Origin of the sequence: Sphingobacterium haloxyli (genome assembly GCF_002980525.1) — a bacterium.
GTDB lineage: Bacteria > Bacteroidota > Bacteroidia > Sphingobacteriales > Sphingobacteriaceae > Sphingobacterium > Sphingobacterium haloxyli.
Genome location: NZ_PVBQ01000005.1, coordinates 288,357 through 346,027, shown reverse-complemented (window position 1 = coordinate 346,027; position 57,671 = coordinate 288,357). Strand labels below are relative to the sequence as shown.

Sequence of the window (57,671 nt, the reverse complement as noted above, 5' to 3'; positions counted from 1 at the left end):
TTAGCAAAGGTGAAACGTTGATTGATACGGTAAACAATATCTTGGCCATGAAAGTTGACATGATTGTCATGCGCCACCCGTATGCTGGTGCTGGTATTTTCCTAAGTAAACATATCGACGCGCAAATTGTCAACGCGGGGGACGGTGCCCACGAGCACCCTACACAGGCGTTGCTTGATTCTTTTTCTATTCGGGAACGGCTTGGTGATGTGGCTGGACGAAAAGTGGCGATTATAGGCGATATATTGCACTCGCGCGTTGCCTTATCAAATATCCTTTGCCTGCAAAAACAGGGAGCAGAAGTAATGGTCTGCGGACCGACAACACTTATTCCTAAATATATCAGCTCACTTGGTGTTAAGGTAGAACATAATTTGCGTAAGGCTTTGCAATGGTGCGATGTGGCTAATATGTTGCGTATTCAGCTCGAGCGACAGGATATAGGTTATTTTCCTTCCTTACGCGAATATTCCATGCTTTATGGCCTCAATAAAGAGATATTGGACTCCCTGGACAAAGAAATCACCATTATGCACCCGGGCCCGATCAATCGAGGAGTGGAAATAACCTCCGATGTCGCGGATAGTAAACATGCTATTATTCTAGAACAGGTCGAAAATGGCGTAGCGGTGCGTATGGCTGTACTTTATCTGCTTGCGGGCCAACGGGGCTAAGGGCAGAACAGGCCTACGTCTTTGCCGAAGATATAAAAAAATAAAAATATGCCCAACTATCAGAAGTTGGGCATATTTTTCGGGTAAAAAGTTCGTTATAAATGCATGGTTACCAACAGATGTTAAGAACTTTTGAGGAAAACGTGAAAGTATAGTTATAATTTAGTATCCTGAAGAATTGAGCCTTGAGGTGAGGCGTTTTATGTATAATGCGAAGATTTTTTGTTGAATAATTCATCAGTATGAATAAGAAAATTTATGGTGTAGGACTGGCATTGAGTTTAATTGGAACTACAGCGTTTGGACAGCAAACGGCGTGGCAACAGATAAACAATGCATACAAATCCGGAATGGAGTTGTTTGAGAGAGGCAAATTCAGCTCTGCCGCAAAGCAATTTGACCGGGTCGAGGACATCCGAACTAAATCCACTTTACAATTGGACGAAACGGAGGAGCTTACCCTGATCAAAGAAAATGTTCGCTTTTATCAGGCAATCTGTGCGCTGGAGCTTGGCGATACCAATGCCGAGTCCCGTTTTTTGAAATATATTAAAGACTATCCGGCCAGTGCAAATTCAAAGGCGGCCTATTTTCAGATAGGCCGGTCATATTATGCGAAGAAAGAATATGCTAAAGCCATTGAGTGGTTTGAGAAAATCGATAGCAAAAATCTCGCAGGAGCGGAAAACGTAGAATATCGGTTCAAACTTGCTTATGCAAAGTTTATGACCGACGATTTTGAGGCTTCTAAGCCGCTATTTGAACGACTGAAGGACGAAAGTAGCCAGTACCAGGAAGCATCTATCTATTACTATGCCTATTTGAGTTATTTAGATGCAGAATATAAGACCGCGCTGAACGAATTTGAACGACTAGCGGGATCGAAAACGTATGAGACTAGTTACCCGTACTATATTACCGCACTTTATTTCTTAGACAAACGCTACGATGACGTATTGAACTATGCACTCCCTATCCTAGATCGTACGAAGCAAGAGAATGAGACAGAACTTTTCCGTATTGTGGCGGCAACCTATTTCATCAAAGGAGATTTAGAAAAATCAAAAAATTATTACGACAAGTTTCAGGCTCAGGATCAAGGCAAGACTCAAAATAATCAAGATAGTTATCAAATTGGTTATATAGCCTATAGGTTGAAAGACTATGACAAGGCTATCAGCGAATTGGAAAAGTTAAGTGAACCAGACGCCTACTACCAAAGTGCGATGATCACACTAGGAGATTCTTTTTTGAAAACAGGTAATAAACAGAGTGCACGTAATGCCTTCTTTAGGGCGTCAAAATTGGATTTTGATCCCGAGCTTAAAGAAGAGGGGCTTTTTAACTACGCGAAGTTGTCATACGAGTTGGAATTTCACCAAGTGGCATTGGATGCGACGCAAGAATACTTGGATACGTACCCAAGTTCAGCACGTTTGGAAGAAGCAAAAACTTTGTTGGCTGAAGTGTTGCTGAGCACCAAGAACTATCGTGCGGCAGTGGATATCTTGGAGGGGATAGGAAAGCGTGGACGAGATGCAAATGCAGCGTATCAGAAGGTGACGTATTACCGTGGTCTAGAGTTCTACAATGAACGCGCTTTTGAGAATGCCATATCCCTGTTTATACGCTCGGAGGCGAACCGATACGATGAAGAAATATACGCACTGGCATTATATTGGAAAGCGGAGGCGATGTACGAGGTTCGTAAATATGGCGAATCGGTAGCCAATTTTAATAAGTTTATGCAATTGCCAGCAGCTCGTAAAACCGACGTGTATAGTTACGCGAATTACGCGCTTGCTTATGCGGCATTCCGTAACGATCGTTACACCACAGCAGCCAACTATTTCGAACGCTTCTTAGCAACAGGCGGTAAAGATGGAATTGAACTGAACACACGTAACGACGCCATTGCTCGTTTGGCAGACTCTTACTTCGGTATGAAAAACTATGGAAAGGCCATGGAACAATATAATCGTTTGATTAGTTCCAATGCTGCGAGTCAGGATTATGCGTTATTCCAAAGAGGGATTATACAAGGCCTGCAAGGGGATAATAACACCAAAATCGCCACGTTAAGTTCGGTTGTTCAGAAATATCCGAAATCGAATTATGCCGATGATGTGGCTTTTGAGATTCCTTATACATATTTCTTGATGGGCGATCATGACCGTGCAATTGATGGCCTACAGCAAATGGTAGAAGATTATCCACGTAGTAGTTATGTGCCCAGAGCGTTGGTTACTATTGGATTAGTACAATATAATAAAAATGATAACGACGCGGCATTAAAGACCTTTCAACGTGTTGTTGACCAATATGCTATAACGGATGAGGCGCAGCAAGCCATGCGCTCGATTGAGAATATCTATCTGGACAAAGGAGATGCTTCCGGTTACATTCGCTATGCGACAAGTACCAATATTGGCGACTTGAGCACAGCGGAACAGGATAGCCATACCTTCAGCGTTGCGAAAACACTATTTGACAGAGGCAATTATCAAGGAGCGGTAGAAGCTATCAACGCTTATTTCGATAAGTTTCCTAAGCCTATTCAGGAAAAGCATGCGCGCTTTATTCGCGGAGAAAGTTATGCCCGTTTAGGAAAGGACGATGAGGCGCTTCATGATTTTAATATTATCATGAACGATTGGACAAGTGCTTATACGGAACAGACACTGGTTAGCGTAGCTAGATTATATCTAAACAAAAAGGCATACAATGAGGCCGTGCAAGTATTACGGAAGTTGGAGCTGACCTCCGAATACAAGTCAAATTATGGTTTCGCTATTAATAATCAGTTGATCAGCTATTATCATATCGGTGACTATGTGGAGACGCAACGTTACGCGAAATTGGTTAAAGAACACGATAAATCTTCTGAAGAAGATATTGCTCTTGCACACCTTTATGCTGGGAAAGCGTATGTGGCAACGAATAAACCAGTGGAAGCGCTAAAAGAGTTTAATTTAGCGGCGCTAAAGAGTAAAACGGTTACTGGTGCAGAAGCAAGGTATCTTGTTGCTGAGCAGCAGTTGAAAGCAAAACAATACGATAAAGCAATCGAATCTGCATTCGATATTGCCGATACGTTCTCTTCGTATGACTATTGGGTGGCAAAAGGGTTTATCCTTATGGCAGATGCTTACGCTGGAAAAGACGATACCTTCCAAGCGAAATCGACGTTGGAAAGTGTGATAGACAATTACGATAATGAAAAGGACGATGTGCTAAAAGAAGCCAAGTCTAGGTTACAAAAATTGAAATAACAAGAATTAGATGAAGCCAATCCGCCAAGCGGAGCGCGCGCTCATCAGCCATAAAGAAAAAAATACTTAGATGAAATTGCATAAAACAGTATTTGGGAAGTACGCAATAATGGCGTTGTTACTTGGTATAGGTGTGAAGGGATATGCACAGCGGGATACCGTTCCGGAGAGACCGGTGACGATTGATTCTTTTGATGTTGTCCGTGATTATAGGCCCCTTCTTGCCGATGCAGTCAAGATTCGTCGCAGTCCGGATATGACAAATAAGCGCAGTTACATGCCGAAGTTGTCCTATGGAAGTATACCGGATAAAAAGTTGGACATCAACACGGGATTAAAGGAGCTAAATGTACAAGAGACGCCTTTTTCACGAGAGCAGGATCTACGAAGCAATTACCTGAAGTTTGGCTTAGGAAATTTCAATACTATTTTGGGAGAGGGATATTTCGCTTATGATGTTTACGAGGATATGCAGGTAGGCGGTTTCCTAAAGCATTTAAGTCAAAAGGGGAGTTTGGAAGGACAGAAATTTTCTCGTCAGGAAGTGGGCGTATTTGGCAGACGGATCTTACCCTTATTTACGGTAGACGGTTTAGTCGGTTATAATCGCTATGCTACGAACTTTTACGGAATACCATTGGCAGATGACGGGATGACATCTCTAAACCCATCACCCGAAAGCCAAGCCTTCAACGATATCTATTTTACCGGCGAGTTAACCAGCAACTACGATCCAGATGATGATCAGGCAATTAGCTATTCAGCAAAGTTGGATGCTTATTCATTTAACGATAAGTTTGATGCGAAGGAAACATCTATAGCCTTATCCGCTTATTTAAATAAACGCGTGAATGCTTTTAATGTTGGAGCTAATGTGAGTGTGGATATAAACAGTGTCGATGGTACCAACAATATGGCTAATGGCGGGAGAACGAAGAACTCTTTGGCTATTTTAAATCCGTATATCCGATTTAAAGGAGATAACTACGCCATTACTTTAGGCGCTAACTTTATTCCGGAATTTGGGGACAGCAGCAGTTTCAATATCTTCCCGTCCGCTGAAGTGGATTTCGCATTAGCGCCGGAGTACTTCCATATTTTCGGGGGAGTGAACGGAAGCGTTCAAAAAGCATCTTATCGTGAATTTGCAAGACAAAACCCGTTTTTAGGGCCTAACCTGGCAATCCAAAATATGGTGGAACGGTTACACGTCTTTGGAGGTATCAAGGGAAATGCAGGGGCTACGTTCGGGTATAAAGCGAAAGCCATATATAGGCAATTGGAGGGAATGCCGTTGTTTGTAAATAATACGGAAAGGCCTTTTTGGTTTGATATGGTGTATGACGGAGACGGTGACAAGGCTGTAAAACATGTTGGTATAGAAGGAGAACTCAATGTGCGTCTCTCCAAACTCGTGAACTTAGGCGGTCGCTTAAACATTGATCAATATACCGCAGCACAACAAGAGGAAGCGTGGCACACGCCTAAGTTGCGATTGGCCGCTAACGCGCGCTTTAACATCTCGGAGAAATTGTATATTGATGCAGAAGCGTTGTTTCACGGGGTTTCCTATGGGAAAGCCTTTGATTATGATGCGGCCACTAGAGGCGTAATGTCGACAGATGATTATTATCGAAAAGAAGTGCCCTCATTTTTTGATTTAAGTGCTGGTGCAGAATATAAGGCAACGAAACAGCTGGGGCTTTTTGTAAAAGCAAATAATATATTCAATACGGAATATCAGACATATTTATATTATCCAAGACTCGGATTTAACGTGCTTGGTGGTTTAAATTTTTCATTTTAAACGCAGAAGATTATAACTTTGCAAATTAATAGAAGATAGGATGAACTTAGGTAAAAACGTTTATAATCTGTTAAAAAGGCAATCCGAAGTATATGTGAACGGGTTAGGCTCTTTTAGGCGGAATCATACGTCGGCAACGTATGATGAGAAACGGAATGTCTATCTTCCTCCCATCACCTTTATTGATTTTGATAGGATTGGTAATCGGGGATACGACTTCATCCAATACATACAACAGCTCTACCTTATTGAACGGAAGGAAGCAGAGGAGGCGGTGGCTTCGGAAGTGGCGGACCTACTTCGTCGGGTACAACAAGATGGTCAAGCGAAGTTAGACGACCTAGGTTATTTGGTGAGTTACGGAGATAGCTATGTGTTCAAAGCGTTGGATTTGTCCGGTTTTCATTATGAACCCGTAGACGCAACACTAGCCGGGCAGCAACAACCTATCACAACGGAAGTACCGGAACCGGACAAGGAAGAAATAGTATCTAAAACCGAGGAGGATGCTGGTGTCGATGATGAGCCGCTGACGGAGGGGCAAGCAACAAACGAGATAGAGCAACCCGTGGCAGCAGCTATCGTAGAACCTGCTGTTGCCGATGAAGAAGAGATACCAACATCCAGCAGTAACACTATATGGTATGTCATTACTGCATTGATCGCGGTAGGTATCATGGTGGCGTTGTATTTTGCAAACCAAAACCAACCAGGATCGAAAAAACAAGTGTCTGATGTCGATTCGACGCTACGTGAACAAGATACAGCGGCGCTTTCTCTTGTAGCAGATTCCACAATGGTTACGGATTCATTAGGACAACATTTTATAGATAGCACTGAAACAAAAGCAATAGAGCAGGGGCCGTTGGTTCCCGAGCACCACATATGGCAAATTGTAATAGGCTCACACAAGACTTTGGCGCAAGCTTTTGAACAAGCTGAATCCTACCATAAAGCTGGGTTCCCGCGAGTTAGGGTGATTCCAAGCAATCTGGCAAAGAATCGGAAGAAAGTAATTTGGGATTCTTACGAAACAAAACAGGAAGTAGATTCGGCGCTGAGATATGTGCAAAGGCATCATATAAAGGATGCTTGGCCAGATAAGATTAAATAAGTAGTAAATAAACCCCATAAACAAATATTATAAAGACAATGTCAGTTATGCAAGAGATGGATTCTTTGAACACAGTTCAACAGCAGGCTATAGAGTTAGCGACTACAGAGGAGAGCCTAAACATGATTCAGATGTTGATGAAAGGAGGATGGATCATGATTCCGATCACGTTTCTTTTGTTTCTCGCATTGGTTATCTTCTTTGAGCGGTATATAACGATCAGAAAGGCGACAAAATCGGACACAGGTTTGATGTCGCAGGTGAAGAGTAATGTAATGTCTGGGCGCTTAGATGCAGCGGTTGCCATTTGTCGCTCCAATAATTCAGCTTTGGGACGGATGCTCCAAAAAGGGCTGTCTCGGGTAGGGAGACCTATTAAGGATATAGAAGGAGCCATAGAAAATGCGGGCAAACTCGAAGTTTCCAAATTGGAGAAAAATATCAATATTTTGGGTATCGTGGCAGGTATCGCCCCTATGATGGGCTTCGTCGGAACAATTTTTGGGGTTATCCAGATCTTCCGTGAAGTTGAGCTGGCCGGAGGTATAGACATCGGTACGGTTTCCGGTGGTCTTTATGTCAAAATGATCGCGTCAGCTAGTGGGTTGACGGTAGGGATTTTGGCATATATCGGTTACCATGCATTGAATATGATGGTAGAACGGTTGATTCTCCGTATGGAAACGGAGGCGGTGGAATTTATCGATTTATTAGATGAGCCGGGAGCGTAAAACTTTAAGGGATGAATTTAAGAAATAGACGACATAGACCCACAGCAGAAGTGCATACAGCTGCACTGAACGATATCATGTTTTTTTTGATGTTGTTTTTCTTGTTAGCATCTGCTGTGGCCAACCCGCAAGTGGTTAAATTGTTGTTGCCAAAATCTAGTGCGGGTGAGCAATCAGTAGCGAAAAAAACCATGACGGTTTCCATTACATCAGATTTAACTTATCACGTAGATAAGCAGCCGGTCAATTTAGAACAATTGGAACCATTGATTCAATCGAATATATCGACTGGTGAGGAATTGACGATTATGTTATACGCAGACAGTGCTGTACCCATCCAAAACGTCATCGCTGTAATGGATATCGCGAACAGGAATCGGGTAAGGATGGTTTTGGCGACGGAACCAAAGAAAGATTAGCATTAAACGATTTGACCATCGTATGGTCAAACGGTTAATGATTATCTACGTCAAGCTATCATTAACCGTTCAAGGCAGAAATAAATAGATGAAATAGACATGTACTACCATTCACAAGAGGAAAATAATATGCCCAAGGCAGTTGGTTTGTCGACTGCAGTGATGGGGTTATTCGTGTTAATCGGTTTCTTTATCGTATTTGGAGGGGATGTACCGCATTATGGGATGGGCGGCATCATTGTTAATTACGGTACTTCTGACGAGGGTATGGGAGATGATTATATGAGCGTCGATGAGCCATCGATGAGTGAAAATGCCAATAATGTACAACCCGATAAAGTAGATCCAAATACGACACCTGTGCCTACACCATCGCAGCAGGTGACGGATAAGGTTGTCGCTACACAAGATATGGATGATGCACCTGCAGTGCCTAAACAGGAGAAGCCTGTACAGGCGAATGCAGACGTCGCGACAGCGGAAAAGAAAGAATCGAAACCAGCAGTGAATCCAAACGCTTTATACAAAGGCAAACAAAATAACGCTACTGGAAGAGGAGATGGAACCGGAACGACGGCCGGAAATCAAGGTAGCAACCTTGGAGATCCGCTAGCGAGCAATTATGGTGAAGGGGGATCGGGCGATGGAAATATGATGTTGACGATTGCGAACAGACGATTTGAAGTGCCACCCAAAATAGAAGATAATGGCCAGCAGGCCGGCCGTGTGGCGGTTGAGTTTAGGGTTAACAAAAACGGCGTGGTTACACATGCGCGAGCGGGCGTAAGAGGAACAACCATTTCGAGTCGCGCATTATTGGAGAAGTGCGAACGTGCGATGATGTCGGCGCGCTTGAATCAACTGCCGAATGCTCCCGAATCTCAAACAGGGATCATTGTTTTCAATTTCAAGTTAAGGTAGGCCTTTCTATAATATCGGCATGAACTGCAAACTTCATTGCGACTAAGCGATTATTTTAATGAAAGAGACGTATAAGGAGGTTATCGCGTATTTGTTTGCTCGATTACCCATGTTTACCCGTGACGGTGCAAGCGCGATAAAGAAGGATATCGACAATACGGTGCGTTTCTGCCAGGCACTGGGCAATCCCCATACACAATTTAAATCTATTCATGTCGCCGGGACAAACGGCAAAGGGTCTACATCGCATCTATTGGCTTCTGTTTTAGCATCCGCCGGATACAAAACCGGATTATATACCTCGCCTCATCTTGTCGACTTTAGAGAACGTATCCGTATAGACGGAGAGATGATCCCCGAAGAAAACGTGATTGACTTTGTTGATCGGCATCGTTCCTTGATAGAAGAGATACAACCCTCTTTTTTTGAGGTGACGGTAGCTATGGCATTTGATTACTTTGCGACAGAGCAGGTAGATGTTGCCCTTATTGAAGTGGGATTGGGGGGGAGGCTGGACAGTACCAATATTTTGCTTCCCGAGTTATGTGTGATTACCAATATTGGAATGGACCATACCGATTTGCTCGGAAATACATTGGCGGAAATCGCAGCGGAGAAAGCCGGCATCATCAAACCAGGAGTGCCCGTGGTCGTATCCGAGCGCGACGAAACGATAGCGCATATTTTTGAACAGAAAGCTCGCGAAATGAACGCCCCTTTACGTTTTGCTTCATCAGAGTTAACCGTGCAAACCTGTGAACATAGTGGCCAAGGTCTACTGGTAACGGTAGCGGATAATATTCGTCATCAGACGAAAGACCTATATGTTGGACTAGCGGGACATTATCAACAAAAGAATATCTTGGGTGTCTTGACCGCAGTGGATGAACTGCGGAAACGGAATTGGACGATCGGTACAGAACAATTATGTGAGGGGCTTGCCAACGTAACGCGAAATACAGGCTTACAAGGGAGATGGCAGACCCTATCAAGAGATCCGCTCATCGTATGTGATACGGGGCATAATGAGGATGGTATCCGGGAGGTTCTTGCAACCATCTGGTCAACACCGCACAGGAAGTTGCATATTGTCATTGGTGTAATGCGAGATAAAGACATAAGTCACATGCTACCACAACTTCCAAAAGATGCTGTTTACTATTATTGTAGTCCGGCTATTTCACGCGCAATGCTCGCAACAGAATTGAAAGACAAAGCAATGCAATACGGCTTGAAAGGTATGGCGTACCCGTCCGTCAGTAGCGCAGTGCTTTCTGCAAAAGAAGCATATCAGGAGGGGGACTTAATTTTCGTGGGTGGAAGTAATTTCGTAGTGGCCGAGGTGCTAAAAGATTACAGCGACATCCGCTGATTTTATCCGTTTTCATCGGGTGAGTCCTTTTGTTGCAGTACACGCGGACGACTGTAATCCCGCACAATACCCTTTCCGTATTCATTGCTGTATACTTTGATCAGTACGCCAATAGAGGAGAGGATCAACGGTCCAAAAATAAGCCCAAGCATGCCGAAGAGATTCAAACCTAGCAGTACGCCAAATACAGTGATCATCGGTGGGACATTTCCAATGGTTTTTAAGATAGTAAAGCGTAAAATGTTATCGATTCCGCCTACTAAAAAGAAGCAATAAAGGGTTAAACCAATGGCGTTGCCGAGTGAACCCGTTGCGAATGCGACCAGGCAGATGGGGACGTAAATCGCCATCGTTCCCAAAATCGGAATAATAGAAGCCACTCCCGTCAGCAGCCCAAGTAAAATATAACTTTCAACCCCGAAAATCCAATACCCGACTATCGCAACCACACCTTGGAAAAATCCGAGGATAGGAATGCCGAGCGCATTTGAGCGTACCATCATATTTACTTCGTCCCATATCTCTTGCTTACTCATGCGGCTGAATGGAAGGGCACGGTAAATTGTGATTTCCATCCTTTTTGAATGCACCTGCATAAAATACAGTACGAAGAGTGCTACGACTATATTGATCGCGACCTCAGCGACCGAATTTAAGATGCTGGGGACATAGCGGGTTAAATTTTGCAAGAAAGTTAGTAAAGCGGCGTCCGACATATCGATATCTTTTAAGAGAGGTTTATCGGCCATGTATTCCTTCAGCATATTAAACTTTTGCACAATTTCTTCGCGATTCCCCAAAAAGCTGTTAAGTTGCGCAATCAGATAATCAATAAGTGCCCAAAGAGGCAGTACGATAAATACAATTGATAACACGATGAAAAAGATACTAGCCAATGGCTTGCTCCATCGGCGAACTTCTGTAAGATGAAAATACGACTTACGGAACAAGATATAAAGCGTAATAGCGCCCAAAAATCCGGGCAAATAATAGGATAGGCTGCTGAAAACGAGGATCAATATCAAGACAATGATCAGGATCAGCATAATCTGATTGATGGAGTTGTTGTTAATTTGTTTGTATTTCATCGCTCGTCGATATACGGCACAAAATACATAATTAGCGTTAGGTTTTGAAATCTAATATGCTTTTTTCGGTATTCCATATCTGCGCCTCTATCGCTTCAATATCTGTTCTATTTCTGGCTGAATGATTTTTACCATGCGCTCGAAACCGACATCTGTTGGATGAGTGCCATCCACAGTGCCTTCGTAGTCATCCCCAATAAGGTGATCTGCTGGCAAGTAGAAGAGATTCTTATAACCTGCTGCAAGTAATCGTTCATATTCTGCTTTGAAATTGATGTTTTGTTCATGTCGCTTTTTCTTCCATTCGAGGTTGTAATTTCCGATTTGTCTAATAATACTCTCTATCAGCAGGATTGGCGTATGGGGATGTGCTTTCCGAAGTTCCTGTACGAAAGCAAAAGTGCGCTCCGTAACTTGCTGAGGCGAACAGTTAGGTACACAATCTAGGACAATCAAATCTACATCTTGAATGTCGTTTATCATTTGGGCAACTCCCAGTTCCATCTTTGCGTTTCCACTGACACCCATATTGATGACATCCGCATTTATACCACGTGATATCTTCGCTGGATACGCCAAGCCCGGACGACTAGCCGATGCACCATGTACGATGCTGGAACCGTAAACAATTATTTTTTTATCAAACTGCTGCACGGTAGGGAAAAAGGTTGCGTGTTCGTCGATGTGAAGCTGAAACGATCGGAGTTCTTTATAAAGCGGAAAATACAGTAGGAATTCCTTTTCTGTTTTCTCCATGTTTTCGACGATCGTAAAACGGCTCGCTACGTTCTTTAGGTTTGGGCGTGCCACACCAGCGAAGCGCCAACCGTCGGACTCTTTTACATAAGCGTCAAATCCGCGGGACATGATGGGAGTGGAGTTGTTAGCTAATGCGGCGTCGGCGGTTTCCCAATCTATAGAGAGCTTCGCGCTATTCGTACGGAACGTGACAAACAGCCCTGCCGAATGCGTAAATAATTTCTTTACGGCGGGGGGGAGATTCTCGTATTTTGTGGTGTCTATTCGATGAAAACCAAGGTTTTCCGTAAACGCCCTGCCTTGGATGGTGAGTTTGGAGGATGGAATGACCTGTTGGGCTTTTATACCTGAAAGGCTGCTTAATAATCCGACAATGATCAAGAGATATTTCGTTCGCATAGTTATTAAAGATGAGGTCCCCCAAACTTAGATAAAATGTTTTGCTTTTTAAAATTCATTATTGTACCTTTGCAGACCTTATTGTAGGGATTACAAGAAGATAGAATATTTTATTAATTATTTAATTTAAGCAAAAGCAAGTGAATACGTTAAGTTACAAAACTGTCTCTGCCAACAAAAACACCGTTAACAAGGAGTGGATTGTTGTTGACGCTGAAGGAGAGATTTTGGGGCGCTTAGCAAGCCAGATTGCGAAAGTAATTCGTGGCAAGCATAAGCCGGAGTTCACCCCACACGTAGACTGTGGAGATAACGTGATTGTTATCAATGCAGACAAAGTTAAGTTGACTGGAAACAAGTTAAGCGAGAAAGTGTACACACGTTACACAGGCTACCCAGGTGGTCAGCGCTTTACCTCTCCAAAAGAGTTGTTAGCTAAACATCCAGAACGCCTTGTTGAAAAAGCGGTTCGAGGAATGTTACCTAAAAACCGTTTAGGTCGTCAATTATTCAAAAACCTTTATGTTTATGCTGGGACAGAGCACAAACATGAGGCACAACAACCAAAACCAGTTAAATTTTAAGGAGAGCAAATATGTCAACAACGAATACTTCAGGAAGAAGAAAAACAGCTGTTGCCCGCATTTACTTATCAGCTGGTAGCGGAAACATTACCGTAAACGGTAAAGATTATAAAACATATTTCCCAACATTGCCATTGCAATACATTGTTACCCAGTCTATTGAGGTGGCGGGTGTTGCAGGGAATTTTGATGTGAAAGTTAACGTCGATGGTGGTGGTGTCAAAGGCCAAGCCGAAGCTGTACGTTTAGCAATTGCTAAAGCTTTGGTGGAGCTAGACCCAGAAGTAAAACCAGCGCTACGTGCAAAAGGCTTGATGACACGCGATGACCGTATGGTAGAGCGTAAGAAACCAGGACGTCGTAAAGCACGTAGAAGATTCCAATTCAGTAAACGTTAATCAAAGGAGGATCAAAAAATGGCAAGAACAACATATCAAGAATTATTGGATGCAGGTGTTCACTTTGGTCACCTTACTCGTAAGTGGGATCCGAAAATGGCTAAGTACATTTTCATGGAACGCAATGGTATTCATATCATCGACTTGAACAAAACGCTAACGAAATTAGAAGAAGCTGCTTCAGCTATCAAGCAAATCGTAAAGTCGGGTCGTAAAGTATTATTCGTAGCAACGAAAAAACAAGCAAAAGAAATAATCTCTGAACAGGCGAAAGCTGTAAACATGCCTTTCGTAACAGAAAGATGGTTGGGAGGAATGCTTACAAACTTTGCAACAGTGCGTAAGTCTATCAAGAAGATGTCCAACATCGACAAGATGCAAAAAGATGGTACGTACGCCGTATTGTCTAAAAAAGAGAAGTTGATGATTCAACGTGAGCGTATCAAGCTGGAAAGCCTTTTAGGAGGTATCGCTGACTTGAACCGTTTGCCTGCAGCTTTGTTTATCATCGATGTGAAAAAAGAACATATCGCGGTTTCAGAAGCAATTAAGTTGAACATTCCTACTTTTGCAATGGTCGATACAAACTCAGATCCTTCTAATATCGATTTTCCTATTCCGGCAAATGATGATGCAACAAAATCGATCAGTTTGATTGCTGAAATTATCGGAAAAGCAATCCAAGAAGGTTTGGATGAACGCAAACGCGATAAGGAAGAGGAAGCTGAAAAAGAAGCTGCGGCTGCTAAGGCTGCGGTAGACAACGGTGAAGCTGAAGAAGCTAACACTGGAAAACGTCCTCGTAAAGCAAAAGACGGAGAATAATATTTCTCCGTATTAAAGCCGGATAAACAAGTGTTAGTCTTTATGGAGCCCTGCTTCACGGAGTCTATCCAGGTTTGTCCGGTTTTTTTCTTAGATTGTATATTTTCAAAGGATAGAAAAGAAGCCTTGTTGTGCTTTTATCTGGCCAGCGGAAATGTTTCATGAGGGTTTTCCTTTATTTAACAAAAGTTTAATGCCTGCGTTGTATATATTTGTTATACTTGTCAGGCTGTCGAATCTTAAAATTATTAAAGAAATAAAAACATGTCAGTACAAATTTCTGCATCAGATGTAAACAAATTGCGTCAACAAACTGGCGCTGGTATGATGGATTGTAAAAAAGCGTTAGTAGAATCAAATGGTGATTTCGAAGCAGCTATCGACTACTTGCGTAAAAAAGGCGCTAAAGTGGCTGCGAGCCGTCAGGATCGCGATTCTAACGAAGGTGTGGTTATCGCTAAGGCTGCTGCTGATGGTAAATCAGGTATTGTGGTAGAGGTAAACTGTGAGACAGACTTTGTAGCGAAAAATGCAGATTTCGTAGCTTTCGCAGAGAAAATCGCTGACGTTGCGTTGCAAAATAACCCTACTTCTGTAGATGAACTGAAAGCGCTAACATTAGATGGTAAGCATATTGCCGATGCTTTAATTGAACAAACAGGCGTAATCGGTGAAAAAATCGATATCTCGAAATACGAGTCAGTTTCTGCTGAGAAAGTGATTGCGTATATCCACGGTAACTATCGTTTAGGTGTATTGGTGGGTCTATCCGCAGATGCAGCTGGTGCTGATGATGCTGGTAAAGATGTGGCAATGCAAATTGCAGCCATGAATCCTGTTGCTATTGATAAAGATGGTGTAGATCAAGAAACCATCGATCGCGAGATCGCCATCGCAAAAGAGCAAATCATTGCAGAGGGAAAACCAGCTGAAATGGCAGAAAAGATTGCGCAAGGTAAATTGAACAAGTTCTTCAAAGACACGACTTTGTTGAACCAAGAGTTTGTAAAAGACTCTTCAAAAAATATTGCTCAATTCTTGGATTCTGTTTCTAAGGGCTTGACAGTTACAGCATTTAAGCGTGTACAGTTAGGCGCATAATTTCGGCGGCAAAAGATATTTTTTGCCAGAATGCTTAATAAAGATTTAGCCTGTCCGGATAATGGACAGGCTTTGTTTTTACCCGTATTCTTAAAATTTAACCTATTTTAAGATACAAACGCTAAACTTTTGCTTTTTTTTGTCATCTTTATAAAGTGGAGGTTTGTTCCATTATAATAAACAGGAAGAAATTTGAATGAATATGTATAAAAAAGTAGCTTATATAGGATTACTTGTCATCGCGGGATTGTTTTACACTTTGAATATTTATGCACAACAGGGACAAATTGAAGAGAAACCTTATAAGCAATTGTTGGTTGAGGTAGAGGAGAAACTTCGTACGGGAGATTTGGCCGGAGCTATCGAAAAATTAGACGATATCCTCGCAAAATATCCCGATGCGGCAGAAGTATATTATGCAAAGGCACTGTTGTACGGACAGGCACGAAATTTTGATGTCGCTGTTCCTTTGGCCGAGAAAGCCCTGGAAATAGAACCAAAGCATATATTATATCTCAACTATCTTGTTGAGTTGCATAAAAGTCAGGGAAATATCGCTGGAGCGATTCCAGTGATCGACCGTGCAATTGGTGTATATCCGGACAATGCATCTTTGTACCGGGAGAAGATGTTATTATTGCATGCTTCTAAGCAATCAGACGAAGCTTTGCAGGTCTATGATGAGGCTGTTGCGAAATTTGGAAGTTCTGATACCTTGGATGTTATGAAGGCAGAGATGCTGGTTGATTTGAACAGGAAGCAAGAGGCGGAAAAAATACTATTACCACGACTAAAGAATAACTCCACCCTTCGTCAAGTGTATAGTACCCTAGGCTTCATTTACATGGAAAGGAATTCATCCAAACAGGCTATACAAATATTGGAGCAAGGGTTAGCGAATACGAACGACCACCTGTTGTATTTAGACCTTGCAGACGCCTATACAGCAGGAAAGAAAGACAGACAGGCATTTGAAGCCTTGCGAAAAGCATTTGAATCGCCAGATGTTAACTATATGGATAAACATCGTGTCATGTTTACGCTTTTGAGTGGCAAGTCCGAACTGCCGTTAGGGCAGATTCAGGATTTGGCAAATATATTGGTGTTAAAACACCCACGCATTGCGGATAGCCATGTAGCGAAAGGAGATGTGCTTTGGCGGAGGGGAAATCTGCAGGAAGCGCGGTCGCTGTTTCTTACCGCAGTAGGGATTAACAGAGCACACATCGACGCTTGGCGCATGTTGATGAATGTGGAAATGGCGCTTAACGAGGTAGACCAAGCCGTTAATCACGGCCTGGAAGCATTAGAAGCAAATCCGAATAACCCAATGCTTCTCTACTTTACAGGGTTAGCATACATGGTCAAGGATGACGGGGATAATGCCCGTAAGTTTATGGAAGCGGCGCTGGATAATAGCGGAGCGGAAAATACATATTTACAATCGCTTATCTACGCAGGTCTTGGTGATTTATATCATAAGTTGGAGATGGCCGAAGTGTCTGATGTTGCCTATGAAGAAGCTATTAAATTGGATAGCACGAACGCAACAGCAATGAACAATTATGCGTATTATTTAGCGGAACGTAACGAGAAATTAGAACTGGCGGAGAAGTTGTCTAGACAGTCAAACGAATTGGAGCCGGGTTCGAGCACCTTTCAAGATACTTACGCGTGGGTACTCTTTAAGCAAGAAAACTATAAAGAGGCGTTAAAATGGATCGAAAAGGCTGTGCAAGGGTCTTCTCCATCAGCAGTACTCTATGAACATTATGGCGATATACTGTTTAAGTCCGGTAATAGCAAGGAAGCAATAAGGAAGTGGAAAAAGGCTTTGACCATGCGCGATGGAAGTGGTATAGATGTGGAAAAGTTAAAGTCGAAAATAGCAACAGAAAGTTATGTGGAGTAGAATAATTATAACGTTGGCAATAGGTGCATTGATTTTTACTTCTTGTAAAACGAAACGAAAAATAGCGATGCCATCTCCTGATACACCAACGGAAATCAGTGCAGCGAGTGCAGCAAGTATCAAGACTTTTGAAATGAATAATCTGGATTTTCATACGTTTTCCGGACGAGCAAAAGCAAAAATCGAGATGGGTAAGAATGCGCATGACGTTACATTGAATGTCCGCATAGAACGAAATAAGGCGATATGGTTATCGGTGACGGCGATACTTGGGGTCGAAGTGGCTCGCATTTTAATTACACCAGATAGTGTTAAAATACTCAATAAATTTCAGGGAGAGTATATCGCAAAGCCTTTTTCGTACATATATAATTATACAAATCGAGGCGTTACGTTTGCTACGTTACAGGATTTACTAATGGCAAATGTGTCCTCTAACTTGTTACGTACCGAAAATGTACAGGTAGCTAGCGCTACGGATGAGTTTATCGTGGTTGGGATTAAGGAACAGTTATCCTATCAGTATCGGATAAACAAGGAAAACAGGCCATTTAACTTTGTCTTACAAGAAGTGGGAGGAACACACAATCTCGAAGCTTTTTATGGAGATTATGCTAAAACGGTTGGGTATAATTTTCCGCGGAATGTAGCGTTAAATATCGTGGGAGAGGAAGTGTCATTAAAAGTACAATTAGGTTATAACCGCGTGGCTTTTAACGAAAATATAGAGATGCCTTTTTCTGTTTCTAGTAGATACAAAGTAATAAATTAGTGATTATCACAATAAAAGCACAAAATAATCTTTATTTTTGTAGGCTTGTTTGCCGAGATATAGAGAAAAACGGTTCATGGATATAAAAAAAATACTATTTAGCTTCTTGTTTGTTTGCGGTGTTGGACTAGGGTATGTTTCTGCCCAGAGCAGTGCAGAACTAAAAAAGCAACGGGAAAAGATAGATGCGGAGATTGCCGAGTTAATGAAGATTGTGCGCGCAAAAACGCAAGAAAAGTTGCTTTCTCAAAAAGAGGTGAATGCGCTGAGTCGCCAATTAAATCTTCGGGAAGACAAAATCAAGACGATCAATGCAGAGCTGCGGATTATCAAAAATAATATCCAAAAGAATACGAAAGCGGTTAACCAATTAAAGGCGGAGTTGGAAAAGATGCGGAGCGATTATGAAAAAATGATTCTTTTTGCATTTAGGAACAAAAATGGGTATAATAAACTGATGTTTATTTTCGCGTCGAAAGATTTTAACCAAGCCTTTAAGCGCGTAAAATATTTACAACAGTTTAACGATGCGCGTAAGATAAAAGTGGCAGAAATTGAAGCGACCAAGAAGGAAATAGAACTGAAAATTGCACAATTGGAGAGCGATCGCGAAACGCAAAACAAACTGTTAAAGGAACAAGAAGGAGAGAAAGCAATTATTGCCAAAGACCGATCAGCGCATGCACAGGAGCTTAGTCAGTTGAAAAAAGAAGAATCCACGTACAGAGGCCAGTTAAGTCAGAAGCAACAGGAAAAGAAACGTATCGACGCGATGATACAGGCGGCAATCCGAAGGGAGATTGAAGCACAACGCAAACTCGCAGAAGAAGCGCGAAGAAAAGCCGCTGAAGCAGAGGCTAAACGGACGGGCAAATCCGTCGAGGAAGTTGAGAAGTCTGCACCTCGGAAGTCGGATAGCGAAGTCTTGCGTTCTACACCGGAAGCAGCTAAGCTCTCAGCAGATTTCAAATCCAATCGCGGACGTTTGCCGTGGCCGGTGGCTCAAGGAAATATTGTGCGTAACTTTGGATTCGAAACCGTAGAACGTAACGTGCGGATCGACAACTCCGACGTAGCGATTCGAACAGCGGACAACGCATCGGTAAAAGCAGTTTTCGAAGGGGATGTTGTACAAGTAATCGGAAGTTTTGTGGTTATTAAACACGGTGAGTATTTCACCTCGTATTCCAATCTGAAAAGTGTGTCGGTGAGACGTGGTCAAAAAGTAGGGAGAGGGCAACAGATTGGTACAGCAGGTGAAGATCCAGATGCTGGATATTCTATCGTGAATTTTGGTGTGTTTCAAGGACAGACCGCGATGAATCCCGTTTCCTGGTTAGCAAAATAATTACAAGAAATTCAGAATTTTAATTATATATTTGTAATGCGTTGATAATGAAAGCAACGCTAAGAATTTTAAAACTATGTATACATCGGGATTATTATTTATTGGGACGCAAGAGATTATTATCATAGTAGTTTTGGTTTTGTTACTTTTTGGAGGCAAAAAAATTCCAGAATTGATGCGTGGTCTAGGACGTGGGGTGAAGGAATTTAAAGATGGACAACGTGAAGAACCTACTGAGAACCAAAACAGCACAAATAATAACAATAACCCGCAGAACTAACTAGGGTAAGAAATAAGAGTTTCATGGAGGGCCGGCCCTCCATGAAACTCTTTAGTTTTTTTTGGAAGTAAATGTACTACTTGGGGAAGATATACGTTTACATATAAAAACACCTAATACCGTATGATTAAAAACCGTTTCTGGTTAATACTTTTTTGTGTACTCGGATTAAAAACATCACTACATGCCCAGGATATGGTCAGTGCGGAGACAGAGCTCGTACCGCTACATCTTATAGAGGCAGCATCTAGCCAACGGGAGATTATTATTTCTGCTTTGGATTCGCTTAAAACCTTGTCTTATTGTGATCCTTTGTATACGAAGGAAGATTCAGTGGTTTTTAATCGTATGCGTAAAATACAGAGAACCATTCCATTAGCCTTGAACGAAAAAATAAAATCCTATATTGATAAATATATTTCCCGTAATTACAACCCCTATTTGAGTAAGTTACAGGGACTGGCGGAATATTATTTTCCGATATATGAAAAAATACTTGCTGAAAACCAGCTACCAGATGAAATCAAATATATATCTGTTGTCGAGTCGTCATTAGATCCACATTTGGTGTCCCGGTCAGGTGCTGTAGGTTTATGGCAATTTATGTATCCTACGGCAAAAGGTTATGACCTAACGATGGATAGTTATATAGACGAACGTAAAGACCCCTATGCGGCTAGTTATGCAGCAAGTCGTTATTTTCTCGATGCCTACGACGAATTTAATGATTGGTTGTTAGCGTTGGCGTCTTATAATTGTGGAAGAGGATGTGTACGCCGTGCTATTCAACGATCGGGATTAGAAAGTCCTAATTTTTGGGAACTATCCGCTTATTTACCAAAGGAGACACAAGACTATATACCGAAATTCATTGCGATGACATATACGCTAAAACACGCGGACGAATATGGGATATCGGCAATGACAAATGATTTTGCTTGGGAGGCAAAACCGATTATGGTGGAAAAAACAGTCGATTTGCAACAAATTGCTTACGCCGTCAATCTACCTTTAGAAACGATTAAAAAATTCAATCCTGCGTACAAACGCTCTGTTATTAATGCCAGCGCCGAAAGTCCACGACGTTTGATCCTGCCGGATACCGAATATCTTAGTGATAGCTTATTGTATGCTGCATTGAATAACCAATTGGACGTTTCGGGAGATAGGTTAGCAAGGGTGGAAGAAATATCACCCACACCCACAACGACACACCTATCTGCCAAAAAGCGTAGATTGGCAGCAACTTCGAGTAAATTTACCAAACGTTCGGCTGCGACCTATACGACATATACGGTGAAGAAAGGGGACACCTTATCACATATTGCGGCTCGATTTAAAGGGGCTACCATATCTCAAATAAAAGCAGATAACAGCTTACGGAGCACTCGGCTTAAAATAGGGCAGAAGTTAAGGATCAAGAAATCTTAAAACACTACGACAGCCACGCAGCATCTTCCCGTTGGTCAACTTCCTCAAGCTCAACTTCGACGTGTTCCTTTAATATGGTGGAGAGTTTCAGACCATAATAATCACTGAATAAGGGGAACTGATGATGAGAACGGTCAATCAATACCGCAGTCCGCATTTTTTTGAGCGGAACATTGAGAAATAAACCCAAACCATAAGCCAAGGTACGGCCACTATTGAGAACATCATCAATGAGTATAAGGACTTTATTTTTTGCAGTTTCAATAGGTACATCGGTGGTTGCTTCTAAGCTTCTTTTCGTTTTCGAAATAGTGATTTTAATAAGTTCGATTTTCTTTTCCGGAGCAATATGCCTTAAAAGCTTTTGAAGCCTCTTAGCGAATACATAGCCTCGGTCTGCAACGCCCACCAACACCAAGGATTTTTCTTCAAAATTATCTTCGAGAATTTGGTACGCGATACGAATAGACTTTTGATGGATCTGCTCTTTATCAAGAATGAGTGTTCGTTTGTTAGACATATTATGCACGTTGATTACAGTGTATAAAAATACAAAATCTTATCAAAAAAAAGGTTCGGATAATTTATACATCCGAACCTTCTTATCATGTCATGAGAGAAAAAAACTAGTGTAAATTTTTATCTTCGTCATCGGAGCTGGCGTCAGCTAGCATCGCTTCGTTTATTTCTGAAGGTCTGCCTCCATTATAATAATATCGTTTCCAATAAGCTTCATTAAGATTGCTAATCATTACTCCTCTACTCGATGCGGCATGGGCAAACTTGTCGTCACCTAGGTAAATACCGACATGTGTGATTTGCCTGCTGCGAATTTTGAAAAATACTAGATCTCCTGGTTGTAGATCATTTTTGCGAACTGGTTTTACGTTGGCGTATTGATTACGACTGTTGTAACCTATCGTGGTATTAAAAACATTTTCATAAACAGCAAGTGAAAATTTGGAACAGTCTATCCCTTTCTTAGAATCTCCGCCTAAGCGGTAGGGAGTACCTAGCCACTCGTACACGAATTGATAAAGTTTCGTATTTGCCATGGCGTTGGAGGCAACGCCCATTATTTGTGAAAAATATTCTTTGGCTAGATTGTCAGGGTCAGCAGAGGTTGATTTTGCTGTTTGTGCCTGAGACACTACACATAAGCCTACGAAGAGCATGCCTGCTATCAGTTTTTTTGTATTCATTATGTTCGCCTATTTCACTTGATTATGATACGTTCAGTGTTTTGTCTTATATTTTCTACAGGACTGAAGCAAATCTAATACATAATGTCTATGCTTCCAAGCATATCGTTTATTATTTTGCTGTTCTTTAACGAATTTTAACATTTTTTTTATCGGCATTCAGTATTGCTATCTGGTGATCCGGGTCGCTAAACAGCTACTTTCTGTAAAACTTCTTTATTAAAATTTTAACGAAAATTAAAAATATTTGATGGATTCAAATAAAAACTCCTATATTTAGATCGTTTTTCAAAAATATGGAAAGTCTACACATTATTATTACAACGATTATTATTACCACCGACACTATCCACCGGAGGAAGTAATTCTATTGTATAAGAAAGTGTACATAAAATATAGAGCCTTCCTCCAAATGGGAAGGCTTTTTTGGTTAGTATACACATTATTTTAAATTATAAATAAACTGAAATGAAAGTATTAAAGTTTGGCGGGACATCAGTTGGCAATGTGGAAAGTGTAAAGGCAGTATTAGGCATTGTTAAGAAGTCTTACGACGAGGGAGAAAAGCCTTTGGTTGTATTGTCAGCGATGGCTGGCGTAACGAACTTACTCACAAGAATGGCAGAAAATGCTGCCGAGCAGATTTCTTTTGATGACGATTTGAAATTGTTGGAAGAACGTCATTTTGAAGTAGTGAAAAAACTCATCGCGGTAAAATATCAAAATCCGGTTTTTACTCGGTTAAAGTTGTTACTTAATGAATTAGAGGAGATTCTGCAAGGTGTTAGTGCGCTTCGCGAGCTGAGCTTACAAAGTAAAGATTTAATTGTTTCTTTCGGTGAACGATTGTCAAATTACATGGTCGCTAAAGTGATGGAGCAATACGTTGAGCGAACGGAATTTGTCGATGCTTCTCATTATATAAAAACGGATTCCAATTTTGGACATGCACATGTAAACGAGGAAATTACGAATCAGCTTATTCAGTCACTTACCCATACGCATACTGATAAACTTTTGTTCGTTACTGGTTTTATAGGCTCAAACGAAGCTGGTCGCGTTACAACGTTGGGAAGAGGAGGGTCCGATTATACAGCTGCAATTTTTGGATCGGTATTGCGGGCCACCGCCATTGAGATATGGACAGACGTCAATGGGATGCTGACGGCTGATCCGCGTATTGTAAAGAAAGCATTTTCGCAACCAACGTTATCGTATAACGAGGCAATGGAACTTTCTTATTTTGGAGCGAAGGTAATATATCCGCCTACGATGATTCCGGCTTTTTTGAAGAAAATTCCCATTGTAATCAGAAATACATTTGAGCCAGAATTTCCGGGTACCGTTATTCAGTTCGAGAGCGGAAAGTCTGTTTATCCGATCAAGGGGATTTCATCTATTGCTGATATTTCTGTTATCAACGTTTCTGGAAGCGGAATGATCGGAAAATCGGGATTTAGTGGGCGGCTATTTACATTGTTGGCAAGAGAGCAGATAAATGTGGTGCTGATCACACAGTCATCTTCTGAACATAGTATTACTTTTGCCGTCCACCCCAGCGATGCAACGAAAGCTGTGCAGCTTATTAAGGCAGAATTCGAACTAGAATTGGATGCAAATAAACTGGTTTTACCCACGGTAGAAAATGAGCTTTCGGTGTTGGCCATTGTAGGTGAGAATATGAAACGTACACCTGGCATGTCGGGCCGCTTGTTCCATGCATTAGGAAGAAATGGTATCAATGTGCGTGCTATCGCGCAAGGCTCTTCTGAGCTCAATATTTCCGTTATTATCGAGAAGGAAAACATGGCTAAAGCATTGAATACTGTACATGACGCGTTTTTCTCGGAGTTAAAGAAGACCCTATATGTATTCAGCGTGGGTACGGGTAATATTGGTGCCACGTTATTTAAGCAGATCCATGAACAGTATGGCTTTTTGGTAGAAAATAATGATCTGGAAATAAAGATTGCTGGTATTTCTAATTCTAGGAAAATGCTATTTGACGCGGAAGGCATCGATTTGACGGATTGGCGTACGAAATTGGAAGGCGAAGGAGAAGTGGCCGATTTGTCTAATTTTGTAGAACGGATGAAAGCAATGAATTTGCCTAACTGCGTCTTTATTGATAATACAGCCAGCCCGCTTCCATCCACTTATTATCTCGACATATTTAAATCCAATATTTCGGTTGTCACCTGTAATAAAATAGCGAATTCCGGCGAATATAAGCAGTACAAATCACTCCATGATACAGCCCGTAAATATGGCGTGGACTTTTTTTATGAAACGAATGTTGGGGCAGGTTTACCGATTGTTAGGGTGCTAAAGGACTTGATGTTGAGCGGCGATCGTATTGTAAGGATCGAAGCGATACTTTCGGGAACTATTTCTTATATATTCAATAACTTTACAGGAGACGCCTCATTCTATGAAGTCGTGAAACGCGCTCAGGAATTGGGTTACACGGAGCCTGATCCCCGTGACGATTTGGGAGGAATTGATTTCATGCGGAAAATGTTGATTTTGGCGCGGGATGCAGGACATGTAATCGAACCATCTGACGTTGATCTCGGCGCTATCCTTCCTCAAGCCTGTTTGGAAGCAACATCTGTAGACGATTTCTATGCTGCGCTACTAAAAGCTGACCAATACTTCAATGAACTAAAAGAAGAGGCAGAAAGTCAGAAGAAAGTAATACGGTACATTGGTAAGTTGGAAGATGATAAAGTGTCCATTGCTTTAGAAATGGTCGATGAAAGCCATCCCTTCTACACATTGTCAGGAAGTGATAATATTATCTCTTTTACAACGGAACGTTATAAAGAACGCCCGTTGGTCGTAAAAGGTCCTGGAGCCGGCGCAGAAGTAACGGCAGCAGGTGTATTTGCCGATCTGGTTAATGTGGGAGCATAATCGAGACATGAGTGATAAGTTATATACAATGAATCAGAATAAAACAGCTAAAACAATAGATTTCAATAAAATTATGGATACCGTGCGCGTGTTTGCGCCTGCCACCGTAGCTAATATGATATGCGGATTCGATATATTGGGGTTTGCGGTGGATAATCCGGGCGACGAGGTCCTTATGCACCGTGTAGCGACACCTGGTGTACGTATTCGCTCGATTACTGGAGATGAGGGCAGATTGCCTTTGGACGCAGATAAAAACACGGTAAGTGCCTGCGTTAAAATGCTATTGGCACACCTAGGGATTTCAAAAGAGATCGGTGTGGAGATAGAGCTTATTAAGCATATGCCCATTGGCAGTGGTTTAGGGTCCAGTTCTGCCAGTACCGTAGCGGGATTATTTGCCATCAATAGTCTTTTGGGTAACCCATTGACCAAAGAAGAATTGCTGCCGTTCTGTGTGGAAGGCGAGCGTCTTGCTTGTGGTCATGGACATGCCGACAACGTAGCACCGGCACTGATGGGGGGAATCACGTTAATTCGCGGGCACCATCCTTTGGACGTGATTAAATTGCCGGTACCCGAGGAGTTATATGCAGGAATTGTTTTTCCAAGGGTCGACGTGCCTACGCGGGATGCTCGGCAACTCATCAAGGAAAAAGTTCTTTTGAAAGACGCGGTGACACAGTGGGGCAATATCGCCGGATTAATCGCAGGACTTTATGGAAGTGATTACGAGCTGATTAGCAGAAGTATGCACGATGTGCTTATCGAGCCTACGCGTGCTATTCTGATTCCCGAGTTTTACGTCATGAAGCAAATTGCACTAGACGCAGGGGCGTTAAGTTTTGGTATTTCAGGCTCGGGTCCTTCGGTAGTAGCTGTTTCTCGAGGAAAAGAAATCGCTGAAAATGCCGCAAATTTAATTCAGCAACATTTAACAGATTGCGAGATTGACAGTTTTAAATATGTATCGCCTGTCAATATCAATGGACCAAAGATTTTATAACAATAACAAAAAAATGAAACTATATAGTACAAATAATAAAGACCTTCGGGTTTCATTCCAAGAAGCCGTTTTCAATTCATTGCCTGCAGACAAAGGCCTCTATATGCCATCGGTTATTCCGTCGTTGGATACAGCTTTTATCCGTAATATCCAACAATATTCGCTGCAGGAGATTGCCTTTGAAGTAGCACATACGTTAATTGGCGACGATATTCCGAATGGTGATTTAAAGTCCATTATTGCCGATGCGATTAATTTTGATGCCCCTGTTCGGTTTTTGGATGCGGAAACAGCCGTATTGGAACTGTTTCACGGACCGTCGTACGCCTTCAAGGATTTTGGCGCACGGTTTATGAGTCGTGTTATGGGCTATTTCTCAAAGCAGGGAGACCAGTTGTTAGACGTTTTAGTTGCGACTTCTGGAGATACAGGAGGAGCCGTAGCATCAGGTTTTTTGGGTGTAGACGGTACACGTGTTACTATACTCTATCCAAAAGGAAAAGTTTCCAAAGTGCAGGAAGAACAGTTGACAACGAATGGGAAAAATATACGGGCCTTGGAGGTTGATGGTACGTTTGACGATTGTCAGGCGCTGGTGAAAACAGCATTTAATGATGCCGATCTTAATAAAGTACTACGGTTAACTTCTGCAAACTCTATTAATATTGCCCGATTGATACCACAAACGTTCTATTATTTTTGGGCGTATGCACAATTGAGATCACAAGGCATTTCCGAAGTAATCTTTACCGTGCCAAGTGGCAACTTTGGTAATATCGGCGCGGGTTTGTTGGCTTATAAAATGGGGTTACCCGTGAAGCATTTTGTAGCAGGAACCAACGTTAACGACACGGTCCCACGTTTCTTGCAATCAGGGAGCTATGATCCGAAGCCATCTGTGCAGACCCTGGCAAACGCCATGGATGTAGGTAATCCAAGCAACTGGGTTCGTATTCAGGATATGTTCGACAACAAGGTGGAGGAACTCCGTAGCATGATTTCTTCATACACGTATGACGACGAGCAGACAGTAAACGCTATGAAAGAACTCTACGATAAATATCAATATATTGCTTGTCCGCATACGGCTATCGCCTATCTAGCTTCGAATCAATATCGTCAAGATTATCCGGGAACATATGCTTCTGTGTTTTTGTCAACGGCTCACCCATGTAAGTTTCCAGATGCTATTTCCGAAGAGATATTCTCGAAAATTGAATTGCCTACAGGGGCAGAGGAATTGGCCGGAAAGCAGAAACTTGTGACAGAGATGTCGGTAGATTACGATGCGTTTAAAAGTTATTTACTGGCAAACACATAAAGCACCCCGCTGGGGAGACGAAAAAGCGTATTTTTGCAAACATGAACAAAATTATACTGCATAAAAATAAAGAAAAAGCAGCCTGGCAATTACACCCTTGGATTTTCTCCGGAGCGATAAAAACCGTCGAGGGAAAACCTGCGAACGGCTCAACCGTTAAGGTTTTTAATACCGATAAAGAATTTATAGCTTATGGTATTTACAATGCCCAGTCGCGAGTAGCTGTTCGCTTGCTGGAATGGAACCAGGAACATCCCATAGACGAACAGTGGTGGCGCAATCGGGTACGACGGGCCGTAGAGTTAAGAACCCCTCTGTTAACGGATCAGAACAATGCGGTCCGGTTAATTTTCGCCGAAGCTGATTTTTTACCTGGACTGATTGTAGATAAATATGGTGATTTCCTATCCGTGCAGATACATTCATCTGGTGTGGAAGTCGTGAAGATGATCATTGTTGATGAACTGGTACAGCTTTTACAACCTAAAGGGATTTACGAACGAAGCGATTTAAATGCTCGTCAACATGAGGGTTTGTCAGATGTAAACGGATTGCTGTACGGAGATATGCCGGCTGAATTTGTCGATGTGATAGAAAACGGTATCCGATACCAAATCAATATTGTCGAAGGACAGAAGTCTGGTTTTTACTGTGATCAACGGGATAATCGCTGGTTGACAGCACAATACGTAAAAGATAGACATGTACTAGACTGTTTCTGTTACTCCGGTGGCTTTACACTAAACGCTTTTAAAGCAGGAGCTTCTTCTGTTGTATCTGTCGATAGTTCTGCTTTAGCTATAGAGACGCTGAACAGGAATATCATGCTAAATGGTTTTAATTCTATTATACACACAGCTGTACAGGCAGATGTCAATAAGTACCTTCGTCAATTAGGTGAGGAAGGCAGAAAGTTCGATGTTATTATCTTAGATCCTCCGAAGTATGCGCCTTCGCGTTCTGCGCTAGACAAAGCGGCTAGAGCCTATAAAGATTTAAATAGACGCGCATTGCTCTTGTTGGAATCCGGTGGACTACTAGCTACATTCTCTTGTTCAGGAGCAATGGATATTGATACCTTTAAGCAAGTTTTGGCCTGGGCAGCATTGGACGCCGGGAAGGAAATCCAGTTTATTCGACATTTTAATCAACCAGAAGATCATCCAATTCGAGCATCGTTCCCAGAGGGCGAATATTTAAAAGGATTGTTAGTTCGAGTATTGTAGCGATGGATATTTGACAAAAATGTGAGAATGTTCAAAAAGTAAAGCTTTGATAAGACAACAAGACTTGGTATTTTTGTTCAAACTGTTTTGTTATGGCAAAGAAGTTATATGTTTCTAACTCTTCCGAATCCGCTCGGATGTTTAAAAATAATTTTTTAGAATCCTTGACCAAAGTACATTATACCGTGCCGCTGATATTTTGGATTCCAGTAATAGGTTATTTTATCTATAAGGCCTATGCAAAAGGGGAGATGTCCGTCGGCAACATTGCGTTGTATTATTTCGCCGGCTTGGCTTTTTGGACATTAGCAGAATACGTATTACACCGGTGGGTATTCCATTATGAACCGACCTCTAGTTGGGGCAAACGCATACACTTTATTTTTCACGGCGTACATCACGATTATCCGAAAGACCGTTTACGGCTTGTAATGCCATTATCGGCTAGTATTCCGTTGGCCGCTGTTATCTATTTTATTTTCAGTTTATTCCTTCCAGAGTTTATTTTAGCCTCTTTTTTTGCAGGATTTCTGTTGGGCTATCTGATTTATGACGAATGTCACTACGCCATGCACCACGCGAATTTTAAATCGGGTGTGTTTAAGAAAATAAAGGACCATCACATGTTGCATCACTATTCCGATCCAGAGCGTGGTTTCGGAGTTAGTTCTGCGATATGGGATGTTATATTCAACTCTGGGTTTAAGAAAAAGCAGAAGGCTACAACCTCACCAACGTATCAACGCCGATCCCCAAGTAAATCCAGCGCCAAAGGCGGCTAAGCAAATTAGGTCCCCATCCTTGATTTTTCCCGCTTCCCAGGCTTCGCATAAGGCGATGGGAACGGAGGCCGCAGTGGTATTGCCGTATTTTTGGATATTGTTAAATACCTGGTCATCATTCAATCCCAATGTTTTCTGTACAAACTGGGCAATCCGTAGATTGGCTTGATGCGGTATAAGCAAATCAATGTCGACCGATTTGAGATTGTTTTTTGCTAACGCTTCTTGTATAACTTCCGGAAACTTGACAACAGCTTTTTTGAATACAGCCTGCCCATCCATATACGGAAATGCGGACCCGTCATCCAACATCTCTTTTGTCATGAGCATACCACCCAGTTCCTGATCCGGCCACTCCGGCTGGTTATCCAACCACATCCCCCCTGAGGTTCCCGGGTAGTACATGGCAAGTTTTTCTGCATCAGCGCCATCTGAATGTAAATGCGTACTGAGAATACCTTTCCCAGGTTCAGTGGTTGGCTGTACGATGACAGCGCCAGCACCATCGCCAAAGATAACAGAGACGGCACGCCCTCGCGTGGAATAGTCCAGCGCAAAAGAATGTTTTTCAGAACCGACAACCAAGATGTTTTTATACATGCCCGTTTTGACGAACTGGTCTGCAATAGAGAGTGCATATACGAAGCCGGAACATTGATTTCTAATATCAAGTGCACCCACTTCTTTCATGCCCATTTCGCGTTGCAATAACACCCCACACCCAGGAAAATAATAATCAGGAGAAAGAGTTGCGAAGATGATAAAATCAATATCGTCAATAGTTGTATTTGCTCGTTCGATAGCAATCTTGGCAGCCTCGATACCCATTGTGGTGGTCGTTTCTCCAATGCGATCAGCATAGCGCCGCTCTTTAATTCCTGTCCGTTCTTGGATCCATTCATCACTGGTATCCATAAATCGCGTAAGGTCCTGATTTGTATACACGTTTTTGGGCACATAATATCCTATGCCGGCAATTCTCGATTGGTACATCTTACTTCCTTTCCTCATGATTCGTCTGTAAATCTACATATTTTTTAAAATATTAGTTATTTTTGCAACATGGGTGTAGAAACAGAGCAAGAAGCGTTTACGCTTGAAGAGATATTAGCGACTGTCCAATCTTCGAACCGCTTGGTTCTGTGGAATGACGAAATCAATACATTTGACCATGTTATTGATTGCCTAATGAAGCATTTACAATATTCGGAGGCCCAAGCTGAACAAATTGCGTGGAAAGTGCATACAGAGGGTAAGTGCGTCGTGCTCGAAGGCTCTCTAACCGAAATGGAAGTATACCGGAAAATTCTCAAATCTGAAGGATTGACAGTTTCCGTAGAATAATTCTTTTCTTAACAAAAAAAAGAAACAAAAAAGTCACGACTTGTCTGTTTTTGCTATCTTTATTTGCCTATTCCTAAACAGCATGAAACTCGCTCCGCTCAGACAATATGCTGTTTTTAACGGAATAGTCTTCTTAAAGGTGGCCGCAAAAAAAGACGAGGTCGATTTAACCCATATGCCAACATTCAATTATCATCGCGTTCGTTTATACCATTGTAGGATCCTCCCCTTAACATAAAAGGTCGCATGAAAAGCTTTGGCGACTGTAGGAAGCCTCTTCCTGCATTATCCCTAATGCCAAAGGTTTTAAGCGACGAGTTTTGCTCCACTTTTGCGGTCAAAAGTGGAAAAACCACATCGTAATAATGCAGTTACGATAGAACGATAGCAGCTTTTATTTTGTTTTTTTGTGAAAAGGACATTTATTCACATGATATTCACTAGAAACTTGAAGCTGATTTTCTTTATTATTTTTTGTCCCCTCTTTCTTTTCGCACAACAGGGGAAGATAGAAACCATTGTTATTGATGAGGAGATCAGCGAGCCTATTATTGGCGCTAGCGCCTCTCTTCTCCAACAATCCAATCAAAGTTATGTTCAGGGTGCGCAGAGTGACATCGAGGGGAAACTGGTCTTTTCTGACGTTGATTTTGGAACATATACGATTCGGATTACCTACGTTGGAAAAGAAAACGTTCTTATTGAAAATGTACGTGTAACGAGTCAAGAGCCAGTAAAGCTAGCGCAAGTATCCATGATGGATGATGGAAAGTTGATCGAAGAGGTCGTTGTAGAAGGACGAGCGCCGGAGATGCGTTTGGGAATTGATAAAAAAGTATTTGATGTTTCCCAAAGTTTAGTCAGTGTGGGTGGTTCAGCCAGTGAGTTACTGGAAAATGTTCCAACGCTAGATGTGGATGCTGACGGGAATGTCTCTCTCCGAGGTTCTAGTAGTGTGAAAATTTTGATTGATGGAAGAGAGTCGGCTATGGCCGGATCTGACATAAATGCATTGTTGCAATCGTTGCCGGCAAACAGTATTGACAAGGTTGAACTTATTACAAACCCCTCTGCAAAATATGATGCGGCGGGCCAATCGGGTATTGTCAATATAGTGTTAAAAAAGAACATGAGAACGGGGCTGAATGGAAGTGTGACGGCATCGGGGGGCTCTTATGATAATTACAATGCTGGAATCGACTTGAATTACAGAGATCGCAAGTTTAATTTCTTTGGTGGATATAACAACGCGAATAGAGTTCGCCCGGGCGACGGCTTTAATGATAACACAGAGCTTATCGATGGCGTGATTCAGGAAAATAGTGCGCGAACGATTAGTACAAGTGACAATAACCGGAAAGGAAAAAATCATACCCTGCGATTTGGAACCGATTGGTATGCTGCACCCAAAACCACCCTTAGCTTGGGAGCGAATGTCAGTATTCGGGACAATGATAGACGTTCGGACATCAATTACCAATATTTTAATCTTCCGGAACTGGGCGACCATTCTTCTCGAATTTCACAGCAATACGAAGAAGACTTAGGGGTGGACATAACCTTTGATTTTAAGCAAGAACTCAAAAGGGAGGGAGAGGAAATCACTGCTAATATCACGTATGGAAATGATACCGAAGATGGAATAAATGATTTTGATCAAACCTATGCCAATCGTGCTGATTTCAAACGCCGGAATGTGACGAGTGAAGCTGGAAAAAATTGGAATTTTCAATTGGATTATGTCTTGCCATTCGCGGAAGACCACAAATTTGAGGCGGGTTACCGTACCATGGTGCGTAACAGTGAAGATTCCCAATGGTCGAACGTTTTGGATACCACGACGAATCAATTTATGCCGGATTACAGTGTCAGCAATGATTTTGAGTTGACCAATAGTGTGCACGCATTGTATGTAAATTATCAACGTAAACTGACAGAGAAACTGGGCGTGCAAGTGGGCTTTCGCGGAGAGCAAACCTATTTAAGGTCCACTTACTATAATTTGGATCCGGATGCCCCGGAAGATGAGAGAACAAATGATGGAAATCAGGATTTTTTCCGTCTTTATCCCAGTGCTTTCTTATCATACGAAGTGGGTAACTCCGGCGATAAAGTACAGCTTTCTTATACGCGACGTGTAGAACGACCAGGTGGATGGCAAGTGAACCCATTTGTGAATGTCAGCGATGAAATGAATTATCGGCAAGGTAATCCGAACCTATTACCGGAGGATATACATTCCTTTGAATTGAGCTTTGCCAAGTTTTACGACAAATGGAATTTTATTAGTTCCGCATACTATCGCCGATCAAGCGATATGATGAGCCCGTTTTTGATAGATCCCGAAGAAATAGCCGATATTGTCGGCGATAGAAGTAACGTCACGTTTAGACGGTGGGAAAATGTGTCGAAGCAGGATGCGATGGGACTGGAGCTGATATCAAAAGTAAACTTTCTGCAATGGTGGGATGCAACGGCTAATGTTAACCTGTTTTATGACAAAACAATGCCCTATGCGGAATTCAACACCGGTGACGTCGAAAACTTCAGCTGGAATGGTAACATTAATACCAATGTGAAGTTTACAAAATCTACCACCTTGCAAGCCCGAGGTTTCTACCGCGCTCCCAGAAAATGGGTTCAAGGCCGGATGCGGTCTATGGCAGGACTTGACTTGGCAGTACGTCAGGATGTGCTTTCGGGGAAGGGAAGTGTGATGTTTAATGTGCGGGATGTATTCAATACACGTAGATTCCGTATGGAGAATAACCTGCCAACGCAGTTCATCCAAATGGAAAACCGATGGATGCGTAGAATGTTTTCCCTATCCTTTACCTACCGTTTTGGTATGCAGGATTTGACCAAAAAGCGGGAAGACCGTGGAGGAGAGACCGGTATGGATGAAGGCATGGAAGGAGGCTTTTAAAAATTCATATATTTTTTTACCTTTAGAGGAAAACTAAAAGATATCTTATAAAATGAAGAGAAGATTTATGTATATGATAGGGGCGGTCGTTTTATTGTCCTCCGCTATTTGCCAAGCGCAAAACATCACGGCCGTTGGCAATAAGGTTCCACCTTATGAGCTAAATAACCTTCCGAAAGTTGATATTAACAAATTCCCGAAGAATGCGGATGGCGCCTATGTACTATTTAACGGAACGTCGTTAACAGGCTGGCGGGGGTATAACAAAGAAAAAATCCCCGCGAAATGGGTGATTGAAGACGGTTCGTTGAAATTTTCCAATAAAGAATCGGGGTTGACTAAGGAAGATGGTGGAGACATTATTTTTGCGTATGATTTTGAAAACTTCGAATTGGAGTTTGAATGGAAGATTTCCCATGCAGGTAATTCCGGCGTATTTTTCTTAGCGAAAGAAGTAGAAGGGCAGCCGATTTATGTATCCAGCCCAGAGTATCAGTTGTTGGATAATGAAAATCACCCTGATGCTAAACAGGGAGTCGATGGTAATCGAAAATCGGGTTCTCTCTATGATATGATTCCAGCGAAACCACAGAATGGCAAACCGGCAGGAGAATGGAACAAGGCGAAGATCGTTGTAAACAATGGAAAAGTGACCCACTATCAAAATGGTCAACAAGTGGTAGAATATACTGTACGGACACCGGAATGGACAACCCTGTTACAAGCTAGCAAGTTCAGTCAGGAAAAATGGCCGCTGGCATTCGAATTATTGAATAACGTCGGTGGAGAATCCAAATCGGGTGTTATTGGATTTCAGGACCATGGCGACGACGTGTGGTTGAAAAATATTACCGTAAAGGTATTATAGTATAATTATGGTGGAGGCGCAGGTAATGCGCCTCTACTTCTTTAAAAAACCTGCTGCAATTCTCCCAGATCACGAATCATGTGACGAACATCTTCGGGGCGTTCAAGACCGATTGAGTTAAAGAAAATAGCTTCAATTCCGGCGTTTTGTGCACCTCGAACATCGGCGTCGAGGTTGTCTCCGATCATGACAGAAGTCTTTCTTTCGGCCTCTCCTTTTTGTAAAGCAAGTTCGAAGATTCTCGGGTCTGGTTTATTGACGCCAAACATTTCTGAAATCACAATTGTTTTAAAGTAGGGTTTCAATTTGCTATGTTGCAATTTCTTTTCGCACGCTTCTTTAAAGCCATTGGAAATTAAATGTAGGTTATATTTGCCCTGCAGATAACCTAACGTTTCAAGCGCGTTTGGAAAGAGATTAGTCTTAGTAGGGCAAATGTTCAAATATTCTTCCTCAAACGCATTGGGAAACAAGGCGGGATCAATACCTAATTGCGTAAAAGTATCCGCAAAACGTAACCCGCGTAGGGTAGCTTTATCGATCTTACCATGGTGGTAAAGGGCCCATAGACGATGGTTGTTTGCCGTGTACGTCTCTATAAAAAGGTCAGAGCTGGCATTTCCAATCAACTTGTCAAAATGATACTTATGATAAAGTTCGTGCAGCGTTTCCTGTGCGTTCTTGTCGAAATCCCAGATAGTGTGATCTAAATCGAAGAAGACATCTTTTTTGTCGAAAAACATAGCGCAAATATAGCACCTTTCTTAACCTATTGTCATAATACGTCTACTATTTCCTTTGAGGTTAACAAATGGTTATTTTTGCGTGACATTAATTTATTGTATGAAGAGAGCTCTCGTACTGTTTTACTTTTTGGTTTTTTACGCCATTACCCAATTGCTTTGGTGGGGATATCTCCTCGTTAATTATGAACCGGAACGTAAGGGCATGATTATCGGAGAAGGTGTTTTCTTTCTGTTGATTTTTATCTGGGGAGCAATGAGGCTTAAAAAACTCTTTAGTCGTGAGCATAAACAACAGCAGCAACAACAGAATTTTTTGTTAGCAGTAACGCATGAACTAAAATCACCTTTGGCATCGGTGAAGTTATATATACAGACCATTTTGAAGCGTGACTTAGATAGAGAGCAACAAAAAGTTTTTCTTTCCAACTCATTGAAGGATATCGAGCGGTTGGACGACCTTGTCGAAAACGTACTACTGACGACAAAACTGGAAAACCGAAGTTTCGTTTTTCCAAAAGAAAACTTCAATTTTACGGAGCTGGTAGACAATGTGGTCGACAGATTGCAAAAGAATGCTTGTAGCTCCCAGATCATAAAACCAGATTTGGACCAAGGCGTAATAATCCACGCGGATAAGTTTGCTATCACCAACGTAGTGAATAATTTAATAGAAAATGCGATAAAATATTCACCTCCATGTGCGAACGTCGAAGTGCAGTTAAAAGAAAGGGAGAACCAAAAAATTGTTTTTTCGGTAGCAGATCACGGGCAAGGGATACCGGAAGAGGAGAAAAAGAACATATTCAATAAGTTTTACCGAATAGGCAATGAGTCCACGCGTAAAACCAAAGGCACGGGTTTAGGGTTGTATATAGTGAAAACGGTATTGCAAAAACACAACGCCTCTATTAAGGTAAAAGATAACACTCCATCTGGGAGTATTTTTGAAGTAACATTTGAAAATTATGCAAACTAAGCAACGTATACTATTGGTAGAAGATGAGGAACACTTATTGGAAGCTATCAAATTAAATTTAGAGTTAGAAGGCTATCGCGTTACGACAGCGACAGATGGAAAGAAAGCATTGAAGATATTCAAAGAAGAACGTTTCAATCTCATTATCCTAGATGTCATGATTCCTGAGATCGATGGTTTTCAGGTCGCCGAAACTGTTCGTTTACAGAACACCGAGGTGCCCATTATGTTTTTAACTGCTAAGAACAGTAGTGAGGATCGTATTACAGGCTTAAAAAAAGGCGCAGACGATTATTTAGTAAAGCCGTTTAATCTGGAAGAGCTTATTCTTCGTGTAGGAAATCTAATCCGTAGAGGGCTTAAATCAGACGATTTAAAAGAGTTTAATTCGTACACCATCGGTGATAAAACGGTCTATTTCAACTCCTATGAGCTTCATCATGCCGACGGAACGGTAACCTCATTGACGAAGAAAGAAACGATGCTGTTGAAGCTGCTGATTGAACGGAAAAATGAAGCTGTTTCTCGGGAACAGATATTAGAAACCGTGTGGAATTACGATGTTTATCCGTCAACGCGTACGATTGATAATTTTATTTTGACATTCCGTAAATACTTTGAACCCGACCAAAAGCATCCTGTGTATTTTCATTCGATCCGCGGTGTGGGGTATAAGTTTACGGATACACCAGCATAATTTACACATGAACACACGATCAAGGATGATTGTCATCGGTATTGCGTTGACATTTCTTCTTTATGCAATTTACGAGAAGCACTACAATATCATTATTTATATTTTAGGGCTAATCGGATACGTTATATGGAGCCACTACCGTGAAGGCACGGTTTTTTTAGCCACACAAGCATTTCATAAGCAAGATTATGAAAAAACAAAAGCGTTACTGGCGGAAATTAAAGATCCCGACAAACTACGGAAGAGGCGCCGGAATTATTACGAATTTATGATGGGAAATATCGCCCTTAAAGAAGAGCGGATTGACGATGCCGAATACCACTTTCAGTTAGCTTCGCGTTTGCCATGGAAGCGTGATGCAGAAAAAGGATTTGTATTAATCAATCTGGCGAACATAAGCTTGCGAAAACGCAATTACGATCGTGTCCCTGTCTATATCGAACGCGCAAGTAAATTGAAACTGACGGAGCGTCAAAAGGCGATAATTGAAAAAATAGAAAAAGAATTAAATAAGCAATCCTAGTGAACAAAACTCTACAGAACGATTTATTGATTAGAGCTGCGTTGTCGCAGTCTACAGAGAGACCTCCTGTTTGGATGATGCGTCAAGCCGGACGCTTTATGCCCGAATATTGGGAAATAAAGAATAAATACAGCTTTTTGGAGATGTGTAAGACCCCCGAGATAGCAGCGGATGTTACCATGTTACCGGTTGATCTTTTAGACATTGATGCGGCAATCTTGTTTTCCGATATTTTGGTAACGGCGGAGGCAATGGGAGGAGAGTTGTCGTTCGAGCAAGGCGTAGGACCTCGATTCAATAATCCCGTACGTACACAGGCTGACGTAGATAGGTTGGAGATAGACTGTATAGATAAATTACAGTATGTTGCGGACGCAATTCATGTGGTACAAGAGCGTTTGGCAGGACGTATTCCTTTAATCGGGTTTGCGGGCGCACCGTTCACTATATTAAGTTATCTGGTCGAAGGGGGCTCATCTAAAGATTTTAAACGGACGAAATTGTTGCTTAATAACCAACCTGCTTTAGCACATCAGCTTTTGAAAAAAATAGCTGATGTAACGATCAACTATCTAAATATGCAAATCGAGGCGGGTGTGAATGCCGTACAATTATTCGATAGCTGGGCATTAGCACTATCGTGGAATGATTATCGCGATTTCTCCCATTATTATAATAAATATATTCTAGCAAATATCAAGCGCTCCGTTCCCGTTATTTCTTTCTGCAAAGGTTCGTCCGTGTTTGCAGCAATGATGGCAGAAGCCAATCCGAATGTGATATCTATCGATTGGAACGCAGATTTAAAAAATGTGAAGCAACTGCTTCCAGCAGGAATTGCCGTACAGGGGAATTTAGATCCTTTTGTATTATATGCCGATAAGCATGTCATCAAGGATAAAATCATACAATTATTTGAGCGTATGCGTGGTGAGCAAGGGTTTATTTTCAATCTGGGACACGGAATTATGCCAGATATTCCTTTTGATAACGTGAAATATGCAATTGATGTAGTGAAGGAATTTCGTTATTAAATTTAACGAAAAAATACATGATATATCTATACGCAAAAGCGCTACATATTATTTTCATGGTCTGTTGGATGGCGGGACTCTTTTATATGCCCCGTTTGTTTGTCTATCACACGGAAGCAAAGCAAAAGTCAGCTATGGAGTATCAGGTATTGCATAAGCAATTTATGCTTATGGAGCGGCGACTTTGGTGGATAATTACCACGCCGGCGATGTACATCATGATTATTTCGGCTTTGGTTATGCTTTATCTGTCGCCAGGACTTTTGGATCAAAGCTGGATGCAAGTGAAGCTCGTTTTTGTGGCGGGTCTGCTCTTTTATCACTTTAAGAGTCAGCAAATGATGAAGCAGTTGGCGAAAGGTAAATCGACGTGGACCTCTGCTCAACTGCGCTTGTGGAACGAAGTGTCTACGATTATCCTTTTTGCCATTGTTTTTCTGGTTATCTTTAGGTCAGCGGTCGATTGGATTTATGGTGTATTAGGCTTAGTCGGACTCGCTATATTATTAATGGTCCTCATGAAGGTATATAAACGATATCGTAAGAACAAAGGAGAGCGGATAGACTAGTTATATAATTATTTATGAAAAAGATTTTTTTATCGTTGTTTTTTATCGCATTGATTTCCAGAGTAAAATCACAGGATCATGCTTGGGCGTTTGGGTTTTATGGTGACGTGCAATTGGAATCTCCGGGATATCCAGGAGCTTTCGGTATTCAAGGGAGATATGACTTCTCAAATCACTCGGCTGTACAGGCGCAGGTGTATGGCCGTGCAGGGTATGTAGCGGTTGGGGGCGATTACATCTTGTCGATATTGGATAGAAAAAAAAGTAATTTTAATGTTTTTCTTGGCGGCGGAATAAGCCAAGATTTCTATCGCTATCAAGAACTTTCTGGAGAGCAAGCTTGGCCAGAAAAGCATGAAAGTTTTACGATGTTGAACGGACAGATCGGCGCCAGCTATTATTTTCCGGCCGTTAACCTTTCGTTATATACCGGATATAAGCTCAAATTTAATTTCGAATGGGAGGAGTTAGATCCAAATTATTTGATGTTGGGTTTGCGTTATCACTTGTGGTAGACGTTAAAAAGACAAAAAGCGTGTTAAAGAATTAACACGCTTTTTTATTAGGTTCAAAAAGGATCTGTTATTCCACTATTTTCAAATCCTTCGTCTGCAAATGCGTTCTGCCGAACATGTCCGTTGCTCTCACTTGAATGGTGTACTGACCAGCCTGCAGTTTGCCGGGCAACTTAGCTTGCCAGACATGAGTGGATTTTACCGCATTAGAGGGTCTGCGGCCATCCATCATCGTTTCTGCATTATCAAATTTAAGTACGTGATATTGAAAGCTTGGATCTTCTGTTTCCGTATGGTTCATCTTCTTCCATTCTTTGCCATCTAGGCTATATTCTACGATGTCGCTCGACGCGCCAATAAAGAAGTTGACGGACAGGGTATGTCGACGCAAATATTTTTGCTGTACAGCAGCCGGGAAGATGATGTTTAACCGATAATCTTCTGGTTCCCCGGCAACTTTGTAATCAAAGGTGTATTTATTACCCTCGATGTTTAATATTGCGTAACCTTTCGGCGTTCCATCACGCATTGTCGAAGTCGGTACGCCGAGTTTGTTTTTTAACCCTGAATACCAGTCACCGGATGTGGTGCCGACATTGTACTCGTGGTGTGGTTTGTCTTGCTTCCAGCCGTCTTCTTTAGTATAAAAGTTGTGTCTTTGAAGATGCGTGTGCGCAGAGAGAGAAAGTGTGTTGGGATACTCGGCTAACAAATCAAACAAGCGTTGCCTGTCTTCATTGCGGAAAACATCCGAGTTGTCGTGTAATAAAGGTATATGGAACGCAAGTACAACCAATTTATCTTTTGGGACAAATTTCAAGTTGTTCTCCACGAAATCTAATTGATCTTTCCGGAACCCCCCTAAATATCCTTTTCCTGTACGGGGATTCGGATAGATGATATTATCCAATACGATAAAATGTGCACCGCCATAGTTAAAGGAAAAGTTGTTAGGACCAAAGTTCTTTTGGTAGGTTTCGTCAGAAAGCACATCTTGCTGTACATCATAATTCATATCATGATTGCCCATAACGTTAAACCAAGGCAAACCAAGCTTACCGACCGTCTTTTTGTACGGATCGTGTAAAGTCAAGTCGTCTCCTACCAGATCGCCCAAGCTGAGCCCGAAAGCAAACTTCTCCCTATTGCTGATTTCTTGTACGATGCCCTCGTCGAAATACGCTATCTCATCCATATTGTAAGCTTGGGGGTCACCAAAGACCAGTGCGCTGAATTGCTCTTTTTCGGTTTCATCTTTCAAGAGCGCGAAATCTAAAGACTTGGGTAGTTTCCCCGTCGGTTCGCTGCCTTTATATTTTAAATCGGGAGAACCTTGAGGTTTATGGATATAATAAAACTCCGGCATATTATTTTCGTCTAAAGGAAATTGATACCCGTTAGGTTTAACGACGAAAAAGATACTGTTGTCTCTAACAGGAAGTTGGTATGCTCCTGACTGATCGGTGAGGACGACGTCTACGCCGTTGCTGACAGCAACTTGAGGTAGGCCTTTTTCCCGTCTCTCTTTCTTTCCATTTTGATTAACATCTTCATAGACCAAGCCTCGAATCATCTCCTGTGCATGGAGCACGTTTGAAAAGAGTACGCCGGTAAGTAATGCAATTTTTAAATTCATATCGCTAACTGTATTTTACGACAAAAGTCCTATCTTAAAATTAGGGAATTGTGTTTTTTGTTTTAAGAAAATGTTAATTGCTGAATGGTCGGCTTTTTGATGAGTTTTAAATTCACCTTTTCTATTTAAAAATTTTCTTTAGCTGCAACGCATTTATGATAGCGGCTGTCGATGCCGTATTATTGAAATAAATATAGGCTTCCTTAAAGCCTGCTGCGTTTACTTCACGATAAAGAGTTTTGACCTGGTCTTCGGTGTATTCTGAATAAAATAATTCCGGGTTGCCATGCATGCGGATGTAACCGATGGGAGTAGTTTGTTGGATTGAAGTAGGTAATTTGGGGTAGTTTACATTACAGAAGGTGATATTATTTTCGCTCAGTGTTTTTATAACGTCTTCTCGCCACCAGCTTTCATGTCTGAATTCAATGACATTTTTAAAGGCCGGATCCATCACGCGTAAAATAGATTGCAATCTCTCCTCCCTATAGCTAAAACTTGGCGGTAGCTGCCAGAGGATGCATGCTAATTTATGTTTAAGCCCTTCTTTGCTTACCCGATAAAAATCTTGTATTTCCTCCGCACACTGTTTTAGCCTTCTGATATGGGTGATTATTCTGGGGGCCTTAAGACTAAATTTAAAATTGTCTGGGACTTTTTCGTGCCACGACAACAGATTTTGTACTGTGGGGAACTTATAAAACGACCCGTTGAATTCATAAGTATCAAAGTGTTCGGAATAATAATTAAACCAATCCTTTTTTGGTAAGTCGTCTGGATAGAATAAGGTTTTCCAAGACGGCGTGGCATAACTTGAACATCCGATAAAAAACGTATCTCTTTTCATATAGCAACTATTACTTAGCGATGAGTGTATTAATTCCTCTTGTGGAAATAAAAATCAGTATCTTTAATAACACATGGCTTAATAGTAACTATTTGAATGGTGATTTAGTTTTACGATGCGCATGGGTAGACAAATCCGGAAGCCGAGTTTGAAGAATAGCGCGGGCATAAAAAAAGCCGACTTTTACATCGGCTGTATCAGTAGCGGGGAGCAGGATCGAACTGCCGACCTCAGGGTTATGAATCCTGCGCTCTAACCATCTGAGCTACCCCGCCGTTTTTCGTGTTGCAAATATAGCAATAAGTAGTCATTTCCAAAGGCAAAAAATGATTTTCATTAATTTTTTTTCCATTTTACGATTTTCTCATTTTAGTTCGGGACAAAATTAATTCTGTTATTGTGTTTTGAATCACAAAATAAAATTGTATACTTACCGACAGACAAAATAGCTTGGTTTTATAATTAGCCAAAAGAAACTATATGGAAAAGAAAGTAGAAATTCACTTAGAGTATATTATAAATTCATCCCCACGGATTTTGTTTCCGTTTATTCATGAGCCGAATGCATTGGCACAATGGTTTGCCGATGATGTCAATTACAAAGAGGGTATCTATGAGTTTATATGGGATGATGAAGTGAATCGTGCTAAGTTAGTTTCCGTAAAGGAGAACAAATGTGTACGCTTTAAATGGTTGGAAGATGAGCCTTATTATTTTGAAGTAGAGATTATCCAAGATGAGCTAACCAATGATGTGGCATTAGCTATAACTGATTTTGTAAAGCCTGATAACTTGGAAGATAGAAAGCAAATATGGAATAATTCCGTGGGTTATCTTCAAAGTGTCATAGGCGCATAAGTTAAGATTACTTACCAAAAAAGTAGTATCTTTGTATCCGTATTGCGATGAGCGATAAGAGGTGACATGAAGAAGATACATTTATTGATTTTACAAGCATTTATTAGGCCGTTCATGGTATGTTTTTGTATCGTGATGTTTGTCTTATTGATGCTTTTTTTATTTAAGTATATCGATGATCTTATCGGCAAGGGCTTTGAGTGGTACGTGTTGGTGGAGCTTATTGGTTACCAGTGTGCCGTTCAGTTATCCATGGCGTTGCCGCTTTCTATGTTGCTTTCCTCCATTATGACATTTGGTAACTTGGGCGAAAGTTACGAATTGGTGGCTATTAAAGCTGCCGGATATTCCTTGCGAAAAGCCATGACCCCGCTTATCGTGCTTGTCACGTTATTTGCGGGGGGATCTTTTTTATTTTCTGATTATATACTACCCGTAGTCAACTTGAAGATGGGCTCTTTATTGTGGGATGTGCGTAATAAGAAAGCTGATTTTCTAATTAAGCCCGGAATCTTCAATAAATCCATACCCGGTTATTCTATTCGTGCCAAAAATAAAAGTGAAGATGGAACGATACTGTATGATTTGATGATTTACGACCACCGAACAGGCAATACGGCCAATAATGTGTTGTTGGCAAAAGAGGGGTTTATGCATAATTCTGCGGATAACAACTATATGATATTGCGACTCAGAGACGGTGTCCGATACGAAGAATCACGTGCGAAGAATGCCAAACGGTACGACCCAAGACAGCAATTTACACGATTCCGTTTCGCTGAAACAGAGCAGAAGTTTGATATGGAAGCGTTCCAGATGAAAAGGACAGACGAAAGCTTGTTTAAGTCACATCATCAAATGCTAAACTTAAAACAGCTTAGACATTATACTGATTCGAATCGTCTGCAGCTGGACAGCATTTCTCGACAGATTTTATCGGAAACGCGTAGTTATGTTTCGTATTTTGCCCCTTATTATCGGACAGACACGGTGCAGCAGGTAGCTGTAGGTAAGTTTCAGGATTTTTTATCGGATTATGTGTCCGAAGATCAGCGCCGAAGTATCCTGAGCAACGCTTTGAGTCAAGCACAACAAATGAGCAGTGTCTTAGAAATGAAAGATATAGAGTATCGAGCTTTTTCTGAGAGAGATATTCGCTACCATATTGAATTTCATAGAAAGTTCACGTTGGCAGTATCTTGTTTATTGCTTTTCGCTATCGGTGCACCACTGGGTGCGATTATACGTAAAGGAGGACTGGGACTGCCTGTTGTGGTAGCTATCATTTTCTTTCTCATATATCATATCATATCCACGATGGCAGAGAAAGCGGCAAAGGATGGTAGTATGGATCCGCTTGTAGGGATGTGGATGGCTATTATTGTGCTTACGCCGCTGGCGGTATTTCTAACCTATAAATCAACAACAGATTCAGCATTGTTTGATGTAGACCAATATAAGCAGAAAGCGGAGCGGGCCTGGAAATGGATCACCTCCAAATTTAACAGAAAGAAAGCGTAACCAACGGATTTTGACAAGATTTTTATATAAAACAGTATTAAGAAATATCCACGATTGTAAATCACAAACACGAATGAAAACAACTGGATATTCCATATGACCTTTAAAAGACAAATTATTTACATATGAAATCTACCTTTGCATAGATTAAGAGCACACGAAGATGGATATAAAATTAAATACGATAGCGGAGGCGATAGAAGATATTAAAGCGGGGAAAGTTGTCATTGTGGTGGATGATGAAGACCGGGAAAACGAAGGCGATTTTGTCACAGCTGCCCGAAATGCCACGCCAGAGATCATAAACTTTATGGCCACGCATGGCAGGGGCCTTGTATGTGTGCCGCTGACCCAAGAACGTTGTGAAGAACTAAATCTTGGACTAATGGTTGGACAGAATACGGCAGTGTATGAAACTAATTTTACGGTTTCGGTAGATTTGCAGGGATATGGATGTACAACCGGTATCTCAGCTTCTGATAGATCAAAAACCATCCAGGCGCTTATTAACCCCAATATTAAACCCGAAGAACTGGGACGTCCCGGACACATCTTTCCTTTAATCGCAAAGGATGGCGGTGTATTGCGACGTACAGGTCATACGGAAGCAGCTATCGATTTAGCTCGATTAGCTGGATTTGAACCAGCAGGCGTGTTGGTGGAAATTTTAAAAGACGACGGTGAAATGGCGCGTCTTCCAGATTTGATGCAGGTAGCAGGACGCTTCGATCTCAAAATTATTAGTATTGAGGATTTGATAGAGTACCGACTGAAACATGATTCGCTTATCCAAGAAGAAGAAACCGTTCTAATGCCAACACAATGGGGCGATTTCAAGTTGAAAGCATTCACGCAAAAAAACACAGGCGAGCAGCACCTTGCGCTGTACAAAGGAGAATGGGAAGAAAACGAGCCAATTTTGGTAAGGGTACACAGCTCTTGCATGACGGGTGATATTTTTGGGTCGTGTAGATGTGATTGTGGGCCACAGCTTCACAAAGCAATGGAAATGATTCAGGAAGAAGGTAAAGGCATCGTTGTTTATATGAACCAAGAAGGCCGTGGAATAGGTCTAATAAACAAACTTCATGCGTATCGTTTGCAAGAAGAGGGAGTAGATACCGTAGACGCCAACTTACAGCTGGGCTTTAAACCCGATTTGCGCGATTATGGTGTGGGTGCACAAATTTTACGTCACATGGGGGTTTCCAAAATGCGCTTGATGTCCAATAACCCCACTAAACGTGCAGGACTTGTTGGATACGGGTTAGAAGTAGTGGATAACGTACCGATAGAAATAGAATCGAATCCTTATAATGAGAACTATCTCAAGACCAAAAGGGATCGGATGGGACATTCTATCATGAAAAATTTATAGAGAAAGGCGCATAAGCGCCTTTTTTGTTTGAAGGATTATCCTTCAAAATTTTTAATTTAGTAGCGCATCTATTGCTAACAAGTTAGGCGTATCATGAAAGGAAAACAAATATTGCTGGTGGAAGACGAAAAGAACGTAGCCGACGTGATTATTCAAGGGTTGGAAGAAGACGGGGCTATGGTGCGGCACGCCACGCATTATGAACAAGCACTTCGTATACTACAGACCAACGAGATACACCTTGTCATCCTAGATGTGTTGCTTCCCGAAACAAATGGGCTAGAGATCTGTAAGAATTTTCGTACGTTGGGATATACCAATCTTCCCATTCTTATGGTAACGGCTTTGGGTGGACCAGAGAATGTGGTGCTAGGCTTAGACAGTGGAGCAGACGACTATTTATCAAAACCTTTCAAGCTTATCGAACTCAAGGCAAGAGCGCGGACACTGATACGTAGAAACCTGGAGATGGCTAAACAGACCCATATTGCCGAGAAGCATCGTTATACCTATAAGTTCATCGAAATCGACGACTATAAGAAGATAGCATACGTTAATGGGCAAGAGCTTAATTTGACAGCTACAGAGTATCGCTTGCTTTTACTTTTTATTCAGTCTCCGCAAAAGGTTTTCCAACGGACAGAGTTACTGGACAAGATATGGGGGATCAATTTTGATATAGGATCAAATGTCGTGGATGTATACGTGAATTACCTGCGTAAGAAAATTGAAAAGGCCACACCGTCGAAAGCCATCCACACGGTAATCGGCATGGGTTATGTCTTAAAGATAGAGGACTAGATGAGGAATTACAACAAAACGTTATATGCGCTGATAACCATCTTAGTGGTTTATACCGTGTCCTTCGTCGCATTTATCCTGTACTCAGTTACCAACTTTGCCTTTTCGGATTTTTACAAACGCCTAGATCTACGACGAGACCTCGCTGCAGAGCGAATGTTAAATGGAAAAGAAACTCAAAAGGATTGGTCAATAACCTATTTGGAAGAACTCAATAATCAACGAGAATTCATCGTTGAATTCGACGAAAAAGGAGATATCGTAAACAATAGTGGATTTAATGCGCTGTTATGGGAAAAGATAGATAAGCGAGGAGCCACCAATTTTAAAGAAGGTAATACATTTTATTCTACCAAGCTGTACCAGCAACCGGGTAAGAACTATATAGTTGGTGTCTCGGCAGAGAACTATTTTTATACCCATCACCTACGTTATTTACAGAATTTACTGCTGATTTCCCTTATCTTGGGTGTTTTATTTGTCATTGTGGTTTCGTTATTGGTGAAGCGCTCCTTTATCCAGCCGATCTATGGAATAATCGACGAAGTGAAAAAAATTGGCTCCGAAAACCTATATCTTCGCTTGCGTGAGGACAAATACAAGGGCGTATTGCATAAGCTTGCTAATACCTTTAACCGAATGCTCAATCGTGTGGAAACATCCTTCGAGACGCAGAAGAATTTTATCAGCAATGCATCGCATGAACTTAATACACCATTAACGTCCATTATTGGTATTGCTGACCTTTCGCTGTCCAAAGATCGAAGCAAAGAAGAATATCAGCAAGCCATGCAGAAAATTGTCGATTCCGCAGAAAATCTGGAAAAAAAGACCAACGCACTGTTAATGCTGGCCAGGACCGGCTATGAAAAAGACACGAAGCTTAATTTTAAACCGGTTCGTATTGACCAAATTATTATGGACGCGGAAATGACGGTGAAAGCTATTAACGAGCGCTTTCATATCAAGACAGATTTTAGCATGCTTCCTGATGACAGTATGAAACTCAAGGTGAACGGATTAGCGCCTTTACTCCAGTTAGCCATCTCCAACATCGTTTCCAATGCCTGTAAATATTCGCCAAATCATACGGCATATGTCGCGCTTGGGGCATTTGATAAGGGTGTTATTATTTTAATTAAGGATGAAGGTATCGGTATTCCCGAACAAGAGTTATCTTACATCTACGACCCCTATTTCAGAGCTTCCAATACACAGCATTTTTCTGGATATGGTATTGGGTTACCCTTAGCTCGAAATATTATCAAAATGCACGATGGAAACTTATCGGTTACCTCAACATTAGGAAAAGGTACCACCGTGCGTATAGAATTGCCCACCTACAGTCCGATTTCATAGCTATTTTAATCTCTTTTTAATACGATGCCCCTCTTTTAATCCCATTTTAATTTCGATGCTAAAAGTTTAATGCAATTCTAATTGGGGTTTTATTCCGTTGCTATGTTGCTGATTTACTTTTGTACTAAACAAAAAGAAGTCAATGATACAACGCGTGCTCGTTCCAACAGATTTTACAGTTAATTCACTGCGAATTGTTTTGGAATATCTGGAAAACAACAACGATGAACAAGTGGAGCTGGTTTTGGTCTACGGGTATAAGCTCGGTGAATCCATAAGTATGCTGTTAGGGTTTACCTTAGATGATCATCTAGCAGAAATGCAAAATGACGATTTCCTCAAAGGATGTGAGATCATCAAATCCCGATTTAAAGATAAAGTGGTGGAAATGTATGCCGATTGCATGATTTCAAAAAATACGCGCTATGTGCGTAACTACTTAAAAGGACGTCAGTTTACGCAGATCGTGCTGCCCGATGCGTTTGAGTTTCAGAACGTTGAACATACTTTTGACGTGGTAGAACTGCTGCGTACGCAACCACTCCCTTTGCCGCAAGTTATACCAGTGGCCATGGGCGAGGACGAGATGTCAAGACATGACACATTGGATAGCTTTTTCTTTCGGAAGAAATGGAGGTTTAGTTATGAATAGGGACGTATTGGTAAAATTAAACTATTTGTTGTTAGCCCTACTGCTGATAGGTGCTTCCCTGGTTATTAGACATGCTGAAAATCCCGAGCGCCTGATACAGGGACAATGGATAGAAAAGGAATGGCGATTAGAAAAAGATAATGCGGGCGCAGATGAGGAATCGCGGATCCAATCTGGGCTCAAGAGGGAAATTATGCAAAATGTAGAGGATTTGCATCTTGGTGTATGGCATTTCAGCGAAGATGGCAGCTTAAAATCTGCAACATCTGCGGACGAAAGCGACATGGAATGGTTTATCAAAGGGCGTGGACACGTGTTGGAGCTTCGCAGGAACGGAAAACCGATCGAAAGTTTTCAAATTCAGCAAATCAGCAAGGACCGTTTGGTACTGCATTTAAACTTCGATCTGCAAGTTAAGGGAATTATTGAAATTGTTTTGGAAAAAAAGGAGCAGTTAGACCAATATGCTAAGAAAATATAGTAATCATAGAACACAATCCGACAATGTGAAGCTAGGGGCATTAACCGCTTTTTCAGCGGGGATGGTCAATGTCGCATCAGTGACGGTTTTCTTCGCCTTTACCTCTAACATCACGGGATATTATGCTGTGTTAGCCCAAGAGATTAGCAAAGGGAACTGGTACCAGGGAGCTGTCGTGTTATTGTGGGTAACACTTTTTTTTCTCGGGAGCTTTCTGTCCAACTTTGTGATTATCCAAGGAAAAGGGCGTTGGAGCCAATATATTTCGCACGCGATTCCAGTTGTTTTAGAGTTCTTAAGTATCCTGTTCGTTGGAATCTACTTGGATGCTTTTTATCAGAATTCCCTTAAAGAGACCGAAATTCTAGTTGGAGCGCTACTCTTCGCTATGGGCTTGCAGAATGGTCTTACTGCAAGCATATCGAACTCTGTTGTAAAGACGACGCACCTCACCGGTTTGACAACCGATTTGGCCATTATAGTATCCATGTTTAGTAAGCACGAACACCGACATAACAAAGCGTTGGTAGACAAGTTTCATCTACTGCTTACGATTATGATTGCCTACGTGGCAGGGGGGCTATTTGGAGGAATAGGTTACTTATACCTAGAAAACGGAACGTTCTACCTTACTTGTGCTATTTTATTGATCATCGCATTATACGACTTCTATAAGATAGGGCGGATCAAGCGTATATTCGAGAGAAGAAAAAGGGAGGTTGTGCCTGCTTGATTGATTGCTAATCATTCACCGTCAATTCTCCCCGTATGTCCCTTTCTACCCAATAAGCCACAGCCTCCTGGTCGGTCAGTTGCCCTTGTAAATAGATGAGTTTTGTGACGGCTGCTTCAAAAGTCATATCATATCCATTGAGAATCCCGAGTGCTTTCAGCCCTTGGGATGTCTCATATCGTCCCAGCTCGACAGAACCGACCTTGCATTGGGAAATATCAACGATGTTCTTTCCGCTTCGTACTGCCTCCGCGAGCAAGTCAAGAAACCATTGATCTGTCATTGTATTTCCGGATCCGAATGTCTCCATCACAATGCTTCGGACATCCGAATCCAGGATAGATTTCACAAAAGCTGGACTGATGCCCGGGAACAGTTTTAGCACCCCAACGCGGTTGTCGAGCTCGGTATGCATAATGAATTCTTTGTCTGTATTGTCCAATAATGCTTCGCGGTTATAATTGATATGGATGCCTGCTTCTGCTAAAACCGGATAATTCGGTGAACGGAACGCCTCAAATTTAGCCGAATTGTATTTGAATGAACGGTTACCTCGGAAAAGCTTATTGTCAAATAAGATACACACCTCCTGAACGATAGATTTACCACTGTCTTTTGCTGAAGCAATTTCCAATGCCGTCATCATATTTTCCCGTGCGTCTGTTCGTATTTCGCCGATTGGAAGCTGGGAACCCGACAAGATAACAGGTTTTTGAAGCCCTTCCAACATAAAACTTAGGATGGAGGCGGAAAATGACATTGTATCCGAACCATGTAAAATAACGAAGCCGTCATAGTGGTCGTGATTATCTCGAATAATCTCTGCCATTTCTATCCATATGCCTGGATTCATATTGGATGAATCAATAATAGGCGTAAAAGAATGTACGGTTAACTTATAGTCCAGCCTATTGAGGTCCGGTAAATTCCGGGCGATCAGCTCAAAATCAAACGGCACAAAAGTGCCAGTTTCAGCATTTTTTACCATGCCGATGGTGCCGCCTGTATAAATAATAAATATATTTTGCATGGTTAACTTTAAATACCGAATATTTTTTTTGAGTTATTTGTTGTTATCCTAGCTACTTCTGCAATATCCATTTGGTGTATATCCGCAACTTTTTGCGCCACGTAATAGAGATAGCTACTTTCGTTTTCTTTTCCTCTAAAAGGGGAAGGCGCTAAGTAGGGGGCGTCCGTTTCTAGTACAATGTGTTGCAGGTCGATCTCTTTAACCACTGCGTCTAGCCCTGCTTTTTTAAATGTTACTACACCGCCGATACCTAAAGAAAATCCCAAATCAATAGCTTGCTTAGCCTGTTCGAGTGTTCCAGTAAAACAGTGGAAAATGCCAAATAGCTTCGCATCCTTCAGTTCCTCCAATAATTCGAATAATTCATCAAAAGCCTCCCGGCAATGAATATCGATGGGTAGTCCCAACGCTTTTGCCCAGCCAACCTGGATGCGGAAAGCGTCGCGTTGAAAATCCAATGTGCTTTTATCCCAATAAAGGTCTAAGCCGATTTCGCCGATAGCGTAAATTCGGCTCTCCGAAAGCTGCTGTTCTAGCTGTTGCAGTTCTTCTCTGTAATTTTCCTTGACTGAACATGGATGCAGTCCCAACATGGGGAAACAGTTTTCCGGGTATGTACGTACGGTGTCCATTACTAGAGAGACGGACGCGCTATCAACATTCGGTAAAAACAACCGGTGAATATGCTGGTCGAAGCAGCGCTGGAGCTGTTCATCCAATGTTGCCTTACCTGCATGATAATAGATATGCGTGTGTGTATCGGTGAGTATATAGGGTTCAGTAGACAGTGTCATCGTGGGCTAAATTTAGGGCTTTCCACCTAAATCACCTAATGAGGACAAAAAAATATGATATTTTCAACAGGTTTTGTATTTCTTTGCTAATTCCTAAAATCCCCGATTTCCGTGATTTTGCTTACTGGTGGTTTTCGCTAATTTAGTACTGTCAGAAAATTACGTGCTATATGATGCAAAAATAAAGAATATCGTCCTAGGATTAATGTAATGCTGGGGGATACCTATAGTATGGCAGAAGATGTTGGCGATTATGTAAGTAGCTATTAGAATAACTTATATTCAGTAGCACGTTTAACGACAGCTGCAATACTGTTCGTGTTAAATTTTTCCATTAAGTTCTTTCGATGCGAGTCTACCGTGTGCGTACTTATAAATAGTTTGTCTGCAATTTGCGAAGATGTAAATCCTTCTGCAATCAAAGATAAAACTTCTTTTTCTCTGCGGGTGATTACAGGTACAGCTTCCAGGCCTGAACCATGACCATTATTGTATATTTCCCGTACTTGCAAACAAAGATAGGTTTCGCCTTCCATCACTTGGTGTATGGCATCGATGATCTCATCTCCTGCAGAATTTTTAAGCAGATAACCCTTTACATTATTTTTTAAGACGGATCCGATAACTGCTTTTTCGTTATGTATACTCAAGACGATGATGCGGAGATCTGGATACGAATCACTAAATTGGCGGCTTAATTCAATACCACTAATGTCCGGAAGGTTGATGTCCAATAAAAGTACATCAGGAACTTCTTGTTTTAGCGCTGCGATCGTATCGGCACCGTTACGAAACAATCCAGCGAGTTGCATGTCTTCTTGAGAAGTAATCAGGTTCTTTAGACCATCCAGTACTATCGGATGGTCATCGGTAATAAATATTCGTATCATATTTCTAAGTTATGTCATCTTATTAACTAAACGGGCAACTTAATACCGTTGAGGTACCAGCGTCTGATGAGCTATCGATATGCAGTGTGCCGTTTAGAAAGACAGCCCGGGCCTCGATGTTTTGGAGCCCTGAACTCTTTTTCTTCTTGGCTTGTTCGATATCGAAGCCGATACCATCGTCTTCCACGGTTAACGATAAGTGTTCTTGCTCCTGTCGAAGTTCCACGAGTATATGACTTGACTTCGCATATTTTACTGCATTGTTAACAAGCTCCTGTGCAATGCGATATATCACCACCTGTTTGTTTTTCGATAAGTTCTGCTGATAATTGAACACCTGACAGGTGATATTGACCCCAGAGCGTTTCAACGATCGGCAGTATTCATTCAGCGCTTCCGCTAAGCCATAATGTAACAATATCTCAGGCATCATATTGCGGGAAATACGCCGGAGTTCGTCTACTGCTTGGTCAATGCGTGACAAGCCGTTCCGGATGAGTACTTTCGTGTTTTCTGTAGTTGCAAGCGCTACTCCACCCGAAAGCTCAATTTTCAGTCCCGAAAGTAGTCCGCCCAGCCCGTCATGTAGATCACGGGCGATACGTGCCCGCTCGTTCTCCTGTCCGTCGATCATAGCTGATAGGAGGGATATTTTGTGTTCCTGCTTGATATTGTCCAGTTCCATGCGATGCAAAAGCCGTTGCTGCTTGAAGCTTTTGGAGCGTTGCCGGTAGGCTTGGAACAGGAAAATAAGCGCGATGAAAATGGTCGACGATAGGATGATATAAATGACGTTTAGCGTTTTCCGGTGTGCCACCTGTTCTTCCAACATGATTAGTTTTTGCTCCTTCAATTCTGTACTGTATTGTGCCTCAAGTTCTTTGCTGGATGTCATCTTATCTTTATCAAACTGCTGCTTGTAATAGGATAAATAATTTTTATAGTATACTAAAGCAGATTGATAATCTTCTTTCTTTTCGGCCACTGTAGCGAGCGCCTGCATTAGATGGAGTTGGGTGGCGAGTTCAGGCATTTCATTCATTTGATTATACATGGTGGCTTGATTCAAATAATGCTCCGCGTCATCCCATCGGTTTTCACGCTGCGCGTATTCACCCATAATTCCATAGACTCCGGTCACCACGGTGTATTGTTTACTATTCAGACCCTCTTTCAATGCGATATCCAAATATCGTCTGGCGGTATCTTTATAGTTTAGTGGATAAAACTCGGAGTATAAATTGGCTAGACCCAATGCGTTGAAAGGTAGTTGCGAACGGGGTGTGATACGGTTCTCATGAAGAGTAATCGTTGATATCGATCGCTTATAGTAGAATTCTGCTGAATCACGGAAGGACTGATTTGCACTATCGGTACGATAGCGTTCTTCAAACGTATAGGCTAAAGAATACAGGCTAGAAGCAAGCTGTTCAGGATCACCTGATTTTTGAGCATTTTTCAATCCAAGCCGAGCATACTTTTCCATATTTTCTTTATCTCCCCACGAACCATAAATGCTGTACAGCTCGTTAAAGATAGACGATTTGGTAGCGACGTCTGTAGGGGCTTCGGAATTATCGTAGTACTGCAATGCTTTGATATAGCTTGCTGTGGCCTCTACAAGCTGTTCATCGCGTGCTTCCATCCAGCCTTTAGCATACCAAACATAACCTTTTATGCTTGCGGCCGAGCCTTCGGTAAGGTTATTGAGTGCCAACGCTAGTTTAGATGTTGCCGTGGAATCGCCTTGTATGCGCAACATCATCGCTTGGACGGCTAACGTTCGCGCAAGAAACTGTTTGTCTGGTAGTGCTTCGGCTCGCTCCACCGCATCCTTTAACAATTTGTTGCCCTTGGCTTGTTCTCTGTTAAAGTAATAGTGTGTGCCTAATCGTCCCATGGTGAGTATCCTTTCACCTATAGACAGATTCTTGATTTGTAATACCCGTTCCAGCGAATCTTGTTTATCAATCTGTGCTGGGAGTATGCCGGGCATAAGACAGACAAAAAAGCATAAGAGCGTATGTAGTACCTTGGCATTGAATCCGAAAGCGGGGTTTTGTATCATGTGAAATATTTTAGGAAGTGCTATTCCAAAAATAGTTAAAAAGGTGTTAAAAATAGCCATTTCAACTGCTAAACTCAAAGAACCCTGTATTGCGCCGTTCAATCGCATTTCTTCGTTCTGCGATTTCTGTGTCAGAAGGTTGTATTCTTTTTCCATGGACGTCGATGTAAAACGCTTCTCCATCTTTTTCGACCCGGGTAAAGCCTAGTGCATACGCTTCGACACAGTCGTATTCGATGGGAATAACCAACCGAAATGCAGAATTTACAAAGCCTCCCTTTTGGCCCTTGATTACCCATGCACGACCGTCATAGAACGGGCCGATGTGGTCATATTCGGGCTGGCAGATGATATGGAAATTGTCGTCTAAGATACCCATCTTACCTCCTTGCCGGAATGTGCTGTAATGCTTGCCCCAAAAACCACCAATATATTCATATTCGCTTCTTAACAACAATCGGCCGTAGCGATCATATACATCGCTTCCTTGTTCCCCTATCGCATAAACACGGTTGCTCAGTGAATCTACTGTCGTATTTTTGTACTGCAAAGGGATGATGGTACGACCCTTCGGGTCTATGATACCTTGCTTTGTGTTACTGTACGCCGTGGCATATCCATAATGAAATGCGCTTACCTTATCGTAAACAAAGGGGATGCGGAATCGAAATTTGTCATCGGCAAAACCCCATTTGCCGTTTTGTTTGACGGCAATACGATTTCCCTTGTAAGTGCTAATATCTTCAAATTGCACCGGTAAAATTTCGTTGATCGCTGTATCGATAAGCCCCACGAGCGAGCCAATACGCACCTTTGCCAAATCCTCGCGGTCACTATACTTTAATGGCGAAAAAGCAGTGTAGGGGAGGTCCGGTATGTAGCGGCCCGTTCTGGACGAAAAGAAAGCCAAAGATTTGCCCCCGCTGTCGTTGTAAAACAATCGGTTGCCAAAAGGTTTTAGGCTATGCAGTAAACCTGCCGGATGATTGGTCGGCAAACGAGAGGTACAGCGCATTCCCGTTGTGTCGATTACCATGTAGGTCGAGATACCCTCTTTGCGTAAGCCGACAATCGCCAATCCATTTCGGTTAAAACGATAGGCACTGTGATATTGGGGTGGGATGATTTCTTCTCCCCGGCGATTAATGTAGCCCAACTGCCGCTCATCGTAATCTTTTTTTCTCTTCGCTTCAACAAGAGCGAAGCCATTGGAAAATGCATAGCTTCTGTTATAACGAAGTTCTTTGATGATCTGAAAAGCAGTATCCATCAGCAAGAGTTTATTGCCTTGGTATACGGTGATTCTACCCTCTACAAATCCTGCTTGACCGTCGTCGTAGATAAAAGGCAACAAGGTTTTCCCGGCTGTATCCACAATACCATACTTACCGTCTTTTACGGCCGCTAAGAATCCCTCATCAGAAATAAATCCTAAAAAAGTATATGCTGTCGGCCATATTTCCCTCCCTCTAAAATCAACTAAACCGGCAAGACGATCTCGAACTACGTGAAGAAAATTATCGTGCTGTATACTAATGGTCGTGTAAATAGTATCCAGTACAATTTGTCCCTGAGGATCGGCCAAGCCCATTTTTTTATGGCCGACATGCAGCCTATAAGTGCCTTTTTCCCACGGTTCGATGTAGCGGTATACATTTGGTAGTATTTCCCGGCCGAGTGTATCGATTAACCCATACTTCCCGTTTTTTTTGACAATGGATAAATCATTGGCGAACGGTTTCGTATCCTCATATTGGGGCGTAATAATCATCTGACCGCATCTATTAACAAAGCCATATTGATTGCCTCGCGCAACGGCAGCACGGTTGTGGGAAAACGATAACGCCCAATCGAATTGAGGTTTAATCACCCACTTACCGCGATGATTGATATAGCCCCATTGATCACCATGTTGCACCGCGGCGAGACCTTCGGAAAAAGGATAAGCATGATGCGCATTGATGCGACGCATCTGTTTTCCCTGATGGTTGACGTAAGTGTAACGGCCTTGGTAGTATACAAGTGCCATGCTGTCGGAAAAATCATCGGCCCAATCAAAAACAGGACGTATAGCTCTTTTGTCAACTGTTGAAATGTACCCCCATGGCCCTCCCATACTATCCAAGCGTATTAAGGACCATTGTTGGACAGTGTCACCGCGATAAACATATTGCGTTGGCGGCATAGGAGACACGAGAAGATTTTTCCAGCTCGAGCACGAACCGAGAAAAACTAGCATACTTAATAACGTAACATATGTCTTACATCTCATCGCTAACAGATAACACACATTTTGCTCATCAGATAAAAGCTGACCAATAAAAGTATGATAAAGATTGAACCGATTACAAGCGCTGTCCATGCACGTGCATTCTGCTTGATAAGAAGACTGTACCCTCCTAATAGTACGGACACGCAAAAGAAAAATAAACAGGCATAAATAACCACATTTAACCAATAAGAGGATATAGTGGGCCAATATCGCATAACGATAATGCTCGCTATACCGCATGATAAGCTGACGAGTGCCAAGACAGCGGGGGGATAATGGTCTTTCTTCCTCTTTGGAACTTTCATTTGCCATTTATTTTTTAACAAAAATAAATACGAGACGGGTCATAAGAAATAGCGGATTTTAGGGGTTTTAAAGAGCGGCGCAAAACCACCTACTGCTATATTTGTTATCTTATATATGGGTACACTAACTTCGATTGCGACGGCGGTACCTCGATATGGGCAAAAACAGATGCAGATATTTGAGG

Annotated in this window: 53 protein-coding genes and 1 tRNA gene (2 of these 54 cut by a window edge); 40 read left to right on the top strand and 14 right to left on the bottom strand. The window is 41.8% G+C overall.

Going from position 1 to position 57,671, the window contains the following annotated elements:
* The 8 genes from C5745_RS08785 to C5745_RS08750 all read left to right on the top strand — a co-directional run.
* Positions 1 to 674, top strand: the 3' portion of a protein-coding gene (locus C5745_RS08785; protein WP_105716610.1) for an aspartate carbamoyltransferase catalytic subunit. It extends 265 nt beyond the left edge of the window; the window shows 674 of its 939 coding nt (coding positions 266-939); the start codon falls outside the window, past its left edge; the stop codon is at positions 672 to 674.
* A gap of 242 nt (positions 675 to 916) precedes the next feature.
* Entirely contained in the window at positions 917 to 3,946 is a 3,030-nt protein-coding gene (locus tag C5745_RS08780; protein WP_105716609.1) for a tetratricopeptide repeat protein, read from the top strand.
* Between the two features lie 70 nt (positions 3,947 to 4,016).
* On the top strand, positions 4,017 to 5,753 hold the full coding sequence (locus C5745_RS08775; RefSeq protein ID WP_105716608.1) for a porin family protein: 1,737 nt from the start codon (positions 4,017 to 4,019) through the stop codon (positions 5,751 to 5,753).
* Between the two features lie 40 nt (positions 5,754 to 5,793).
* The gene (locus tag C5745_RS08770) at positions 5,794 to 6,867 is read left to right on the top strand and encodes an HU domain-containing protein (protein ID WP_105716607.1); all 1,074 of its coding nucleotides are present in this window, start codon (positions 5,794 to 5,796) and stop codon (positions 6,865 to 6,867) included.
* Between the two features lie 38 nt (positions 6,868 to 6,905).
* Complete coding sequence (locus C5745_RS08765; RefSeq protein WP_105716606.1) at positions 6,906 to 7,598, top strand: MotA/TolQ/ExbB proton channel family protein; 693 nt, start codon at positions 6,906 to 6,908, stop codon at positions 7,596 to 7,598.
* An 11-nt stretch (positions 7,599 to 7,609) separates the two neighbouring features.
* Positions 7,610 to 8,017 carry an ExbD/TolR family protein gene (locus C5745_RS08760; RefSeq protein WP_105716605.1) on the top strand — a complete coding sequence of 136 codons (408 nt, stop codon included), beginning with the start codon at positions 7,610 to 7,612 and terminating at the stop codon, positions 8,015 to 8,017.
* Positions 8,018 to 8,116: 99 nt separating this feature from the next.
* Positions 8,117 to 8,938: an energy transducer TonB gene (locus C5745_RS08755; RefSeq protein ID WP_105716604.1), complete on the top strand. Its 822-nt coding sequence runs from the start codon at positions 8,117 to 8,119 to the stop codon at positions 8,936 to 8,938.
* A gap of 58 nt (positions 8,939 to 8,996) precedes the next feature.
* A complete protein-coding gene (locus C5745_RS08750; protein ID WP_243403292.1) occupies positions 8,997 to 10,310 on the top strand; it encodes a bifunctional folylpolyglutamate synthase/dihydrofolate synthase in 1,314 nt (437 codons plus the stop codon).
* Positions 10,311 to 10,312: 2 nt separating this feature from the next.
* Here the strand turns inward: C5745_RS08750 and C5745_RS08745 are convergent, their stop codons facing one another.
* Both C5745_RS08745 and C5745_RS08740 read right to left on the bottom strand, forming a co-directional pair.
* Positions 10,313 to 11,398 (bottom strand): AI-2E family transporter, encoded by a 1,086-nt coding sequence (locus C5745_RS08745; protein WP_105716603.1) that lies wholly within the window; start codon positions 11,396 to 11,398, stop codon positions 10,313 to 10,315.
* 87 nt (positions 11,399 to 11,485) lie between these two features.
* Complete coding sequence (locus C5745_RS08740) at positions 11,486 to 12,556, bottom strand: SGNH/GDSL hydrolase family protein (protein ID WP_105716602.1); 1,071 nt, start codon at positions 12,554 to 12,556, stop codon at positions 11,486 to 11,488.
* 140 nt (positions 12,557 to 12,696) lie between these two features.
* Between C5745_RS08740 and rplM the strand changes: the two genes are divergently transcribed.
* The 9 genes from rplM (at position 12,697) to C5745_RS08695 (ending at position 21,207) form a co-directional block, all read left to right on the top strand.
* Positions 12,697 to 13,140, top strand: coding sequence for a 50S ribosomal protein L13 (gene rplM / locus C5745_RS08735; protein WP_105716601.1), 444 nt, complete (start codon positions 12,697 to 12,699; stop codon positions 13,138 to 13,140).
* An 11-nt stretch (positions 13,141 to 13,151) separates the two neighbouring features.
* A complete protein-coding gene (gene rpsI / locus C5745_RS08730) occupies positions 13,152 to 13,538 on the top strand; it encodes a 30S ribosomal protein S9 (RefSeq protein WP_105716600.1) in 387 nt (128 codons plus the stop codon).
* Between the two features lie 18 nt (positions 13,539 to 13,556).
* On the top strand, positions 13,557 to 14,363 hold the full coding sequence (gene rpsB, locus C5745_RS08725; RefSeq protein ID WP_105716599.1) for a 30S ribosomal protein S2: 807 nt from the start codon (positions 13,557 to 13,559) through the stop codon (positions 14,361 to 14,363).
* A 264-nt stretch (positions 14,364 to 14,627) separates the two neighbouring features.
* Positions 14,628 to 15,464 (top strand): translation elongation factor Ts, encoded by an 837-nt coding sequence (gene tsf, locus C5745_RS08720; RefSeq protein WP_105716598.1) that lies wholly within the window; start codon positions 14,628 to 14,630, stop codon positions 15,462 to 15,464.
* A 196-nt stretch (positions 15,465 to 15,660) separates the two neighbouring features.
* Positions 15,661 to 17,376 (top strand): tetratricopeptide repeat protein, encoded by a 1,716-nt coding sequence (locus tag C5745_RS08715; RefSeq protein ID WP_105716597.1) that lies wholly within the window; start codon positions 15,661 to 15,663, stop codon positions 17,374 to 17,376.
* Positions 17,366 to 18,148: a DUF4292 domain-containing protein gene (locus C5745_RS08710; RefSeq protein ID WP_105716596.1), complete on the top strand. Its 783-nt coding sequence runs from the start codon at positions 17,366 to 17,368 to the stop codon at positions 18,146 to 18,148. The genes C5745_RS08715 and C5745_RS08710 overlap by 11 nt, the downstream gene beginning before the upstream one ends.
* A gap of 76 nt (positions 18,149 to 18,224) precedes the next feature.
* Positions 18,225 to 19,496 carry a murein hydrolase activator EnvC family protein gene (locus C5745_RS08705; protein ID WP_105716595.1) on the top strand — a complete coding sequence of 424 codons (1,272 nt, stop codon included), beginning with the start codon at positions 18,225 to 18,227 and terminating at the stop codon, positions 19,494 to 19,496.
* 76 nt (positions 19,497 to 19,572) lie between these two features.
* Positions 19,573 to 19,776, top strand: coding sequence for a twin-arginine translocase TatA/TatE family subunit (locus tag C5745_RS08700; protein ID WP_105716594.1), 204 nt, complete (start codon positions 19,573 to 19,575; stop codon positions 19,774 to 19,776).
* A gap of 123 nt (positions 19,777 to 19,899) precedes the next feature.
* Positions 19,900 to 21,207 carry a lytic transglycosylase domain-containing protein gene (locus C5745_RS08695; protein WP_105716593.1) on the top strand — a complete coding sequence of 436 codons (1,308 nt, stop codon included), beginning with the start codon at positions 19,900 to 19,902 and terminating at the stop codon, positions 21,205 to 21,207.
* Between the two features lie 4 nt (positions 21,208 to 21,211).
* Here the strand turns inward: C5745_RS08695 and C5745_RS08690 are convergent, their stop codons facing one another.
* Both C5745_RS08690 and C5745_RS08685 read right to left on the bottom strand, forming a co-directional pair.
* A complete protein-coding gene (locus C5745_RS08690) occupies positions 21,212 to 21,727 on the bottom strand; it encodes a phosphoribosyltransferase family protein (RefSeq protein ID WP_105716592.1) in 516 nt (171 codons plus the stop codon).
* Positions 21,728 to 21,833: 106 nt separating this feature from the next.
* Positions 21,834 to 22,409, bottom strand: coding sequence for a C40 family peptidase (locus C5745_RS08685; RefSeq protein ID WP_105716591.1), 576 nt, complete (start codon positions 22,407 to 22,409; stop codon positions 21,834 to 21,836).
* A gap of 468 nt (positions 22,410 to 22,877) precedes the next feature.
* On the opposite strand from C5745_RS08685, the gene thrA reads away from it, so the two are divergent.
* From thrA to C5745_RS08660, 5 genes are all read left to right on the top strand, one after another.
* Positions 22,878 to 25,325: a bifunctional aspartate kinase/homoserine dehydrogenase I gene (gene thrA, locus C5745_RS08680; RefSeq protein ID WP_105716590.1), complete on the top strand. Its 2,448-nt coding sequence runs from the start codon at positions 22,878 to 22,880 to the stop codon at positions 25,323 to 25,325.
* Positions 25,326 to 25,353: 28 nt separating this feature from the next.
* Positions 25,354 to 26,331 carry a homoserine kinase gene (locus C5745_RS08675; protein ID WP_105716643.1) on the top strand — a complete coding sequence of 326 codons (978 nt, stop codon included), beginning with the start codon at positions 25,354 to 25,356 and terminating at the stop codon, positions 26,329 to 26,331.
* 13 nt (positions 26,332 to 26,344) lie between these two features.
* Positions 26,345 to 27,652 carry a threonine synthase gene (gene thrC / locus C5745_RS08670; protein WP_105716642.1) on the top strand — a complete coding sequence of 436 codons (1,308 nt, stop codon included), beginning with the start codon at positions 26,345 to 26,347 and terminating at the stop codon, positions 27,650 to 27,652.
* 41 nt (positions 27,653 to 27,693) lie between these two features.
* Entirely contained in the window at positions 27,694 to 28,878 is a 1,185-nt protein-coding gene (locus C5745_RS08665) for a class I SAM-dependent rRNA methyltransferase (protein WP_105716589.1), read from the top strand.
* Between the two features lie 92 nt (positions 28,879 to 28,970).
* Positions 28,971 to 29,660: a sterol desaturase family protein gene (locus C5745_RS08660; protein WP_243403291.1), complete on the top strand. Its 690-nt coding sequence runs from the start codon at positions 28,971 to 28,973 to the stop codon at positions 29,658 to 29,660.
* Here the strand turns inward: C5745_RS08660 and C5745_RS08655 are convergent.
* A complete protein-coding gene (locus tag C5745_RS08655; RefSeq protein WP_243403290.1) occupies positions 29,607 to 30,671 on the bottom strand; it encodes a 3-oxoacyl-ACP synthase III family protein in 1,065 nt (354 codons plus the stop codon). The genes C5745_RS08660 and C5745_RS08655 overlap by 54 nt on opposite strands.
* Before the next feature lie 51 nt (positions 30,672 to 30,722).
* Here C5745_RS08655 and C5745_RS08650 point away from each other — a divergent pair, with 51 nt between their 5' ends.
* From C5745_RS08650 to C5745_RS08640, 3 genes are all read left to right on the top strand, one after another.
* Positions 30,723 to 31,004: an ATP-dependent Clp protease adaptor ClpS gene (locus C5745_RS08650; RefSeq protein ID WP_105716587.1), complete on the top strand. Its 282-nt coding sequence runs from the start codon at positions 30,723 to 30,725 to the stop codon at positions 31,002 to 31,004.
* A 430-nt stretch (positions 31,005 to 31,434) separates the two neighbouring features.
* The gene (locus C5745_RS08645) at positions 31,435 to 33,930 is read left to right on the top strand and encodes an outer membrane beta-barrel family protein (protein WP_105716586.1); all 2,496 of its coding nucleotides are present in this window, start codon (positions 31,435 to 31,437) and stop codon (positions 33,928 to 33,930) included.
* Positions 33,931 to 33,982: 52 nt separating this feature from the next.
* Positions 33,983 to 34,798 (top strand): 3-keto-disaccharide hydrolase, encoded by an 816-nt coding sequence (locus C5745_RS08640; protein WP_207795755.1) that lies wholly within the window; start codon positions 33,983 to 33,985, stop codon positions 34,796 to 34,798.
* 41 nt (positions 34,799 to 34,839) lie between these two features.
* On the opposite strand, the gene C5745_RS08635 is transcribed toward C5745_RS08640, so the two are convergent.
* Positions 34,840 to 35,541 (bottom strand): YjjG family noncanonical pyrimidine nucleotidase, encoded by a 702-nt coding sequence (locus C5745_RS08635; protein ID WP_105716585.1) that lies wholly within the window; start codon positions 35,539 to 35,541, stop codon positions 34,840 to 34,842.
* A 100-nt stretch (positions 35,542 to 35,641) separates the two neighbouring features.
* Here C5745_RS08635 and C5745_RS08630 point away from each other — a divergent pair, with 100 nt between their 5' ends.
* The 6 genes from C5745_RS08630 to C5745_RS08605 are packed head-to-tail and all read left to right on the top strand — an operon-like array spanning position 35,642 to position 39,858.
* Positions 35,642 to 36,520: a sensor histidine kinase gene (locus tag C5745_RS08630; RefSeq protein ID WP_105716584.1), complete on the top strand. Its 879-nt coding sequence runs from the start codon at positions 35,642 to 35,644 to the stop codon at positions 36,518 to 36,520.
* Positions 36,510 to 37,217 (top strand): response regulator transcription factor, encoded by a 708-nt coding sequence (locus C5745_RS08625; protein ID WP_105716583.1) that lies wholly within the window; start codon positions 36,510 to 36,512, stop codon positions 37,215 to 37,217. Before C5745_RS08630 ends, C5745_RS08625 begins: the two co-directional genes overlap by 11 nt.
* A 7-nt stretch (positions 37,218 to 37,224) precedes the next feature.
* Positions 37,225 to 37,740 (top strand): hypothetical protein, encoded by a 516-nt coding sequence (locus tag C5745_RS08620; protein WP_105716582.1) that lies wholly within the window; start codon positions 37,225 to 37,227, stop codon positions 37,738 to 37,740.
* Positions 37,740 to 38,774, top strand: coding sequence for a uroporphyrinogen decarboxylase (hemE, locus tag C5745_RS08615; protein ID WP_105716581.1), 1,035 nt, complete (start codon positions 37,740 to 37,742; stop codon positions 38,772 to 38,774). Before C5745_RS08620 ends, hemE begins: the two co-directional genes overlap by 1 nt.
* 17 nt (positions 38,775 to 38,791) lie before the next feature.
* On the top strand, positions 38,792 to 39,343 hold the full coding sequence (gene hemJ / locus C5745_RS08610; protein ID WP_105716580.1) for a protoporphyrinogen oxidase HemJ: 552 nt from the start codon (positions 38,792 to 38,794) through the stop codon (positions 39,341 to 39,343).
* 14 nt (positions 39,344 to 39,357) lie between these two features.
* Positions 39,358 to 39,858, top strand: a complete 501-nt coding sequence (locus C5745_RS08605; protein ID WP_105716579.1) for a hypothetical protein — start codon at positions 39,358 to 39,360, stop codon at positions 39,856 to 39,858.
* Between the two features lie 67 nt (positions 39,859 to 39,925).
* Here the strand turns inward: C5745_RS08605 and C5745_RS08600 are convergent, their stop codons facing one another.
* The 3 genes from C5745_RS08600 to C5745_RS08590 form a co-directional block, all read right to left on the bottom strand.
* Positions 39,926 to 41,494 carry a calcineurin-like phosphoesterase C-terminal domain-containing protein gene (locus tag C5745_RS08600; RefSeq protein ID WP_105716578.1) on the bottom strand — a complete coding sequence of 523 codons (1,569 nt, stop codon included), beginning with the start codon at positions 41,492 to 41,494 and terminating at the stop codon, positions 39,926 to 39,928.
* A 121-nt stretch (positions 41,495 to 41,615) separates the two neighbouring features.
* Positions 41,616 to 42,341, bottom strand: a complete 726-nt coding sequence (locus tag C5745_RS08595) for a DUF72 domain-containing protein (RefSeq protein WP_105716577.1) — start codon at positions 42,339 to 42,341, stop codon at positions 41,616 to 41,618.
* 201 nt (positions 42,342 to 42,542) lie between these two features.
* A tRNA-Met gene (locus C5745_RS08590) sits at positions 42,543 to 42,616 on the bottom strand.
* A gap of 205 nt (positions 42,617 to 42,821) precedes the next feature.
* Here C5745_RS08590 and C5745_RS08585 point away from each other — a divergent pair.
* The 8 genes from C5745_RS08585 to C5745_RS08550 all read left to right on the top strand — a co-directional run bounded on the left by C5745_RS08585 (position 42,822) and on the right by C5745_RS08550 (position 50,124).
* Positions 42,822 to 43,199 (top strand): START-like domain-containing protein, encoded by a 378-nt coding sequence (locus C5745_RS08585; RefSeq protein WP_105716576.1) that lies wholly within the window; start codon positions 42,822 to 42,824, stop codon positions 43,197 to 43,199.
* A gap of 66 nt (positions 43,200 to 43,265) precedes the next feature.
* Positions 43,266 to 44,720, top strand: a complete 1,455-nt coding sequence (locus C5745_RS08580) for an LptF/LptG family permease (protein ID WP_105716575.1) — start codon at positions 43,266 to 43,268, stop codon at positions 44,718 to 44,720.
* A 163-nt stretch (positions 44,721 to 44,883) separates the two neighbouring features.
* The gene (locus tag C5745_RS08575) at positions 44,884 to 46,098 is read left to right on the top strand and encodes a bifunctional 3,4-dihydroxy-2-butanone-4-phosphate synthase/GTP cyclohydrolase II (protein WP_105716574.1); all 1,215 of its coding nucleotides are present in this window, start codon (positions 44,884 to 44,886) and stop codon (positions 46,096 to 46,098) included.
* A gap of 93 nt (positions 46,099 to 46,191) precedes the next feature.
* Positions 46,192 to 46,899 carry a response regulator transcription factor gene (locus C5745_RS08570; protein ID WP_105716573.1) on the top strand — a complete coding sequence of 236 codons (708 nt, stop codon included), beginning with the start codon at positions 46,192 to 46,194 and terminating at the stop codon, positions 46,897 to 46,899.
* Positions 46,900 to 48,258 (top strand): HAMP domain-containing sensor histidine kinase, encoded by a 1,359-nt coding sequence (locus tag C5745_RS08565; RefSeq protein WP_105716572.1) that lies wholly within the window; start codon positions 46,900 to 46,902, stop codon positions 48,256 to 48,258.
* Between the two features lie 142 nt (positions 48,259 to 48,400).
* Positions 48,401 to 48,910 (top strand): hypothetical protein, encoded by a 510-nt coding sequence (locus tag C5745_RS08560; protein WP_105716571.1) that lies wholly within the window; start codon positions 48,401 to 48,403, stop codon positions 48,908 to 48,910.
* Positions 48,855 to 49,391: a hypothetical protein gene (locus C5745_RS08555; RefSeq protein ID WP_207795754.1), complete on the top strand. Its 537-nt coding sequence runs from the start codon at positions 48,855 to 48,857 to the stop codon at positions 49,389 to 49,391. Before C5745_RS08560 ends, C5745_RS08555 begins: the two co-directional genes overlap by 56 nt.
* Complete coding sequence (locus tag C5745_RS08550) at positions 49,375 to 50,124, top strand: YoaK family protein (RefSeq protein ID WP_105716569.1); 750 nt, start codon at positions 49,375 to 49,377, stop codon at positions 50,122 to 50,124. The genes C5745_RS08555 and C5745_RS08550 overlap by 17 nt, the downstream gene beginning before the upstream one ends.
* Before the next feature lie 7 nt (positions 50,125 to 50,131).
* Here C5745_RS08550 and C5745_RS08545 read toward each other — a convergent pair whose 3' ends face one another.
* From C5745_RS08545 to C5745_RS20600, 5 genes are all read right to left on the bottom strand, one after another.
* On the bottom strand, positions 50,132 to 51,154 hold the full coding sequence (locus C5745_RS08545) for an asparaginase (RefSeq protein ID WP_105716568.1): 1,023 nt from the start codon (positions 51,152 to 51,154) through the stop codon (positions 50,132 to 50,134).
* Between the two features lie 8 nt (positions 51,155 to 51,162).
* Positions 51,163 to 51,951: a TatD family hydrolase gene (locus tag C5745_RS08540; RefSeq protein WP_105716567.1), complete on the bottom strand. Its 789-nt coding sequence runs from the start codon at positions 51,949 to 51,951 to the stop codon at positions 51,163 to 51,165.
* 266 nt (positions 51,952 to 52,217) lie between these two features.
* On the bottom strand, positions 52,218 to 52,841 hold the full coding sequence (locus C5745_RS08535; protein ID WP_105716566.1) for a response regulator: 624 nt from the start codon (positions 52,839 to 52,841) through the stop codon (positions 52,218 to 52,220).
* Positions 52,842 to 52,863: 22 nt separating this feature from the next.
* Positions 52,864 to 53,475 carry a sensor histidine kinase gene (locus C5745_RS20605; RefSeq protein WP_243403293.1) on the bottom strand — a complete coding sequence of 204 codons (612 nt, stop codon included), beginning with the start codon at positions 53,473 to 53,475 and terminating at the stop codon, positions 52,864 to 52,866.
* 1,495 nt (positions 53,476 to 54,970) lie between these two features.
* Positions 54,971 to 57,493, bottom strand: a complete 2,523-nt coding sequence (locus tag C5745_RS20600) for a WG repeat-containing protein (protein WP_133166327.1) — start codon at positions 57,491 to 57,493, stop codon at positions 54,971 to 54,973.
* 108 nt (positions 57,494 to 57,601) lie between these two features.
* Here C5745_RS20600 and C5745_RS08505 point away from each other — a divergent pair, with 108 nt between their 5' ends.
* Positions 57,602 to 57,671, top strand: partial view of a type III polyketide synthase gene (locus C5745_RS08505; protein WP_105716564.1) — the beginning only. The gene runs 1,025 nt beyond the window's last position; only the first 70 of its 1,095 coding nucleotides appear in the window; the start codon lies at positions 57,602 to 57,604; its stop codon lies off the right edge, out of view.

Excerpts from the sequence above, each read along its gene's own strand:
- C5745_RS08780 (WP_105716609.1), top strand. The coding sequence starts at position 917 with ATGAATAAGAAAATTTATGGTGTAGGACTGGCATTGAGTTTAATTGGA.
- C5745_RS08775 (WP_105716608.1), top strand. The coding sequence starts at position 4,017 with ATGAAATTGCATAAAACAGTATTTGGGAAGTACGCAATAATGGCGTTG.
- C5745_RS08770 (WP_105716607.1), top strand. The coding sequence starts at position 5,794 with ATGAACTTAGGTAAAAACGTTTATAATCTGTTAAAAAGGCAATCCGAA.
- C5745_RS08765 (WP_105716606.1), top strand. The coding sequence starts at position 6,906 with ATGTCAGTTATGCAAGAGATGGATTCTTTGAACACAGTTCAACAGCAG.
- C5745_RS08760 (WP_105716605.1), top strand. The coding sequence starts at position 7,610 with ATGAATTTAAGAAATAGACGACATAGACCCACAGCAGAAGTGCATACA.
- C5745_RS08755 (WP_105716604.1), top strand. The coding sequence starts at position 8,117 with ATGTACTACCATTCACAAGAGGAAAATAATATGCCCAAGGCAGTTGGT.
- C5745_RS08750 (WP_243403292.1), top strand. The coding sequence starts at position 8,997 with ATGAAAGAGACGTATAAGGAGGTTATCGCGTATTTGTTTGCTCGATTA.
- C5745_RS08745 (WP_105716603.1), bottom strand. The coding sequence starts at position 11,398 with ATGAAATACAAACAAATTAACAACAACTCCATCAATCAGATTATGCTG.
- C5745_RS08740 (WP_105716602.1), bottom strand. The coding sequence starts at position 12,556 with ATGCGAACGAAATATCTCTTGATCATTGTCGGATTATTAAGCAGCCTT.
- rpsI (WP_105716600.1), top strand. The coding sequence starts at position 13,152 with ATGTCAACAACGAATACTTCAGGAAGAAGAAAAACAGCTGTTGCCCGC.
- rpsB (WP_105716599.1), top strand. The coding sequence starts at position 13,557 with ATGGCAAGAACAACATATCAAGAATTATTGGATGCAGGTGTTCACTTT.
- tsf (WP_105716598.1), top strand. The coding sequence starts at position 14,628 with ATGTCAGTACAAATTTCTGCATCAGATGTAAACAAATTGCGTCAACAA.
- C5745_RS08715 (WP_105716597.1), top strand. The coding sequence starts at position 15,661 with ATGAATATGTATAAAAAAGTAGCTTATATAGGATTACTTGTCATCGCG.
- C5745_RS08710 (WP_105716596.1), top strand. The coding sequence starts at position 17,366 with ATGTGGAGTAGAATAATTATAACGTTGGCAATAGGTGCATTGATTTTT.
- C5745_RS08705 (WP_105716595.1), top strand. The coding sequence starts at position 18,225 with ATGGATATAAAAAAAATACTATTTAGCTTCTTGTTTGTTTGCGGTGTT.
- C5745_RS08700 (WP_105716594.1), top strand. The coding sequence starts at position 19,573 with ATGTATACATCGGGATTATTATTTATTGGGACGCAAGAGATTATTATC.
- C5745_RS08695 (WP_105716593.1), top strand. The coding sequence starts at position 19,900 with ATGATTAAAAACCGTTTCTGGTTAATACTTTTTTGTGTACTCGGATTA.
- C5745_RS08690 (WP_105716592.1), bottom strand. The coding sequence starts at position 21,727 with ATGTCTAACAAACGAACACTCATTCTTGATAAAGAGCAGATCCATCAA.
- C5745_RS08685 (WP_105716591.1), bottom strand. The coding sequence starts at position 22,409 with ATGAATACAAAAAAACTGATAGCAGGCATGCTCTTCGTAGGCTTATGT.
- thrA (WP_105716590.1), top strand. The coding sequence starts at position 22,878 with ATGAAAGTATTAAAGTTTGGCGGGACATCAGTTGGCAATGTGGAAAGT.
- C5745_RS08675 (WP_105716643.1), top strand. The coding sequence starts at position 25,354 with ATGAATCAGAATAAAACAGCTAAAACAATAGATTTCAATAAAATTATG.
- thrC (WP_105716642.1), top strand. The coding sequence starts at position 26,345 with ATGAAACTATATAGTACAAATAATAAAGACCTTCGGGTTTCATTCCAA.
- C5745_RS08665 (WP_105716589.1), top strand. The coding sequence starts at position 27,694 with ATGAACAAAATTATACTGCATAAAAATAAAGAAAAAGCAGCCTGGCAA.
- C5745_RS08660 (WP_243403291.1), top strand. The coding sequence starts at position 28,971 with ATGGCAAAGAAGTTATATGTTTCTAACTCTTCCGAATCCGCTCGGATG.
- C5745_RS08655 (WP_243403290.1), bottom strand. The coding sequence starts at position 30,671 with ATGAGGAAAGGAAGTAAGATGTACCAATCGAGAATTGCCGGCATAGGA.
- C5745_RS08650 (WP_105716587.1), top strand. The coding sequence starts at position 30,723 with ATGGGTGTAGAAACAGAGCAAGAAGCGTTTACGCTTGAAGAGATATTA.
- C5745_RS08645 (WP_105716586.1), top strand. The coding sequence starts at position 31,435 with ATGATATTCACTAGAAACTTGAAGCTGATTTTCTTTATTATTTTTTGT.
- C5745_RS08640 (WP_207795755.1), top strand. The coding sequence starts at position 33,983 with ATGAAGAGAAGATTTATGTATATGATAGGGGCGGTCGTTTTATTGTCC.
- C5745_RS08635 (WP_105716585.1), bottom strand. The coding sequence starts at position 35,541 with ATGTTTTTCGACAAAAAAGATGTCTTCTTCGATTTAGATCACACTATC.
- C5745_RS08630 (WP_105716584.1), top strand. The coding sequence starts at position 35,642 with ATGAAGAGAGCTCTCGTACTGTTTTACTTTTTGGTTTTTTACGCCATT.
- C5745_RS08625 (WP_105716583.1), top strand. The coding sequence starts at position 36,510 with ATGCAAACTAAGCAACGTATACTATTGGTAGAAGATGAGGAACACTTA.
- C5745_RS08620 (WP_105716582.1), top strand. The coding sequence starts at position 37,225 with ATGAACACACGATCAAGGATGATTGTCATCGGTATTGCGTTGACATTT.
- hemJ (WP_105716580.1), top strand. The coding sequence starts at position 38,792 with ATGATATATCTATACGCAAAAGCGCTACATATTATTTTCATGGTCTGT.
- C5745_RS08605 (WP_105716579.1), top strand. The coding sequence starts at position 39,358 with ATGAAAAAGATTTTTTTATCGTTGTTTTTTATCGCATTGATTTCCAGA.
- C5745_RS08600 (WP_105716578.1), bottom strand. The coding sequence starts at position 41,494 with ATGAATTTAAAAATTGCATTACTTACCGGCGTACTCTTTTCAAACGTG.
- C5745_RS08595 (WP_105716577.1), bottom strand. The coding sequence starts at position 42,341 with ATGAAAAGAGATACGTTTTTTATCGGATGTTCAAGTTATGCCACGCCG.
- C5745_RS08585 (WP_105716576.1), top strand. The coding sequence starts at position 42,822 with ATGGAAAAGAAAGTAGAAATTCACTTAGAGTATATTATAAATTCATCC.
- C5745_RS08580 (WP_105716575.1), top strand. The coding sequence starts at position 43,266 with ATGAAGAAGATACATTTATTGATTTTACAAGCATTTATTAGGCCGTTC.
- C5745_RS08575 (WP_105716574.1), top strand. The coding sequence starts at position 44,884 with ATGGATATAAAATTAAATACGATAGCGGAGGCGATAGAAGATATTAAA.
- C5745_RS08570 (WP_105716573.1), top strand. The coding sequence starts at position 46,192 with ATGAAAGGAAAACAAATATTGCTGGTGGAAGACGAAAAGAACGTAGCC.
- C5745_RS08565 (WP_105716572.1), top strand. The coding sequence starts at position 46,900 with ATGAGGAATTACAACAAAACGTTATATGCGCTGATAACCATCTTAGTG.
- C5745_RS08560 (WP_105716571.1), top strand. The coding sequence starts at position 48,401 with ATGATACAACGCGTGCTCGTTCCAACAGATTTTACAGTTAATTCACTG.
- C5745_RS08555 (WP_207795754.1), top strand. The coding sequence starts at position 48,855 with ATGACACATTGGATAGCTTTTTCTTTCGGAAGAAATGGAGGTTTAGTT.
- C5745_RS08550 (WP_105716569.1), top strand. The coding sequence starts at position 49,375 with ATGCTAAGAAAATATAGTAATCATAGAACACAATCCGACAATGTGAAG.
- C5745_RS08545 (WP_105716568.1), bottom strand. The coding sequence starts at position 51,154 with ATGCAAAATATATTTATTATTTATACAGGCGGCACCATCGGCATGGTA.
- C5745_RS08540 (WP_105716567.1), bottom strand. The coding sequence starts at position 51,951 with ATGACACTGTCTACTGAACCCTATATACTCACCGATACACACACGCAT.
- C5745_RS08535 (WP_105716566.1), bottom strand. The coding sequence starts at position 52,841 with ATGATACGAATATTTATTACCGATGACCATCCGATAGTACTGGATGGT.
- C5745_RS20605 (WP_243403293.1), bottom strand. The coding sequence starts at position 53,475 with ATGATCGACGGACAGGAGAACGAGCGGGCACGTATCGCCCGTGATCTA.
- C5745_RS20600 (WP_133166327.1), bottom strand. The coding sequence starts at position 57,493 with ATGGCAAATGAAAGTTCCAAAGAGGAAGAAAGACCATTATCCCCCCGC.